Raw genomic sequence first — 57671 nt, 5'->3', positions numbered from 1 at the left:
GGCAGCAGCCAGAAGCTGAAGTTGTTCATCCGCGGCAGGGCCATGTCCGGCGCGCCGATCATCAGCGGGATCATCCAGTTGGCCAGGCCGACAAAGGCCGGCATGACGGCGCCGAAGACCATGATCAGGCCATGCATGGTGGTCATCTGGTTGAAGAATTCCGGCTGCACGATCTGCAGACCCGGCTGGAACAGCTCGGCGCGGATCACCATGGCCATCGAGCCGCCGAGCAGGAAGGCGCAGAAGCTGAACCACAGGTACATCGAGCCGATGTCCTTGTGGTTGGTGGTCAGCAGCCAGCGCGAGAGCCCCTTCGCCGGCCCGTGGTGGTGGTCATGCCCGACATGACCATGGTCGTCGATCACTGCACTCATCACCTGATCCTCTTACTGGGTGGCTTCTTCGGCCTGTTTGAAGTCGAGCACGTCTTTCGGCGTGACCATGTCGTCGGTCTTGTTGCCCCAGGCGTTGCGCTCGTAGGTGATGACCGCGGCCAGATCGACTTCCGAGAGCTGCTTGCCGAAGGCCGCCATCGCGGTACCCGGCTTGCCGTTGACCACGATGTTGATGTGCGCCTCAATGTCGCCGGTCGCGATGGCCGAGCCCTTGAGTGCCGGGAACATCGGCGGAATGCCCTCACCGCCAGCCTGGTGGCAGGAGGCACAGGCGGTCTGGTAGACCTTCTGGCCGCGCTCGGAGAGCTCTGCCAGCGTCCATTCCTTGCTGGTCAGTTCGGCCAGCTTGGCGGCTTCGGCCTTCTTCTCGCCGAGCCAGGTGGCGTAGTCCTCCTGCGACTTCACCTCCACCACTACCGGCATGAAGCCGTGATCCTTGCCGCACAGTTCGGTGCACTGGCCGCGGTAGATGCCGGGTTGCTCGACGCGGGTCCAGGATTCGTTGATGAAGCCGGGGATGGCGTCCTTCTTCACCGCCAGATCCGGCACCCACCAGGAGTGGATGACGTCGGCCGCGGTGATCAGGAAGCGCACCTTGGCGCCGGCCGGAATCACTAGCGGCTCGTCGACTTCCAGCAGGTAGTGCTCGCCCTTGGGCGACTGGTTGTTGATCTGCTCGCGCGGCGTGGTGAGGTTGCTGAAGAACTCCACGTCCTCACCCAGATACTTGTAGTGCCATTTCCACTGGTAGCCAGTGATCTGCACGTCGACGTCCGATTCGCTGGAGTCGTAGATATGGATCAGCGTGCGCGTCGCCGGGATCGCCATGCCCACCAGTATCAGCAGCGGGATGACCGTCCAGAGCACCTCGACGCGGGTGTTCTCGTGGAAGTGAGCGGAATGCTGACGCTTGGAGCGGCGGTGCGCGACCATCGAATAGATCATCACGCCGAACACCAGCACGCCGATGACCACGCAGATCCAGAAGATCGTCATGTGCAGATCGAACACCGACCGACTGACGTCGGTGGCGCCGGAGCGCATGTTCACGTCCCAGGCCGCCTGAGCCTGGCCGAATATTGCCCAAAGCCCAAGCCCCATCCAGATGCATGGATGTCGAGACATTGCGGGTTCCCCTTATGATTCTTGTTATCCCGCCGACCGCCATCGCACCGCCGAAAATCGGCTGGCCGGGGAAACCATTCCCGTCATGCCAGCTACGTTCTCGATCAGTCCGATTCTGCCCAGCACGACCACCGAAACGCTCGGGGTTGAGCTGGACGCTTGCACGCGCAGTCGGAACTCAATCAGGTACGCCTACGATTCGGAGTATAGACAGCGATCGCACTCTCGCAATTTAAGCGCGGGGAGTGTCTGGCTCGGGCTGTGTGGGGGCATCGTTCTTCTTCACGCCGCGCAGGTTCATCAGCGCCAGGCAGACCTGCAGCGTAATCAGCGCCCAGGCCTCGGCATGCCAGCCCCAGATCACCCAGAGCAGGTTGCTCAGCAGGAAACAGCAGAAGCCGACGAAACGCCGCCCAGGTTGTAGCGAGCCGATCAGCCAGGCGGCGATCACCGTGACCACCATGGCCGGCCATTGCAGCAGATCAATCCAGTCCACGATGCCTCCGGTGCAGGAATACAGGGATTGGTGCGACAGCGGCGGGAGATAGTTCCTGCGCGCCTTGTCTGAGGGATGGGCGCGATGACTGACGGCAATCGCCCGAGTCATGGACCCTGCTTTCGCGACGCTTGCTTGGCTGCGTTGCGGTGGATGGGTGAAGCGCCATCCACCCTACGACTGCGCGTCAGCCCAGCCGAGGGGCCGCCCACCGAATGCTGCGGAACCTCGCGACACAGGCTCGAACGTAGGGTGGAAAACTGCGAAGCATTTTCCACGTGTCTGCACGCAGTCCGGGGCGGGTCCCAGAGCGGTGCGTGGCAGCGTGCATTGCAGTGGATGGGTAGGGCGTCATCCAGCCTACGGCTTCGCCCGCCGGGCAAAACCGTCAGATCAGGCTCAGCTGCTGCCCGGGCGGGGCGAAAATACTGCAGTCCAGGCCATAGTTCTGATCCCGGCGATTGAAGCCCAGGCGCTTGCACGCCAGCTGGAAACGCTGGGCCAGCAGCTGGGCGAACTGACCTTCGCCGCGCATGCGACTGCCGAAGCGGCTGTCGTAATCCTTGCCGCCGCGTGACTGGCGCACCAGGCTCATGACATGGGCAGCGCGCTGCGGAAAATGCTCCTGCAGCCATTCATCGAACAGCGTCGCCACTTCGTGGGGCAGGCGCAGCAGCACATAGCCGGCCGAGCGCGCACCGGCCTCGCGGGCGGCTTCGAGCAGGCGCTCCAGCTCCATGTCGTTGATCATCGGAATCATCGGCGCGCACATCACGCTGACCGGCACGCCTGCTTCATGCAGCGTGCGCAGCACCCGCAGGCGCGCCGAGGGCGAGGCCGCGCGCGGCTCCATGATGCGTTTCAGTTCGTCGTCCAGCGTGGTCAGGCTGACCGATACGCTCACCAGCCGCTGCTCGGCCAGCGGCACCAGCAGATCGAGGTCGCGCAGCACCAGCGAGCCCTTGGTGATGATGTGCACCGGATGCCTGAAGCGCAGCAGGATCTCCAGCGCCTGCCGCGTCAGCTGCTGCTCACGCTCCAGCGGCTGATAGGCATCGGTGTTCACCCCCAGCGCGATCGGTTGCGGCACGTAGCCCGGCTTGCTCAGTTCGGCTTCCAGGCGTTCGGCAAGGTTGGTCTTGGCGATCAGTTTGGTTTCGAAATCGATACCCGGCGAAAGGTCCCAATAGGCGTGGCTGGGCCGCGCGAAACAGTAGATACAGCCATGTTCGCAGCCACGGTAAGGATTTACCGAGCGATCGAAACCCACGTCAGGTGACTGGTTACGGGTCAGGACGCTCTTGGCCGTCTCCAGGCGCACCTCGGTGGCGCGGGTCGGCGGAACGTCCTGTTCCCAGCCGTCGTCATAGGCCTCGCTGCGCGTGGAAGCGAAGCGATTGTCCGGGTTGACCGCGGTACCGCGGCCGCGTGGTGTGGAAGTGGGCAGGGTCATGGCTGTGAGTCGAATGCTGTTTATATATACAGTAAACAGCTCGACGACCGCGCGCCAGCTCAACCGATCGATGGCAACCGCTACCGCCCGTCGGTTGGCTCGGGAACATTTGCTTACCGCTCCGGACAAAGGAGGCTGATCGGGTAAGCGCAGTCATTAGACGCTGCCTGAATTGGAGCCCGCCGGCAGACAAAACAAAAGGATGATCGGAGCGCCCTCGGCGAACGATCCGGCAGTACCGGCATTGCACTCCCAGTGCACTCCAGCTTCCAGCCACTGCCGACAGTCAGGAGCAGACCATGCATCCCACCGGTTCCTTTCACTCCCGGGAAAACAATTTCGATTTCCTGCGCTTCTTCGCCGCTGCTCTGGTGCTGTTCGCCCATAGCTATCCGCTGGTCGGTCGCCGCGGCGATGAACCCCTGACGTTGCTCACCGGCTACGAAAAGGGCGGCTCGATCGCCGTTGGTATCTTCTTCGTCATGAGCGGCTACCTGATCACCTCGTCCTGGCTGGCCAGCAGCAGTCCGAAGAGCTTTCTGATCAAGCGGGCGTTGCGCATCTTCCCGGCGCTGATCGTCGCGGTGCTGCTCTCGGTCTTCGTCATCGGGCCGCTGGTCACGCAGCTCAGCCTCAGTCGCTACCTGGCCGCCGATGGCACCTGGACCTACCTGCAGAACATCCTGCTGGTGACGCGCTACGAACTGCCCGGCGTATTCACCGGCAACATCTATCCGGATGTGGTCAACGGCTCGCTGTGGACGTTGCCGCTGGAAGTGCTGATGTACATCGGCGTGATGATTCTCGGGCTGACCGGTTTCCTCAAGCGCCGGCTGATCTTCCTGCCAATTGCCGTGCTCGCGGTCGGGCATTTCTGGCTGCTGGGCAAGCTGGGCATCGAGTCCTACTTCATCAAGAACATCTTCAAGCTCGGCCTGCTCTACTACAGTGGCGCGGCACTGTTCCTCTACCGCGACGACATCCCCTGGCGCGGCTGGATCGCGGCGTTGTTGTTCGCGGCACTGGTGGCGACCTTCCGTACCGACATCGGTCCGCTGGTGTATTTCGTTGCGCTGCCTTATCTGGTGCTCTACCTGGCCTATGCGCCGCTGCCGCTGATTTCGCGCTTCGGCAAGTACGGCGATTTTTCCTACGGCCTGTACATCTACGCCTTCCCGTTCCAGCAGCTGACCATCTACCTGTTCGGCCCGCAGGTCGGCGTGCTCGGCCTGACGTTGATCGCCTTCGTGCCGACGTTGATCCTCGCTGCGCTGTCCTGGCACCTGATCGAAGCGCCAGCGATGAAGCTCAAGCGCCTGTTTGCTTCGCCACCGCAGCCGGGGCGGGCGACGCCGAAGGCCGAAGGCTGATTTGGACTGGTACAGAAAAGGAACCCGCCACTTTGGCGGGTTCTTTGTTTTAGAGGTTGGGCGCGCCGAGTCCTGGCCGCGAAGCAGATGGCTCGGTATTGAGCCTTTCACCTCAAGACTCGGCGCACCTGCAGATCACGGTAAGCGGCTGTTGGATCGCCCTGGATCTCCAGACGTCCTGCGGCAACCAGTACGCGGGCGCGCCAGTAGATGAAGAAATCCGTGGGAAAGAAGCCGTCGCAATGGCCCATGACCTCGGCCATCGCACGCGCCAGCGGAGCGAATTCGTCGGGGCTGGCAGCGACCAGCGCCGCGTCGATCAGCCGATAGTCTTCGCCCCGAAACGCCCCCTCGAACCAGCGGCGAATGCCATGCGTGCTGGCGCACTGCTCGTGCCAGACCGCAGCGAGTTCAGCCTGGCGAGACGCGGGAACCGCCTGTGGACTGTATAGCGCCGCCAGTGCCTCGGGCGAATGCATGGACACCGCCTTGCGCTGGCCGGCGCGGCTGTCTCCGGTGCCGCAAGCGACTTCGTGCAACCAGCAGCTGGAGCCCTGCAGCAGCGCGGCGATGCGAGCCAGCAGTAGCTGTTCGGATGCGCTGTCGCCGTGCCAAACCGTTACGGCTGCAGCCTGTTTGGCTAGGTTGGCTAGCCAGAGTGCATCAGCCGCTAGCTCATCGGTGAACACCGGGCGTGGAGCCACCTCTGCGGGCCAGACCTGCTCCCAGAATGCGGCGCGAGCAGCGCAAGGCGCACGATCCACGTCATTCAGCGGTCCGACAGCCAAGTCGTCGCGCAACACCCGCACCTGTACCTCGGGCTCGAGCCTGGCCAGCAGCGCACGTACGCTGTCGCCGGCCAGGTCGCCGCAGGTCAGGTGCAGCACAGTGACTACTCTGGCTTCTTCAACTTCGGATTAGGGAAAAACTGCACCGACTGCACCTGCGGATTGGCCGGCTTGGGCTGGACCTTGTTCACCCGCGTGCCGAGTTCCATCGGCACCGACTGGCCCTGGGCGTTGAGGGTGTCGGCGTAGCCGCAGTCGATGCATTCGCGGTGCGGCACACCGTCGACGTCCCACATCTTGATGCAGTCCGCACCGCTGCACGCGGGGCACACGGCCCCGGCGATGAAGCGTTTGGTGGTGACTCGGGATACTTCGTTGCTCATGCCGCGGCCTCCGCTACCAGCCCGAGGTGGCGCAGCAGGGCGTCGATGGACGGCTCGCGGCCTCGGAAATCGACGAACAGTACCATCGGCTCCTGCGAGCCGCCACGGGCGAGGATGGCCTCGCGGAAGGCGCGCCCGGTCTCGGAGTTGAACACGCCTTCTTCCTCGAAGCGCGAGAAGGCGTCGGACGACAGCACCTCGGCCCACTTGTAGCTGTAGTAACCGGCCGCGTATCCGCCGGAGAAGATGTGCGCGAAGCTGTTGGGGAAACGGTTGTAGACCGGCGGGCGCATCACCGAGACCTCGTCGCGGATGTGCTCGAGCACCTGCAGCACGCTGCGACCGTCACCGTGGGTGGCGTGCAGTTCGAAGTCGAACAGGGAGAACTCCAGCTGGCGCGCCATCATCATGCCGGACTGGAAGTTCTTCGCCGCCAGCATCATGTCCAGCTTGTCCTGCGGCAGGCGCTCGCCGGTCTGGTAATGACCGGAGATATGCGCCAGGCCTTCGGGATCCCAGCACCAGTTCTCCATGAACTGGCTCGGCAGTTCCACCGCGTCCCAGGCCACGCCATTGATGCCCGAGGCACCGGCGTGCTCGACCTGGGTCAGCAGGTGATGCAGGCCATGGCCGAACTCGTGGAACAGCGTGGTGACTTCATCGTGAGTCAGCAGCGCCGGGCGCTCGCCCACTGGCGGGGTGAAGTTGCAGACCAGATTGGCCACTGGCGTCTGCAGGGTGCCGAGGGCGGTGCGGCGCTTGTCACGGGCGCCGTCCATCCAGGCGCCACCGCGCTTGTTCGGCCGCGCGTAGAGGTCGAAGAAGAAGCGCCCGACGTGCTGGCCGTTCTCGCTGATCTCGAACAGACGCACCTCCGGATGCCAGCCGTCGAAGCCTTCCAGCTCATGAATCTCGATGCCGTACAGGCGCTGGACGATGCAGAACAGCCCGGACAGCACCTTGTCGATCGGGAAGTAGGCGCGCAGTTCTTCCTGGTTCAGGCTGTAGCGCTGCTGGCGCAGCTTCTCGGCGTAGTAACCGAGGTCCCAGCTCTGCAGATCGTCCAGGCCCTGCTCGGCGGCGAAGACGCGCAGTTCGGCCAGGTCGCGCTCGGCGAACGGCTTGCTGCGCACCGCCAGGTCACGCAGGAAGCTCAGCACCTGCTCGGTGGATTCGGCCATCTTGGTCGCCAGCGACAGCTCGGCGAAGTTGCCGTAGCCGAGTAGCCCGGCCAGCTCGTGGCGCAGCTCGAGGATCTCGGCCATTACCGGGCCGTTGTCGAACTGCCCGGCATTCGGGCCCTGGTCCGAGGCGCGGGTGCAGTAGGCGGCGTAGACCTCCTCGCGCAGGTCGCGGTTGTCGGCGTAGGTCATCACCGCGTAGTAGCTGGGGAATTCCAGACTGATCAGCCAGCCGTCGAGATCCTTCGCCTTGGCTGCCTCGGCCATCTGCGCCTTGGCCGAATCGGTGATACCGGCCAGCAGGCTTTCGTCGGTGATGTGCCGGGTCCAGCCCTGGGTGGCGTCCAGCAGCTGGTTGGAGAACTTGCTGCCCAGCTCCGCGAGCTTCATCTGGATGGCGCCGAAGCGTTGCTGCTCGACCGGCGGCAGGTCGATGCCGGACAGGCGGAAGTCACGCAGCGAATGCTCGAGGATGGTCTTCTGCGCCACCTCGAAGCCAGCCGCCGCGGGGCTCGCGGCCAATGCCTGGTAGGCCTCGAACAGGTCGCGGTTCTGTCCGAGTTCGGTGTAGTAGGCCGACAGCTTGGGCAGGCAGGCCTCATAGGCGGTACGCAGCTCCGGGCTGTTGCACACGGAGTTGAGGTGGCTGACCGGCCCCCAGGCCCGCGCGAGGCGGTCGTTCAGTTCGTCGAGGCCGACCACCAGGGTCTGCCAGTCCAGGCTGTCGGCCGGGCGGCTAAGCAGTTCCTGGATCGCCACGCGGTTGTCGCCGAGGATGGTGTCGATGGCCGGCTCGACGTGCTCCGGGCGGATCTCGGAGTAGGGTGGCAGGTCGAAATCTTGCAGCAGGGGATTGTTCGCGCTCACGGGGGACACCTTGTGACGAAAGGGATTGCAGGCCGCTCACTGGAGCGAGGCTGGACAGGCCAGCGCGCAGGCAGATGTCCTAGATGGACGCGCTGCCGCGCTTTTTCAACGCCGAGCGACGAAACGCGCCGCGGGCAAGCAGCCGGTAGTTAACTCTGACCACGCCAGGCGGCATGCTGCTCAGGCCTGGTTACCGCGGCAATGCCGGCCATATTAATTACAATCGACCCTCCCCGCAGCCAAAGAGGTTTCTATCGTGGCGATACGCAGCTACCACAACAGCACTCCACAACTGGGCGAGCGCGTGTTCGTCGACGACTCCGCGGTGCTTATCGGCGATATCGAGATCGGCGCCGACAGCTCGGTCTGGCCGCTGACGGTGATTCGCGGCGACATGCACCGCATCCGTATCGGCGCGCGCTCAAGCATCCAGGACGGCAGCGTGCTGCACATCACCCATGCCGGGCCGTACAACCCGGACGGCTTTCCGCTGACCATCGGTGACGAGGTCACCGTCGGGCACAAGGTCACCCTGCACGGTTGCACCCTGGGCAATCGCATCCTGGTGGGCATGGGCTCGATCGTGATGGACGGCGTGGTGGTCGAGGACGAAGTGATCATCGGTGCCGGCAGCCTGGTGCCGCCGGGCAAGACGCTGGAGTCCGGCTACCTCTACGTCGGCAGCCCGGTGAAGCAGGCGCGCCCGCTAACCGACAAGGAGCGCAGCTTCTTCAGCTATACCGCCGGCAATTATGTGAAGCTCAAGGACCAGCACCTCGCCGAGCGCGACTGATCCCGCTTACTTGGCGAACAGCTGACTCATGTCCTTGAACGCCTTGAACTCCAGGGCGTTGCCGCAGGGGTCGAGCAGGAACATGGTCGCCTGCTCGCCGACCTGGCCCTGAAAGCGCACATAGGGCTCGATCACGAAGCGCGTACCGCGCGCCTGCAGCCGCTCGGCCAACGCCTCCCATTGCTCCCAGCCGAGTACCACACCGAAGTGCGGCACCGGCACGTCATGGCCATCTACCGGGTTGCTGTGCGCCGCCTGCTGGTGCGGCATCTTCGGCGCCTCATGGATCACCAGCTGGTGGCCGAAGAAATCGAAATCCACCCAGTGCTCGCTGCTGCGGCCCTCGGCGCAGCCGAACGCCTCGCCATAGAAGGCGCGAGCGGCGGCCAGATCGTGAACGGGAATGGCGAGATGAAAGGGCGAAAGCGTCATCGGGGCGTACTCCTGAGCATGGGACGCTTCGAGTCTAGAGCCTTTTTCCGCCGTTCGGCCTACCCTGCAGCAGACCGGAGACGAAAGGAGAGACGTCGATGCGTGCCATGTTGCTGGAACAGAGCGGCCAACCCTTGCAGCTGCGCGAGTTGCCCGTGCCGCAACCGGGGCCTGGCGAGGTTCGCGTGCGGGTGCTGGCCTGTGGCGTCTGCCGCACCGATCTGCACGTGGTCGACGGCGAGCTGCCGGCGGCGCCGCTGCCGATCATTCCCGGCCACGAGATCGTTGGTCGCGTCGATGCGCTGGGCGAAGGCGTCAGCGGCTTCGAGCTGGGCCAGCGCGTCGGCATTCCCTGGCTCGGGCATACCTGCGGCACCTGCAGCTATTGCCAGCACGCCGAGGAAAACCTCTGCGATGCGCCGCAGTTCACCGGCTACACACGGCCGGGCGGTTATGCCGAGTACGTGGTGGCCGACGCGCGCTTCGCCTTCGGCCTTGGCGAGCAAGGTGACGCCGTGGCACTGGCGCCGCTGCTCTGCGCCGGGCTGATCGGCTGGCGTTCGCTGGTCAAGGCCGGCGACGGCAAGCGCCTTGGCCTCTACGGTTTCGGCGCCGCGGCGCATATCGTCATGCAGGTGGCGCGTTGGCAGGGGCGCGATGTGTATGCCTTTAGCCGCCCGGGCGATGTGGCCGCGCAGGACTTCGCCCGGGCGCTGGGTGCGGTTTGGGCCGGGGATTCAGGGGAGCTGCCACCGGTGCCGCTGGATGCGGCGATCATCTATGCACCGGCCGGTGAGCTGGTGCCCGCGGCGCTGCGAGCCGTGCGCAAGGGCGGCCGGGTGGTCTGCGCCGGCATCCACATGAGCGATATTCCGAGCTTCCCCTACGACATCCTCTGGCAGGAGCGCGAACTGGTCTCGGTGGCCAACCTGACCCGCCAGGACGGCCTGGAGTTCTTCCCGGTCGCCGCCCAGGTCGGTATCCATACCGAGACCCATGCCTACCCGCTGGAACAAGCCAACCAGGCACTGGATGATCTGCGCAACGGGCGCTTCCAGGGTGCGGCAGTGCTGGTGCCGTGAAGAGCATGCTGCGCGAGACATATCAGCGGCCCGCGTTCTGATCTGATTCGGACGTAGGGTGGATCGCGCTTCATCGATCCACCGGGTGGCGATCCACGGGTGGCCATCCATCGAAATCATTCGCCGGGGTCTACGCAGCAAATTTGCGGGATTGTGGCCGGAGGCACCCGTACCAGCGCAGCGAAAACGAAAAACCCCGCCGAGGCGGGGTTTCTTCAGAGCGGAGCGGTCACAGTCAGAAGGCCGGAACCACGGCACCCTTGTACTTTTCCTCGATGAACTTGCGCACTTCTTCGCTGTGCAGCGCGGCGGCCAGTTTCTGCATGGCGTCGCTGTCCTTGTTGTCCGGACGGGCAACCAGGATGTTCACGTAAGGCGAGTCGCTGCCTTCGATGACCAGGGCATCCTGGGTCGGGTTCAGCTTGGCTTCCAGCGCGTAGTTGGTGTTGATCAGCGCCAGGTCGACCTGGGTCAGCACGCGCGGCAGGGTCGCGGCTTCCAGCTCACGCACCTTGATGCGCTTGGGGTTGTCGGCGATGTCCTTTGGCGTGGCGGTGATGCCGGCGCCATCCTTGAGGCTGATCACGCCGGCCTTGGCCAGCAGCAGCAGGGCGCGGCCGCCGTTGGTGGCGTCGTTGGGGATGACCACGTTGGCGCCATTGGGCAGCGCCTCCAGCGACTTGTGCTTGCTGGAATAGGCACCGAAGGGCTCGATATGCACGCCGGCGACGCTGACCAGATCGGTGCCCTTGCCCTTGTTGAATTCATCCAGGTACGGCTGGTGCTGGAAGAAGTTGGCGTCCAGGCGCTTCTCGGCGACCTGGATGTTCGGCTGCACGTAGTCGGTGAAGACCTTGACGTTCAGCGTTACGCCCTGCTCGGCGAGTTGCGGTTTGACGAACTCCAGCAGCTCGGCGTGCGGTACGGCGGTGGCGGCCACGTTCAGGGTTTCGGCCTGCGCGGAAAACGCGGCAACGGCGGCCAGGGCGACAATCAGTTTCTTCATCGTTCGGTTCCTTCGTAAGTTGAGCGGGGTGCGAAGGTTCGCTCGCCCTGGTTGCGGTTCATTTGCGCGAAAAGTGGGTGACCAGCCTATCGCCGACGCTTTGCAGCACCTGCACCAGCACCAGCAGCAGGACCACGGTGACGACCATCACGTCGGTCTGGAAACGCTGGTAGCCGAAGCGGATGGCCAGGTCACCGAGGCCGCCGGCCCCCACTACACCGGCCATCGCGGTGTAGGACACCAGGGTGATGGCGGTGACGGTAATGGCGGCGATGATGCCCGGACGCGCTTCCGGCAGCAATGCGCTGAAGATGATCTGCCGCGTCGTGGCGCCCATCGCCTGGGTCGCCTCGATGATGCCGCGGTCCACCTCGCGCAGCGCGGTTTCCACCAGACGGGCGAAGAACGGCGCAGCGCCCACCACCAGCGGCGGGATGGCACCGGCCACGCCCAGCGAGGTACCGGTGATCAGCACGGTAAAGGGAATCATCACGATCAAGAGAATGATGAACGGCAGCGAGCGCAGCACGTTGACCACGAATGACAGCGCGGCATACAGCGGGGCATTTTCGAACAGCTGACGCGGGCCGCAGAGAAACAGCAGCACGCCCAGCGGCAGGCCGAGCAGGATGGTGAACAGCAGCGAGCCGCCGAGCATCAGCAGGGTGTCCAGCGTGGCCAGCCAGATCTCGTACCAGTCGACATTGCCCAACAGGGAGCTAAACAAGGCTTCCATCAGCGCAGCACCTCCACATGCACGTCCGCCGCCTGCAGACGGGTCATTGCTGCAGTCATGTCACCGCCGATCAGCGCCAGGGTGAGCTGGCCGTAGGGCGTGTCCTTGATGCGGTCGATGCGCCCGGACAGGATGCTGTAGTCGACCCCGGTCTCGCGGGCGACGGTGCCCAGCAGCGGCTTGTAGGTGGAGTCGCCCTGGAAGGTCAGGCGCAGAATGCGGCCCGGCACGTGGGCGAAGTCATCGTGCAGCTCGCTCTCATCCATCGCTTCGTCTTCCAGCACGAAACGCTGGGTGGTCGGATGCTTGGGGTGCAGGAACACCTCGGTGACCGGCCCCTGTTCGACGATGGCACCGGCATCCATTACCGCCACGCGGTCGCAGACGCGACGGATCACGTCCATCTCGTGGGTGATCAGCACGATGGTCAGCTTCAGTTCGCGATTGATCTCGGCCAGCAGCTGCAGCACCGAGGCGGTGGTCTGCGGATCGAGGGCGCTGGTGGCCTCGTCGCAGAGTAGGATGCTCGGCTCCGTGGCCAGCGCACGGGCGATACCGACGCGCTGCTTCTGCCCGCCGGAGAGCTGCGCCGGATATTTGCGCGCGTGCTCCTTGAGGCCGACACGCTCGAGCAGGGCGGCGACGCGGGCGTCGATCTCGCGGCGCGAGCGGATGCCGGCCAGGCGCAGCGGCATGGCGACGTTGTCCGCCACGGTCTTCGACATCAGCAGGTTGAAGTGCTGGAAGATCATCCCGACGCGCTGACGGAAGCGCCGCAGGCCATCTGCATCCAGCGCGGTGACATCTTCGCCGTTGACCAGAATCCGTCCGCCGGAGGGTTCCTCGAGGCGGTTGATCAGGCGCAGCAGCGTGCTCTTGCCGGCGCCGGAGTGGCCGATCAGGCCGAAGACTTCACCGGAGGCGATCTCCAGCTGCGTCGGCTGCAGGGCGGGGACGTCTCTGCCGCCGGTCCGATAGGTTTTGTGGACTTGATGGAATTCGATCACGGGCGAACCTTGTGGGTGCGGCGTTCGTTGCCGGGATATTCGGCGAAAGCCGGGCATTCTACCCGTTTGCCGGCGAGGTCGCTTGTCTGTGCCGCTCCGATTGAGCAAATCCATCGGCCTTATAGCCAAAGCAAATCGGTTTGGCCGGCAACCATGTAGCGGCTATGGGGGTCACTAACCGGTACGCCGTGAATTGATCACGCATCAGGTCCAGACCGTGGCCCGATCGTTCGCGGTTCAGCTCACCGCTAATGGAGGCCCATCATGACCGAAAAGACCCCTAAACAGAGCGAGCTGGCCGGCACCGATACCGTCGACCGTGCCAATCACAACGCCAAGCTCGATCAGCTGGAAGAATTTCGCAGCGACGCCACCGGCGCGGCGTTGCGCACCAACCAGGGCGTGAAGATCGCCGACAACCAGAACACCCTCAAGGCCGGCGATCGTGGGCCCTCGCTGCTCGAAGACTTCATCATGCGCGAGAAGCTCACCCACTTTGACCACGAGCGCATCCCCGAGCGCATCGTGCATGCGCGCGGTTCGGCGGCGCACGGTGTGTTCGTCAGCTACGCCGACCACAGCTGGCTGACCAAGGCCTCGTTTCTCGCCGCCGAAGGCAAGGAAACCCCGGTCTTCACGCGCTTCTCCACCGTGCAGGGCTCGCGCGGCTCGGCCGACACCGTGCGCGACGTGCGCGGCTTCGCCACCAAGTTCTACACCGACGAGGGCAACTTCGACCTGGTCGGCAACAACATGCCGGTGTTCTTCATTCAGGATGCGATCAAGTTTCCGGACTTCGTGCATGCGGTCAAACCCGAGCCGCACAACGAAATCCCGCAGGCGCAATCGGCTCACGACAGCTTCTGGGACTTCGTCTCGCTGACCCCGGAATCGGCGCACATGGTGCTCTGGACCATGTCCGACCGCGCCCTGCCGCGCAGCTTCCGGGCGATGGAAGGCTTTGGCGTGCATACGTTCCGCCTGATCAATGCCGAGGGCACGAGCCGCTTCGTCAAGTTTCACTGGAAGCCGGTCGCGGGCGCCTTCTCGCTGGTCTGGGACGAGACGCTGAAGATCGCCGGCAAGGACCCGGACTTCAACCGCCGCGACATGTGGGAGTCCATCGAGATGGGCGACTACTTCGAGTGGGAGCTGGGCGTGCAGGTGGTGGAAGAGGCCGACGAGCACAAATTCGATTTCGACCTGCTCGACCCAACCAAGCTCATTCCCGAGGAGCTGGTGCCGGTGCAGAAGCTCGGCAAGATGACCCTCAACCGCAACCCGGACAACTTCTTCGCCGAAACCGAGCAGGCCGCCTTCCACATTGGCCATATCGTGCCGGGCATCGACTTCACCAACGACCCGCTGCTGCAGGGCCGGCTGTTCTCCTACACCGACACCCAGCTGCTGCGTCTCGGTGGGCCGAACTTCCACGAGATCCCGATCAACCGCCCGGTCTGTCCGTTCCACAACAACCAGCGCGACGCTTTCCATCGCCAGACCATCCACAAGGGCCGCGCCAACTACGAGCCCAACTCGATCGACAGTGGCTGGCCCAAGGAAACCCCGCCAGCAGCTCAGGGTGGTGGCTTCGAGAGCTATCCGGAGCGGGTCGAGGGTCACAAGATCCGCAACCGCAGCGAATCCTTCGGCGACCACTTCTCCCAGGCCACGCTGTTCTGGAACAGCATGAGCGGTCCGGAGAAGGAGCACATCGTCGGCGCCTATACCTTCGAGCTGGGCAAAGTCGAGCGGGTGTTCATCCGCGAGCGCCAGGTCAACGAGATCCTCGCCAATATCGATTTGGAGCTGGCCCGCCGCGTCGCCGAAAACCTGGGGCTGCCGGCGCCGAGCGCACCGACCGTCACCACCAAGGCGTCCAGCGTGCAAAGCTCGCCGGCACTGAGCCTGATGAACCACGCGCCCGGCAACATCAAGTCGCGCAAGGTGGCGATTCTGGTAGCCAACGGCGTCGATGGTGCGGCGATCGATGCGTTCAAGGCCAAACTGGCTTCGGAGGGGGCGCTGGCCAAGATCATCGGTCCGTCACCCGCGCCGGTGAAGACCGCCGAGGGGCAGATGCTCGTCGTCGACGCGGCGATGGATGGCATGCCTTCGGTGATGTTCGACGCCGTGTTCGTCCCCGGCGGCGCCGATGCGGCGGCGGCCATGGCCAAATCCGGCGAGGCCAAGCACTACGTGCTGGAGGCCTACAAGCACCTGAAACCCATCGTAGTGCTCGGCGCGGCGCGTCCGCTGTTGGCATCGCTCGGTCTGCAACCCGACGCCGGTCTGCTGGAAGGCGATGACGTGGCTGGGGTGTTTGGCAACTTTGCCCAGGCACTCGGTCAGCATCGCGTCTGGGCGCGCGAGGCCGCCGCGGAGGCCATCCCCGCTTGAGGTTTGCGCGAGGTTCGAGCGAGCACCAGCCCGCTTGAACCTGGCGGCGAGTCATCGAGCACAGAACGCCGGCGCATGCCGGCGTTCTGCTTTTTTTACTTGGTTAACTCGCCGCAAAGGCCCGCAATAGACGCAGGTCATGGTTGTGGTGGTCTGGCTTGCCCATGCTGAAGGCGTCTGTCAGCGGATGGAGCCTTACCATGAGCGATACCCCTAACGTAGTCCTTCGCCAAGGTCTGCTCGGCATCCCGATCGGTCTGTTGGTGGCCCTACTGGCACTGATTGGCGTGCTGCTGATGCCGTTGCCGGCCGATCTGCCCGTGGCTGGTCAGCGTGTCTTGGCCATCCTGGTGTTCGCAGTGGTGGTGTGGATCACCGAAGCGGTGTCCTACGAGGTCAGCGCGATCATGATCACCGCACTGCTGGCGTTCCTCGTGGGCACGGCGCCTACGCTGGAGAACCCCGAGGTGGTCTACGGCACCTCGAAGGCGATAGGCATGGGGCTTTCCGGTTTCGCCAATCCTGCATTGGCGCTGGTCGCGGGCGCGCTGTTCATCGCCGCAGCGATGACGCTTACCGGGCTCGACCGGCGCATTGCCTTGATGACCCTCTCCAGGGTCGGCACCAGTTCGCGGCATATCCTCGGCGGCACGCTGGTGGTCATCGTCCTGCTCAGCCTGGTGGTGCCCAGCGCCACTGCACGCGCCGCCTGCGTGGTGCCGATCATGCTCGGCATCATCACCGCGTTCGGCATCGACAAACGTTCCAACTTTGCCGCCGGCATGATGATCATCGTCGCCCAGGGCACCAGCATCTGGAACATCGGCATCCAGACCGCCGCGGCGCAAAACCTGCTGCTGGTGGGCTTCATGGACAAGCTGCTGGGAGAGCGGGTCAGCTGGATCGACTGGCTCATCGCCGGCGCGCCCTGGGCCGTGCTGATGTCCTTCGTGCTGCTGTTCATCGTGCTCAAGCTGCTGCCACCGGAAACCGAGCGGATAGCCGGTGGCAAGGAAGCCGTGGCGCGCTCGCTCGCCGAACTCGGGCCGATGACCTCGGCGCAGAAGCGCCTGCTCGCCGTGTCCATCGGTCTACTGCTGTGCTGGGCCACCGAGGGCAAGTTGCACAGCTTCGACACCACCAGTACCACCTATGCCGGCCTGGTGATCCTGATGCTGCCGCGCATCGGCGTGATGAACTGGAAGGAGGTTCAGACGCGAGTGCCCTGGGGCACGGTGATCGTCTTCGGCGTCGGGATCAGCCTCGGCACGGTATTGCTCACGACCCAGGCCGGACAGTGGCTCGGCGCGCAGGTGGTCGCCCACACCGGGCTTGGCGTGGTGGGGCCGCTGGGCATCTTCGCCATCCTCGGCGCCTTTCTCATCGTGATCCATCTGGGCTTTGCCAGTGCCACGGCGCTGACCTCGGCCATGCTGCCGATCCTGATCTCGGTGTTGCTCAGCCTGCCAGGGGACTTCAGCCGGCTGGGGATGACCATGCTGCTCGGTTTCGTCGTCAGTTACGGCTTCATCCTGCCAATCAACGCACCGCAGAACATGGTCTGCCTGGGCACTGAAACCTTCAGCGCCCGGCAGTTCGCCAAGGTCGGCGTGCTGGTGACGCTGATCGGTTATTTGACCATGTTGTTGTTCGCGGCAACCTGGTGGCGCTGGCTGGGCTGGATCTGAGCGCTGCCGGCATGCAACCGCACGCCTGGCGCCATTGGGCGTCAGGCGTAGCCGCCGGGTTCGGCATCCTGGGCCCGCAGCTCGCGCCAGTGCAGGAACAGCCGCAGGTCGAACTCGATCTGCCCGTAGCCCGGCAGCATGTGTTCGCACAGCTTGTAGAAGGCGCGGTTGTGCTCACTTTCGCGCAGATGGGCGAGCTCATGCACCACGATCATCTTGAGGAATTCCGGCGCCGCTTCGCGGAACAGCGCGGCGACGCGAATCTCCTTTTTCGCCTTGAGCTTGCCGCCCTGCACCCGTGACACCGCGGTATGCAGGCCCAGCGCCCGATGGGTCAGGTCCAGGCGACTGTCATAGAGCACCTTGTCGATCGGCGGCGCACTTTTCAGATGATCCTGCTTGAGCTGCTGCACGTAGCCGTACAGCGCCTTGTCGCTCTGCACCTGGTGCCGCTCCGGGTAACGCCGCGCGAGGTAGTCGCCCAGGCGATCCTCTGCGATCAGCTGGCGCACCTGAGCCAACAGCGGCTCGGGGTAGCCGAGCAGGTATTTCAGGTCGCTCATCAGGCGCGTTTCGGCCAGGCGAAGCTGAGCAGGAACAGTGCGGCGGCGCTGACCACGATGGACGGGCCGGCCGGGGTGTCCTCGTACCAGGACAGCGTCAGCCCCAGGCACACGGCGACGATTCCCAGGATGCTCGCGCCCAGCGCCATCTGCTCCGGCGTGCGCGCATGGCGCTGTGCGGCGGCGGCAGGAATGATCAGCAGCGAGGTGATCAGCAGCACGCCGACGATCTTCATCGCCACGGCGATCACCACGGCGATCAGCAGCATCAGCGCCAGGCGGATGCCCGCCACCGGCAGGCCTTCGACCTTGGCCAGCTCCTCGTGCACGGTGATCGCCAGCAGCGGCCGCCACAGCGGGATCAGCATCAGCAGCACCAGGGCGCTGCCGCCAACGATCCAGGCCAGATCGCTCGGCCCCACGGCGAGCAGGTCGCCGAACAGATAGCCCATCAGGTCGACGCGCACATCCTTCATGAAACTCAGCGAGACCAGGCCGAGCGAAAGCGTGCTGTGGGCCAGGATGCCGAGCAACGTATCCGAGGCCAGCGGCTGGCGCTGCTGCAGGGTCACCAGCAGCAGGGCGAGCAGCACGCAGCCGACGGTCACCGCCAGGGTCAGATTGACGTCCAGCATCAGCCCGAGGGCGACGCCGAACAGCGCGGCGTGGGACAGGGTATCGCCGAAATAGGCCATGCGCCGCCAGACGACGAAGGAGCCGAGCGGGCCGGCGACCAGCGCCAGGGCGAGGCCGGCGAGCAGGGCGTTGAGAAGGAAATCGGGCATCTGATGCTCTGTCTAATGCTTGCAGTTCGGGCCGTGAACGTGGGGTTTGCCGATCACGACGCTGCCGTGCAGGTCGTGGCTGTGATCGTGCTGGTGGTGGTAGATCGCCAGGCTGCGCGCATCCTGGCCGAACAGCTCGACGAAGGCCGGGTCGCTGCTGACCTGCTCCGGATGCCCCGAGCAGCAGACGTGCCGGTTCAGGCAGACCACCTGATCCGTAGCGCTCATCACCAGGTGCAGGTCGTGGGAGACCATCAGCACGCCGCAGCCATAGCGGTCGCGCAGCACGCCGATCAGCCGGTACAGCTCGGCCTGGCCGGAAACGTCGACACCCTGCACCGGTTCGTCGAGCACCAGCAGCTCCGGTTCGCGCAGCAGGGCACGGGCGAGCAGCACACGCTGCATTTCGCCACCGGAAATTTTCTGCAGCGGGCTGTCGATGACGTGCTCGGCGCCGACTTCGCCCAGCGCTGCGAGGGCACGGGCGCGGTCGACGCCGGGGACCAGGCGCAGAAAGCGCAGTACCGACAAGGGCAAGGTGGGATCGACGTGCAGCTTCTGCGGCATGTAGCCGACACGCAGCTTCGGCTTGCGCCAGACCTGCCCCTGATCGGGTTTGAGCAAACCGAGCACGGCACGCACCAGGGTGGTCTTGCCGGCGCCGTTAGGGCCGATCAGGGTGACGATCTCGCCGCGATGCACCTGCAGTTGCGCGCCTTCCAGTACGTTCTGGTTGGCGAAGCGCACATGGATGTCATCCAGCCTCAGCAGCACTTCGCTCATGCGGCTTTCCGGCAGTTCGAGCAGAGCCCAACGACTTCCACGGTCTGGCCCTCGACGGCGAAGCCGACGCTGCCGGCGGCGCTGTCAATGGCGGCGGCAATGGCCGGCTGCTCCAGCTCGATGGCAGTGTGGCAATTGCGGCAGATGAGGAACTGGCCCTGATGCGGATGCTCCGGGTGGTTGCAACCCATGAAGGCATTGAGCGACGCGATGCGATGCACCAGGCCGTTTTCCAGCAGGAAATCCAGCGCACGATAAACGGTGGGCGGCGCTGCACGACGGCCATCCTGCTCGCTCAGCACGGCGAGAATGTCGTAGGCGCCGAGCGGCCTGTGGCTTTGCCAGACCAGCTCCAGCACGCGCTTGCGCAAGGCGGTCAGGCGTACGCCCTGGCGTGCGCAAAGGCTGTCGGCTTCGGCCAACGCATGGCTGACGCAGTGGTCGTGGTCGTGGGGCGTGCAGGCCAGTGGAGTCTTGGACATGGGCGGCGACGTGTAAGGGGAGAGACGTTATTATGTACCAATTCTTTCCGTTCGAGTGATGCCCGTGAATCGTCTTTGCTCCTTTCCGTTGCTGGCGGCGCTGCTCGCTGGCGCCTCCTCTGCCCAGGCCGAAGTCCGTGTACTGACCAGCATCAAGCCGCTGCAGCTGATCGCCGCAGCGGTACAAGACGGCGTAGGCGAACCCGATGTGCTGCTGCCGGCCAGCGCTTCGGCGCATCATTACTCGTTGCGCCCGTCCGACGTACGGCGGCTGCGCGATGCCGAACTGTTCTACTGGATCGGCCCTGATCTGGAGAGCTTTCTGCCGCGTGCGCTGAGCGCTCGCGAAGGCACGACCGTAGCGGTGCAGGACCTGCCGAAGCTGACCCTGCGCCGCTTCGGCGATGCGCATGTCCATGCTGAGAACGATCACGACGAGCACGGCCATGACGACCACGGCACGCATGAAGGTCATGATCATGACGAGCATGACCATTCCGCTCATGCCGACGAGCACGATCACGACCATCGCCCTGGTTCACTGGATGCGCACCTGTGGCTGTTGCCCGCCAACGCTCTGGTGATCGCCGAGCGCATGGCGGAGGATCTGGCTGCAGCCGATCCGGCGAACGCAGAGCAGTATCACGCCAATACGGCGATTTTCGCTCAGCGCATCGCGGCGCTCGATGCGCATCTGAAGCAGCGCTTCGCCAAGGTGCAGAACAAACCATTCTTCGTCTTCCACGAAGCCTACGACTACTTCGAAGCCGCGTACGGCCTGCGCCACGCTGGCGTGTTCAGCGCCGGCGGCGAGGCTCAGCCGGGTGCACGCCACGTCGCGGCGATGCGCGAGCGCCTGCAGCAGGCCGGGCCGAGCTGCGTGTTCAGCGAACCGCCAGCACGACCGCGTCTGGCCGAAACGCTGACCGCCGGCCTGCCGGTGAAGATGGCGGAACTGGACGTATTGGGCGTCGGCCTGCCGACGGACGCCAAGGGTTACGAGCGCTTGCTCGAAGGCCTCGGCGACACCCTCGCCGACTGTCTGGAGTCGCTGTGACGTTTTGCGGCCGCTTCGGCTGACCCCTCGCTTCACGGGCAGACCTGCGGCCTGCATCGCCGCGAGGGGCGCCTCCCACGATGAGTGGTTGGCGCAGGCTCAGCCCGCCTTGCGGATGCCGTCGGCGAGCAGCTCCATCATCTGGTCGATCTCGGCCTTCTCGACGATCAGCGCCGGCGACAGCGCAATGGTGTCGCCGCTGGCGCGTACCAGCAGCCCCTTCTCGAAACACTCGCGGAACACTTCGTAACCGCGCTTGCCGACGCCATCGGCATGGGCGGCGAACTGGATACCCGCGACCAGCCCGACCGTGCGGATATCGATCACGTTGGGCAGGTCGCGCAGGCTGAAAAGCGCTTCCTGCCAGTAGGGCTCCAGGTCGATGGCTTTCTGGAACAGGTTTTCCTGCTGATAGATCTCCTGCGTTGCCAGCGCCGCTGCGCAGGCCACCGGGTGCCCGGAATAGGTGTAACCGTGGAAGAACTCGATGACGCTTTCCGGGCCCTTCATGAAGGCATCGAACAGGTGGTCGGCGACCAGTACCGCCCCCATGGGGATCGCGCCGTTGGTCAGACCCTTGGCGCAGGTGAGGATGTCCGGCGTGACGCCCCAGCGCTGCGCGGCGAAGGCCTCGCCGACACGGCCGAAGCCGGTGATGACCTCATCGAAGATCAGCAGGATGCCGTGTTTGGAAGTGATCTCACGCAGCCGCTGCAGATAGCCAACTGGCGGCAGGATCACCCCGGCCGAGCCGGACATTGGCTCGACGATCACCGCGGCGATGTTCTCCGCACCATGCAGCGTCACCAGCCGCTCCAGCTCATCGGCGCGCTCCACGCCATGCTGCGGCAGGCCCTTGCTGAAGGCGTTGCGCTGCAGATCGAGGGTATGCGGCAGGTGATCGACACCCGGCAGCATCGGGCCGAAGGCGCGGCGGTTGTTGGCCATGCCACCCACCGACATGCCGCCGAAACCGACGCCGTGATAGGCCAATTCGCGGCCGATCAGCCGCGTGCGCGAGCCCTGACCGATGGCGCGCTGATAGGCGAGGGCGATCTTCAGCGCGGTATCCGCCGACTCCGATCCGGAGTTGGTGAAGAACACCCGGTTCAGTCCTTCGGGGCTGATGGCGGCGAGTTTCTCGGCCAGCTCGAAAGGTAGCGGATGGCCCATCTGAAAGGTCGGCGCGAAGTCCATCTTGGCGATCTGCTTGCTCACCGCTTCGCTGATCTCGCGGCGCCCATGGCCGGCATTGCAGCACCAGAGCCCGGCCGTGCCGTCGAGTACCTGGCGGCCGTCGCTCGCCGTGTAATACATGCCCTCGGCGCTCTCCAGCAGGCGCGGCGTGGCCTTGAACTGGCGGTTGGCGGTGAAGGGCATCCAGAAGTGATCGGGCGAGGCGTTGGGATGGAAATCCTGTGACATGGGGCTGGCTCCGGGTGGCGAGCGGCTATGCTGCGACGGCGAGCCGCAGGGTTTTCATCGAGTCTATGTTTAATAAAACGAACAAAACAAGGCGATTGACCGGCCGTTCGTAAAAAATATTGATAGGGTCCGCGCCGCTGGTTTAGGGTGCCTTTTCCACAGCCCGAAGACCTGACTAGAGAGGATGCACCATGCCCACCCTGACCCTCGCCGACTGGCAACAGCGTGCCCGCGACCTGCACATCGAAGGTCGCGCCTTTATCCAGGGTGAGTATTGCGCCGCGGCGGACGGAGGCCAGTTCGACTGCATCAGCCCGGTGGACGGGCGAGTGCTGGCCCAGGTCGCGAGCTGCGACCAGGCCGATGCCGAGCGTGCAGTGGCCAGCGCCCGTGCCGCATTCGAGGCAGGCAGCTGGGCGAAGCTGGCGCCGGCCAAGCGCAAGGCGGTGCTGATCCGCTTCGCCGACCTGCTGGAAGCGAACCGCGAGGAGCTGGCCCTGCTGGAGACCCTCGACATGGGCAAGCCGATCGGCGACTCGCAGGCGGTGGACATTCCCGGTGCCGCGCGGGCGCTGCGCTGGAGCGGCGAGGCGATCGACAAGATCTACGACGAGGTGGCGGCCACGCCCCACGACCAGCTGGGCCTGGTCACCCGCGAGCCGGTCGGCGTGGTGGCGGCCATCGTGCCGTGGAATTTCCCCCTGATGATGGCCTGCTGGAAGCTCGGCCCGGCGCTGGCCACCGGCAACTCGGTGGTGCTCAAGCCCTCCGAGAAGTCGCCGCTGACCGCTATCCGCATCGCCCAGCTGGCGATCGACGCCGGCATTCCGGCCGGCGTACTGAATGTTCTGCCGGGCTACGGCCACACCGTCGGCAAGGCGCTGGCGCTGCACATGGACGTCGATACCCTGGTCTTCACCGGCTCCACCCGCGTAGCCAAGCAGCTGATGATCTATGCCGGCGAGTCGAACATGAAGCGCGTCTGGCTGGAGGCGGGCGGCAAGAGTCCGAACATCGTCTTCGCCGATGCGCCCGACCTGCAGGCGGCAGCGCAAGCCGCGGCCGGCGCCATTGCTTTCAACCAGGGCGAGGTCTGCACCGCCGGCTCGCGGCTGCTGGTAGAGCGGTCGGTCAAGGAGCGCTTCCTGCCCATGGTGGTGGAGGCGCTCAAGGGCTGGAAGCCGGGCAACCCGCTGGACCCGGCGACCAACGTCGGCGCGTTGGTAGACACCCAGCAGCTCAACACCGTGCTCGGCTATATCGACGCCGGCCGTGAAGCGGGTGCGCAGGTGCTGATTGGCGGCCAGCGTACGCTGGAGGAAACCGGCGGGCTGTACGTCGAGCCGACCATCTTCGATGGCGTAGACAATGCGATGAAGATCGCCCAGGAAGAAATCTTCGGCCCGGTGCTGTCGGTTATCACCTTCGACAACGCCGAGGAAGCGGTGGCGATCGCCAACGACACGCCCTACGGCCTCGCCGCCGCCGTCTGGACCGCCGACCTGTCCAAGGCGCACCGCACGGCACGGGCGCTGCGCGCCGGCAGCGTGTGGGTTAACCAGTACGACGGCGGCGACATGACCGCGCCGTTCGGCGGCTTCAAGCAGTCCGGCAACGGCCGTGACAAGTCGCTGCACGCCTTCGACAAGTACACAGAGCTGAAGGCGACCTGGATTCAGCTCTGACGGCATCCGTAGGGTGGATGTCGCTTTTTGCATCCACCTTGTTGCACGGCCATGGTTGATCGATGAAGCGTGATCCACCCTACGTTTTTTGAGCGTTCAGCTAGCTTTGCCCCCACTGCCCGCTGCGACGCATTGCGCCCCAGTGGTGCTTGCGTCGCGAGAACCATTGCCAGAGCCCGCGGCAGCGCCAGACGGTATTCAGCTGGCGGTAGCCGAAGTTCTCCAGCACGGCCATCAGAAACAGCTGCAGCATGTCGCGTCGGCGGCTGTAGACGCGGAACGACATGGTCTCCAGCAGCAGGCCGTTGACCGACAGCAGGATGCCCATGCCGATCGCCACCAGCAGGAAGGCTGCCAGCGCCGCGTAGGACACCGCACCAAAGGCAAAGCCCCCGAGCATGAAGCCGTAGCCGACCAGTTCGATCAGCGGGCCGATCCACTCGAACAGTGCCATGAACGGCCAGGCCAACCAGCCCGGCGTACCGCCACGCAGGCTGAAGGCCAGCCGCGCATGCCGGCTCAGGCTTTCGGCCAGGCCGCGTTGCCAGCGGCTGCGCTGGCGGCCGAGGGTGCCGAGGTCTTCCGGGCATTCGGTCCAGCAGATCGGATCGGGCAGGTAACGAATGCGGTATGGGATGCGTCTTTCGCGGTGATAGCGGTGCAGCCGCACCACCAGTTCCATGTCCTCGCCGACGGTATCGGTGCGATAGCCGCCGACCGCCATCACCCGTTCGCGGTCGAACAGGCCGAAGGCCCCGGAGATGATCAGCACGGCATTGAGCGGCGACCAGCCGAGACGGCCGAAGAGAAACGCACGCAGGTATTCGACGATCTGGAAACGCGCCAGCCAGTTGCGGGGCAACCCGGCCTGGATAAGAAAGCCGCCACGCACCTGCGAGCCGTTGGCGATGCGCACGGTGCCACCGGCGGCAATGGTGCGCTCGTCTTCGAGGAAGGGTTGCACCACGCGCAGCAGACTGTCGCGCTGCAGGATCGAGTCGGCGTCGACGCCGCAGAACAGCCCGTGGCGTGCCGCGTTGATACCGGCATTGAGCGCATCCGCCTTGCCGCCGTTGGCCTTGTCCACCACCCGAAGATTGGCGTAGCGCCGCGAACGATAGATCGCCGTTACCGGCTGGTGGGCGACCGCCTGGCGCAGCGGCTCGGGGTGCGGGACCAGATCGAATTCCTCGATCAGCACGGCGAGGGTGTTGTCCTTCGAACCGTCGTTGATCACCACGATCTCGAACTCGGGGTACTGTAGCTGCAGCATCGAGCGCACCGAGGTGCGGATGGTCGCTTCCTCGTTGAACGCCGGCATCAGCACCGACACCGGCGGCTCCACACCCAGGTAGGGTGCCAGTTCGCCGGTCTCAGCCCGTTGCCGGATGTAGCCCATAAGGCTTGCCATCGACAGCATGTTGAGCAGCAGGTACATGCCGTTGAGCAGCAGGAAATAAAGAATGAAGGCGACCTGCAGCCACCACAGCCAATCAGAGGTCATCGGCGCACCTCCGCCATGGCTCGGCGTAGCGCATCCTTGCCGTACCGGTCGTGTACCTGTTCGAGTAGCCGCTGCAATCCTTCCAGCGTGGCCCCAGGCATCGTCGCCAGGCTGTCGGCGGCAGCCTGGCGTATCCACCAGCTGCTGTCGGACAAGAGCGGGAGGAACACGTCGCCGTCCTCACTTCTCGCCTGTTTGTGCAACGCCTGCAGTGCGGCCAGGCGTACATCCGCCTGCTCGTGTTGCAAGGCGCGTAGCAGCCGAGGCCGATCACGCGGGTCGCCGAGTTCGCTGAGGCAGCGCAACGCCACTTGCAACTGCTCGGTCGACGCATCTTCATTCAGCCGCGCCCGTGCCCAGGGCGCCGCGTGGCGGGGGTCGCCATATACCAACAGATTGACCAGGCGCTCACGCCGAGGGTCTGGGGAGCTGGACAGAACGATCAGCAACGGCGTTGTCACCGCCTGCTCTCCGGCCTGCTGGCAGAGACTGGTCAGCCGGGGCAGCGCCCAGTCGGGGCGATCGACAGCAGCTGGCAGAATCAGCTGCATGGCCTTGGCGGCATCCATAGAAACGAGGGTTTGTGCGGCGGCCAGCGCCACAATGGAATTGCGGCTGGTCAATAGCGGCTGCACCGCATTCCAATGTGCCGGGTCAGCCAGATGGCGCAGGCAGGTCAGACCGATCAACTTGCCGCGCACCTGACCACGCAACAGGCTCAGGGCATGTCGGTCCATCCCCAAGGCTACGAGCGCCCGATTCATCCGTTCGCGCGCGGCGCCGCGTAGCTGCAGTTGGGTGCGGTTCCACTGCAACAGAAACCAGAGCTGACGCCGGCGCGGCAGCGGTGCATGGGTGGGCGGCATCTCGTCACTCAGGCTGCACAGCGCGAAGAAGGGCCGCCACTGCTCGTTGAACTGCTGCCGGCGCACGGCGCGCCGCCTGAATATTTCGCCAAGCACGAGCACCTGTATCAGCACCAGCAACGTCAGGGCGCCAAGGCCCAAAGCGCAGTACAACGCCAGTTGCAGCATGCGGTCTTCCGGCCAGAGGTTCGCCCAAGCCCGCCCCGGCGCTTCGCACAGCCAAGGTGGGCAGTGCGCCAGCCACTCAGAAAGCATGGCGCAGGCCGATCTGCAGCCATTGTCGATCGTAGTAGCTGCCCTGCTGGTGATGGCCGATTTCCCAGCTCAGCGCCCACTTGCTGTCGAACCAGTGGCGGCCCTGCAGGCTGATGGCGTGTACATCACTGGTGATCAGTTGCTGCTCTTCGACCGCCTCTTCCTCTCCGACCGTCAGACGCAGACCGGCGTAGCTCAGGCCCTGATAGTAGTAGTCCAGGGCCAGGTCATGGCCGATCGGCGTACCGGCATTGGCGACGTCGGTAACGTTCAAGGTGTAGCCGGCGCGCCAGGCGTTCCAGTAGCGTTCGGCGCTCAGCGCGAGGCGGTCGACCCGGGTAGTCTCGTACTCGGTGCGACGGACACTGACGGCGCCGAGGTAGCCATCGGGCAACCGCCGCTGAAGACGCAAATCGGCATGCCACTCGGGTAGAAAGTAAGGTGAGGGCTGATAACCGACCTCCGGTTGCAAGGTCCAGTTTTCGTCCAGCGGAATGACCACTCCGGCCTCCGCGCCCTCATCCCACTCGCCGAAGCGTTGCTCGCGCGTGAGCGCGCCATACCAGCCGACGCTTTCAGGTTTCGTCGAGGCGTAATCCAGACGCTGGCTGCGCCAATTGTCGAAGCCGCTGTCGAGCCAATCCTGGCGGGCCGAAATTTCCAGTTCGTGGCGCCGCCTGGTCGCTGCGTCGACCACCGGCACGGGAGCCGCTGCAGTGCTGGGCACGGTCAGCGCGGCACGAGCCTGCTGGATCACCTGTTGCACCTCGGCATAGTCCGGGGCGAGCCGTGCTGCACGCTCGAGCGATCCCAGAGCGCGTTGCGGGTGGCCGGCCCAGAGCAGCGCCTGACCCTCGCCGAGCAGGTAGTCGGCATTGTCCGGCTGTCGCTCAAGCAAGCGCGCATAGATTGACAGCGCCTGTTCCGGGCGGCCTTGCCAGCTCAATACGCGCGCGAGCAGAAAGTTAGCCTCCTGATCGTCCGGCTGCCGGGCCAGATGAGCCTGCAGGGTCGCTTCGGCAGCGCCCAATTGCTGGGCCTGGACCTGCCGCTCGGCGGTAGCGACGTCCGCCAGCGCTGCACCGCAGGGCAGCGCCAGGGCAAGTAGCACGACCGCTGGCTTCATCGGCGGCCCCTCAGCAGCCGTCGAATGCGTGCCAGCAGTTCTTCCGGCTGGAACGGCTTGGTCACATAGTCATCGGCACCGAGCTCCAGCGCACGGACGATATCTACCTCGCGTGCCTTGGCCGTCAGCATCAGCACCGGCACGCTTTCCCAACCGGGCTGCGCCCTTAGCCGCTCGATGAGTTCGAGGCCGTCGTGGTAGGGCAACATGATGTCCATCAGCGTCAGGTCGGGCGGTTCGGCCTGGGCGAAGTGCTCCAGCGCCTGGCGACCGTCGGCGGCGTGATCGACGACGAAGCCGTGACGTTCGAGCATGTAGCGGATGAGGAAGGCGATGTCTTCTTCGTCTTCCACCATGAGAATGCGTTTGCTGGCGGATTCGCTCATGGGTGAGCCTCGTCAGTTTCGTGAGTGTGCCCCGGCGGCCAGTGCTGCAGCAGGTGCTGGATCAGCTTGGCCAGCTCATCACCGTCGTGACGGGATTTCACCAGTTGGCGCAACGCCAGGCGGTTGTCCTGAATCGGGGTATCGAGTGCGGAAAAGATGATCACTGGCGGCGGAGGGACGCTCTGCGCGAGCTGGTCGAACAGTTCGGTGCCTTCGCCGTCTGGCAGCATCAGGTCGATGATGGCGAGGTCGAACGGTTGCGCCGTGATCAGCTGCCGTGCGTCGTGCAGCGTAGCCGCGCCGGACAGCTCGACATCCAGGGCGGCTATCTGTCTGGCGAGCAGCTCTCTGAGGTCGTCATCGTCTTCCACGTGCAGGATGCGCGGTCGGTGCGTTCGGGTCTGCAGACAGGCGCGAATCACCTCAAGAACCCGTGAAGGGTCGATAGGCTTGTGTAGCCAATCGATCACGCCCACGGCACCGCCCCGCAGGATGCCTTCATCTTCGTCACGGCGCTGTGGCTGCAGGCTGACGATAAGCACTGGCAGGTTGCGATAGCTGTGCTGGCTGCGCAGGCTCTGCAGAAAGGCCGCGCTGTTTTCATCATCCAGCGCCGGGCTCAAGGTCAGCGCCTGGACTCTGAACTGCGTCAACAGCTCGCGCGCAGCTGCCGCGCTCTTGGCGATCAGCGTGGCATAGCCGTGCTGATGCAATGCCGCCGCCAACTGCTCGGCGGCGCGTGTATCTGGCTCGAGTATCAGGATCAGCGGGGCCTTGCCGATGCTGTCCGTGCCGAGCACCGGCGGCGCGGGCTCCTGCGACGGCGGTAGGCCCGGCTCTGCAAGTGGCAGGTGCAGCCAGAAACGCGTACCCATCCCCGGCTGGGAGTCGAAACCGATCTGCCCATGCATCTGCTGAACCAGCGAGCGGGTGATCGCCAGCCCCAGTCCGGTGCCACCTCGCTGTCGGGCATCGGAGGAGTCGGCCTGGGCGAAGCGCTCGAAAATTCGCGAACGAAAGGCATCGGGAATACCAGCACCATGGTCCTGAACACCCAATTCCAGCTTATCGCCAATGCAACGAAGATCCACCGTTACGCAGCCGCCGGCTGGTGAGTGTTTTATGGCATTGGACAGTAGATTGGCCATCACCTGCGCGAAGCGATCCGGGTCCAGCGTGGCATCGCTGGCGTGCGTGTCAGTGCCATCCACGAACTCGACGCTGACGTCGTACTCGCGAGCGTAAGGCGCGATGTCGGAAAGCGCCTGTTGCACCAACGCACGCACGTCGTGGCGGCCGAAGCTGAATGCCAAACGACCAGCCTCAAGCTTTTCGATGTCGAGAATGTCATTGATCAGCCGTACCAGCCGCTCACTGTTCTTGTGGGCGATATCGATCAACGGGCGCGCATCGTCGCCAATGTGGCCGGCAATTCCGCCAATAAGCATGCCGAGCGCACCACGAATGGCGGTCAGCGGCGTGCGCAGTTCGTGGCTGACGGTCGAGATGAACTCGGTCTTCATTTGCTCCATGCGCCGGCGCAATGAAATGTCCACCGCCACCGTGACCACATGGCAAGTACGTGCCGAGATGCGGAGCGGGCGCTTGACGACCTGGAACCAATGCTCAACGCCGTGAGCATCGGTCAGCGCAACCTCGGTGGTGCGCAGCTCCGCGCTACCGCCTGCCAGCTCTGCCAGCTCTTCGTCGCCGAGTAGCATGGGCTGTAACAGCTGGGCAGAGGGCAGTTCATCCGGGCGACGCTGCTCGATATCCTGCGGCCGACCATTGAGCAACGCAGCCAGTGCCGTATTGCAGAGCAGAAAGCGGCCCTGGGCGTCGCGAGCGAAGATCAGATTGTCGTCGGTGTCGACCACGCGGCGGAGGAACACTTGCTGGTCGTGCAGCGTGTCGCGGTTGCGCTGCAGCTCGCTGACATCCCGCGCGATCGCCAGGTAATCGCCGAGCCCGGTGGGCATCAGGCGAACTTCGAAGGTCCGCTGCGTCTGCAGCTCGCACCAGGTCTTCTGCCGCATCGTTCCGTCGTCGGTTTGGCCCAGCAGATCGATCAGTAGAGGTTCGATTGCTTCGGGAGCGGGGGCCCGCCGAGGAATCCCGCGCGATACGCTGGAAACCCGCTGCCGCTCATCGACGGCGTACAAATGATCGGGAATAGCCTGCAACAGCGCGCCGAGGCGTGCCTCACCGGCCTGTGCGGTGCGCGCGAGTTGCTGGCGAATCTGCAGGTTTCGCTGCACCGCCCAGAACGCGGCGAGAAATAGACCGATCACCACCAGGCTGCCAACCAGCGCCAGCTGCTGGGCGCGCTGGGTCGTGACGGCCACCGCGCTACTGGCCGCCGCGAGCTGACGGCGCTCGCGCTGCTCGACGGCGTTTAGCAGGCCGCGCAAGCGATCCATCAGCACCCTGCCGGTCGCCAGGCGCAGGCTGCCTGCTGCCGCCTCCAGCCCCGAGTCCCGTCGCACCTGAATATTGCCGCTGGCCACCTGGAGCCGCTCAGCGATAGTCGTATCGAGCACCTGAAACCAACGCTGGTCAGGAAAGCTACGGCCCACAACCTGGGTCTGCAGACTGCGCCGATGAACTTCCAGCTGGCTCAGGCCGCGGTCGTAGGGAACGAGGTAGGCCTCCTCGCCGGTCAGAATGAACCCGCGAGCACCAGATTCGATATCTTGCAGAGAGGAAAGAATGGCCTGTAACGAGGTGATGACCTCCAGGCTTTGATTGACGGATTGATTCGTCAGCAGCAGGGCTTCTTGCGTGCGCTTGCCTTGCCAGCCAAGGGCAGCGAGCAGCAAAAACGCTGCGAGAAATGCGATTGAATGCCAACCGATCGCTAGTCTTGCGGGCAAACCGGACTCCTTTCGCCAGGGACGACTGCACAGAACCCTGGTTCGCCTCGCAGCAGCGGGATCACCGGGATAGGCGCAGTATAGTCAGACCAGCCAGATGCAGAGCCGTTCGCCGCCGAAGGGTAACGGCGCTCAGCGCTGGGCGATCTGCACCTGATTGCGGCCGTTGTGCTTGGCTGCGTAAAGGGCCTGATCGGCACGCTCAAGGAGAACGCCGGAAGCGGTGTGACCGTCGGTTTCGCAGATGCCAGCGCTAAAGCTCACGCGAAACTCATCGCTGTCGCCGGCTTTGAAGTTCAGCGCGGCGAATCGCACGCGAATCTCGTCGAATATGCGCCTGGCTTGCAACGCCGAACATTCGGGCAACACCGCGACGAATTCCTCTCCGCCGTAACGGCCAAGGCTGTCGATGCGCCGCAAGCGCTGGCGCAACAGGTTGGCCAGGGCGCGGATGACGTTGTCGCCGGCGGCGTGCCCGTAAGTGTCGTTGACGCCCTTGAAGTGGTCGAGATCGAGCATCACCACGCTTGCGGGTTTGCCGCTGCGCGTGGCGCGCTGTACCTCCAGTGCCAGCTGTTCCTTGATATCGGCGTGCTTGAGCAGGCCGGTCAGGCTGTCGCGCGCCAACGCTGTGCTCAGCGAGCGGGCGCGCTGGGAGTGCGAATACACTGCCGCAACCAACGCGTTATCACTGATCGGCTTGGTGATGAAATCGTCGCCAGCCTTGAGCAGCGCTGCCATCTGCCGATGAGCATCGGTCTCGGCGGAAAGGTAGATGATGGTCACCCGCAGCCATTCGTCGTGCAGACGGATCATCTGCGCCAGCTCCGGCCCCGAACAGTCCGGCATATTGACGTCCAGCAGCAGTACCTCGGGGTTGAAGCTGCGCATGGTGTCCAGCACGTGGGTCGGTTCGGAGAGGATCTGCACCTGCATCTGCGCGTTGCGCAGCACCAGGCTGTAGCGTGTCGCCAGCTCGACGTCATCATCGACGATCAGCACGCGGAAGGGCTCGCCCTGCTGCCGATCGAGACAACGCTCCAGGCTGTTCTCCAGTTGGGTGATATCCAGCGGGCGAACGAAGAAGCCCTGGGCACCGGCGCGTACGGCGGCCAGCTGGTTGGCGAAATCGGCACGATCGTGAATGACCAGCAGCGGCAGTGGCTGTTCGAGGCCCTGCTGCAGAGCAGCCAGCGCCTCGAACTCGCTATCGTGTTCCACGCTGACGATCAGTGCGTCGGGCAGCTCATCGGCCACGGCTTTTTCCAGTGCGGCGAAATTGGGCCACTGGCTGACCAGATAACCGAAATTGCGCAGGGTCACCGCCATGCTGGCGCCCGCGACCGGATCGGCCTTCATCAGGTAGATGCGACAGCCGGGTGCTGGCTCGTCGTGATGCTCCGGTAATTCCGCGGTGCCCTCGCGCTCCTGGCCGGGTGTTTCGCTGGCCAACTGCTGCAGCGTGCGCGCAAAGGCCTCCGCTGCGCGCGTGCCGGGCTTAGTCGAGTCAAGCCAGCGATCGGCACGTTGCTCGAGCTGCCTGGCACCCTCGCCGAGCTTGGCGAAACCAAAGGTACCGGCAGCTCCGGCGAGGCGATGCAGGCGCTCACGGATGTTCAGCATCACCTGCCGGCGACTTGCCGTCGCACGGGTCTGCTGCAAGTCGCTGGCCAGCGCGCAGAGATCGGCCAGGTCGGCCTGCAGCCGCTCGCCGAACTGCTGTTCGAGTTGCTCGAGCTGCTCCTGCAGCGCGAGACGTGCCCGATCATCCATGCTCGGCTTCCCACACCTGCTGCAGCTGCGCAGCCAGTTGCAGCGGATCGAACGGCTTGCCCAACACCTGACGTACGCCGAGCTGGCGCAGCTCCTGCAATCGCTCTGGCTGCAAGTGGCCGGTGAGGAACACCACGGGGGTCTGCTGCAGATCGACGAGATGGGCGAGCTGGCGTACCAGCTCGATGCCATCCATCTGCGGCAGCATCACATCGAGCAGAATCAGATCCGGTGCAAAGTCCTGCACCTGATCGAGGGCCGCCTGGCCGGACGGGCAGCTGAGCACCTCGAAGCCGCCGATCTTCTCCAGGGCAATGCGCGTCACTACCTGAATGGACGGTACGTCTTCAACGTGCAGAATGCGCTTGAGCTGTTTCATCTCGGACTCTCCTTGGCCTGCCCTTCACTGGGCAATTCGAACCAGAAGCAGGCACCATGGCCGGGCTCGGAATCAAAACCGATCTGCCCATCCATGTGTTCGATCAGCTCCTTGCTGATCGCCAGGCCCAGGCCCGTCCCGCCTTGCTGGCGGCTATCGGACGAGTCGGCCTGGGCGAACTTCTGAAATACTCGCTCGCGGAAATCGTCAGCGATCCCCGGCCCCTGGTCTCGGACGCTTACCCGCACCCGTCCGTCACCCATCATGGCCGATAGCTCGACCCGTTCACCGGCAGGGGAAAACTTCGCGGCGTTGGACAGCAGGTTGCTCAGCACCTGCTGCAGACGCATGGCATCGACTTTTACCAGCACCGCCGGACACTCACCCAGATGCAGCTGCACGTCATGGCGGTCCGCATAACTGCGGTTGCTACGCAGAGCCAGTTCGAGCTGGTCCTGTAGCGGCTGCTCGATCAGATCGAAGCGCATCTTGCCGGCGTGCAGCTTGTCCATGTCCAGCAGGTCGTCGATCAGCGCGCTCAGGCGCTGGCTGTTCTGCTGCGCGATCTCCAGCAGTTCGTGCATCGATTCCGGCACTTCGCCCATGACGTTGGAGCAGATCAACGCCAGCGCACCGGTGATGGAGGTCAGCGGCGTGCGCAGCTCGTGGCTGACGGTGGAAATGAATTCGCGCTGCAGCCGTTCGATGCGTTTGCGCTCGGTGATGTCGTGCAACACGGCGACTGCGCCCAAGGGCTGACCATCGGAGGTGTACAGCGGGTCGGCGTTGGACAGCACATGTCGCGGCGTGCCGAGCGCCAGCAGCACCATTTCGTGATCGATGACATGCTCGCCTTGCAGGGCGCGGTGTAGCGGAATCTCCTCGGGCTGCAGTGGTGTGATGCCGTCGGCCTTGTACAGCTGATAGCGTGTAGCCCAGTCATTGGGCGACCCAGCCTCGGCATCGGCGCCATGCCACTGCTTGGCCTTCTCATTGAACAGGGTCAGATTGCCGTCGGCGTCGCAGGCGATGACGGCCTCGCTCAATGCTTCGAGCAGGCGGCGGTTCATTTCCTGTTGCTTGTCCAGCTCCAGCTGTTCGGCCTTGCGCTCGGTGATGTCGGTAACGAAGCCGTGCCAGAGCACCGAGCCATCGACCTGACGCAGGGGCGTCGCGCGGGCTTCGACCCAGATCAGCCCTTTGCGCGGATGATTGACGCGATGCTCGATATGCCAAGGCGACAACCCGGTCGCGGCCTTGCGGATGCTGACCAGCAGGGCACTTCGATCAAGCGCGTGTACACGTCCGACAATCGGCGCAAAGCTGCCGGCCAGCTGCCCTGGGCTAAGCCCGTAGATCTGCTCGACGCCTTCGCTGACATAGGGAAAGCAGGCCGCCCCATCGGGGCGCCAGTGGAACTGGAAGAGCATACCCGGCACCTGCGCGGCGATCTGCTGCAGGCGCAGCTGCAATTGCTCCTGATAGGCCAGATCGTACGCATTGACCAGATAGCCACGCAGCAGCTCCTGCTCGTCATGAATCGCGGAAACACCGAGCAGCACAGGCACCTCGGCGCCGTTGCGATGACGCAGCCGCCACTCGGACATCTCCCGCCGGCCGCGGTGAAGCGGAGCGGCGAGCACGGCGAAATCGGCCGTGATCGGCACCTGCAGTTCGCTGGAAAGGATTGCTGCGCGGCGCTGCAGGGTTTCCGGGTTGAACAGCGCTACGGTCAGCGGATGGCCGACCAGCGCCTGTTCGCTGTAGCCGAGCAGGCGCTCTGCAGTGGGGTTGACACTGGTGATGACGCCGTCCGGGCGCGTCACCAGCACGGCGCTGGATGCGCTGTCGAAAATGGCCTGCTGCAGGGCTGCCTGCTCGGCATGACGGTGCGCCAGTAAGTGCTGCTCGAACAACCGAATGACCTGGCGGGCCAGACGCTCAAGCGTTTCGCGTTGCCCCGCACTAAGCTGTCTTGGGCGACGGTCGATCACACAAAGCGTGCCGAGGTTGTAACCGTCCGGCGAGGTCAGCGGTGCCCCGGCATAAAAACGAATTTTCGGGTCGCCGATGACCAGTGGGTTAGCGCTGAACCGTGCGTCCTGCAGCGTATCCGGGACCTCGAAGATCGCCTCACCGAGGATGGTGTGGGTACAGAAGGAAATCTCCCGTGGGGTTTCGCAGACATCCAGGCCGACGCGACTCTTGAACCACTGGCGCCGGTCGTCGACCAGCGAGATCAGCGCAATGGGCGTGTCGCATATCTGCGCAGCCAGCTCGGTGAAATCGTCGAAAATGCTCTCTTCGGGCGTATCGAGGATTTCGTAGCGCAGCAATGCCGCCAGGCGCGAAAGCTCGCGGGGCTGGGCGGAGAATGGCGTCGACGCCGGGCTTGCTTGCGGTGACTCCATCGTCGGTGCCTTGCTGGTTCAGTGAATGTTGGCCAGGTCGGACGGCGAGTCGCGACTGGACATCGGCGTCTGGCTAGTATCGGCCAGCAAGCCAGATGCTGCGAATCTGCTCGGCCAGCAGCATCGGATCGAATGGCTTGACGATCACGTCGCGCGCACCGAGCTTGCGCAGATGCTCGATCTCACTCGGCTGAACCTTGGCCGTCATGAATGTTACCGGAATCTGCTCGAGGTCGATCCGTTCACGCAGCTTGAGCAGCGTCTGCGGGCCATCCATACCCGGCATCATCACGTCCAGCAGGATGAAATCGGGGGCGAAGGCTTCGACCTCTTCCAGCGCCTGTGCGCCGGAGGAGCAGGACAGCACCTGGTAACCGCCAATAGCTTCCAGGGCGAGTTTGGTCACCGCCTGAATCGATGGGTCGTCTTCAACGTGAAGGATGCGCCTGAGCTCGGCCATTGTGTCTCCGTGGGTCGGTTTGCATGCGCGTCCGCAACAACGGAAGCATCAGGGTTGTTCGCTGGCCGCCGACGCGAGCGGTAGCTCACACCAGAAACAGGCGCCATGGCCGGGTTCGGAATCGAAGCCGATGTGGCCATGCATGTGTTCGATCAGCTCCTTGCTGATGGCCAGGCCTAGCCCGGTACCGCCTTTCTGCCGCGTATCAGACGAGTCGGCCTGGGAAAACTTCTGGAATATCCGTGTGTGGAATTCGGGCGCGATGCCCGGGCCCTGATCACGCACGCTGATCCGCACCCAGTCGCCGCGGCATTGCGCGCCGAGCGAGACGGTGCCGCCTTCAGGCGAGAATTTGACCGCATTGGAGATGAGATTGGCCAGTACCTGCTGTAACCGGTCGTCGTCTGCTATCAGCTGCAGCTCGGGCATTGGCAGCAGCTCCAAGTACACGCCGAGCGTGGCCGCATACGCATGATTGGCCCCCATAGCCAGCTGCAGCTGTGATGCCACCGAATGCTCGCGCAGCTCGAGCGTCATCTTGCCGGCGACGAGCTTGTCCATGTCCAGCAGGTCGTCCACCAAACGGCCCAGGCGCTGGCTGTTCTGATGGGCGATGCTCAGCATCTGCAGCATGGCGGGCGATGGCTCGCCCAAGGCGCCACCGACGATCAGACCGAGCGCACCGGAAATCGAGGTCAATGGCGTGCGCAGCTCATGACTGACGATGGACACCAGCTCGCTTTTCATCCGCTCGATGCGTTTGCGCTCGGTGATGTCGCGCACCAGCCCGATGAACTTGCGCTCGCCGTGGTGGCTGATCTGCGAAACCCGCAGCTCGATGGTGAAGGTTTCGCCGGTGCGGCGCAGGGCGGTGAGCTCGCGGTTCTGTTCCAGTGCGTGGGAAACGCCGCGGCGATCGTAGGCCTCGAGATAGCCGTCATGGGCCCCGCGGTCGGGTTCGGGCATGAGCATCGACAGGTTGCGACCGATCATTTCCTCGCTGCTGTAGCCGAAAATCTGCTCGGCGGCGTGGTTGAAGGTCTCGATGACACCGCGCGCGTCGATGATGATGATGGCGTCGATCACGTTGTCGATCAGCATGCTCAGGTAACGCTCGCGCTGCAGCATCTCCTCCTTGGCCAATGCCTGGTCGGTGACGTCCCAGATGAAGCCGTCGCACCAGCCGACCGGGTCGTCGCGCTCGTACAGCACGCGGGCTTTCTCGCGCACATACACGGTGCGGCCCTCGGCGTTGGTGAGCCGGTAGATACTCTCGAACGTATCCTGCTCGGGATGTTGTCGGGCCAGCGGCAAGTCGTCGGCGTGGATCAGGCTGGCGAAGCTGCGCACGCGGTCGCCGACGAAATCGCTGGCCGGGTAGCCGGTAAGGCGTTCGATGCCGTCGCTGAGGTAGCTCATGCGCCGGCGACCATCGTTGCGACAGCGGTAGACCACGCCCGGCAGGTTGCCAACCATGGCGCGGAAGCGGCTCTCGCTCTTCTGCAGCGCACGGGTTGCCTCCATCAGCTCCGTAATTTCGGTGACGAAGCCATGCCACAGCACCGTTCCGTCGGGCAGCCGTTCGGCCGTCGCACGGCCTTCGGCCCAGAGCAGGCCGCGCTGCGGATGCTGAATGCGAAATTCGACCGCGCCGGTTCCCGGGTCGGCTGCCAAGCGCAGCAATGTGACCTTCAGGCGAGGCAGGTCATCGGGATGAACATGAGCCAGCGCTTGGGGCGCATCCTCGAGCAACCGCTGCGGGTCGATACCGTATAGCTCCCGCGCACCTTCGCTGGCGTATAGGAAGGCGTAGCGACCACTGGGGAAGCGCTTGAGCTGAAACACCACGCCTGGCAGCAGGCTGGCAATCTTCTGCGCCCGATCCAACAGCCGCTGGCGCCGACGGCCTTGCTGCTGTTGAGCGAACTGATACTGCTGCTGCACGCTGGCCCGTCGCTGCAGCAGGAACGCCAGCATTAGCAACAGCGCTTCGACGACCAGCCAGGCCAGGCCCCATTTGATCAACAGCCGACGCTCGGCCTGCTGATGTTCACGCTGCATGGCGCTGATATCACGCCAGACCAGCGCCGCCGCCAGCAGTGGCCGCGATGGCGCGGCCTGACGCTCACCGTGAAGCGGAATCTGGTTGAGCATGTAAGTGCGCCCGTCAGCGCTGAGCAAGCGCGAGGCCGGGCCGCTTTCCGGCTCCGGCAGCATGCCCGTCTGTGACCAGTGCAGGATCTGCGTCGCCGAGTGACCGATCAGCAGCCAGCGCCCGTCACCGCTCATCTGGACGCCACTGGGCGGCGTACGCTGAGCGGCATGCACGGCATCGCGATTGACGATCAAGGCCAACCCAGCGGCGAGTTGATCGCTGAGATCAGGCAACTCCGGAAGCACGTTATAGCCAACCTCCAGGGCGCCAATGACGTCGCTGGAAGGATCATCTGCTGCCCGCAGCGCAATGATGGCGCGACTGCTGACGCCCCGGTCGTCCACCTCCATGCCGAACTGCCCGACACCCTCGTCGAGCACACGCTGCAGCAACGGCCGCTGCGTTGCGGCAGCATCGCCGAAACGTTCCGGTTGCTGCATGCGCAGCAGAGCAATTCCGGCTTCGCCCCAGAAAACCTGCAGCTGCAGGGCCTGGTGGCGCTGCATGGCGCTCCAGGCCGGTGTCAGCGTCGTGCGCAGCCGCTGGCGCAGCAATTGGACTTGCGGATCGTCCAGCGTCAGTCCATCGCGCAGGGCAGTATCGATCTGACGAACATGGCGCAGGAGTTCGGCATTTCCGGCCAAGGCTGCGGCGACCATATCGGCCTGTCGACGCTGACTTACCTGCGCACTCTGCAGCGCCATGCTCTGCAGCTCACCATGGTTTTCGATTTCCAGATGCCAAGCCGCGTCGCGGGCGCGAAAATCATTGAAGGCCAGACCGCCAAACAGCAGCACCAGTAGCAGGCTGCCAAGAGCGAAGATCCGGTGGGGGGTCGAGATGCCGACGTTACTCATCAGCGGGCCGGCCATAGCCTGAAATGCAGCGCTCGACGTGGCCTGGCAGTACGCTGCATTGAGGCTGCGCAGAGCGGTACCCGACGCACGACGTTTGCATGAGCCACAACTTTCCAAAGCGAAAAGAAAACGATGATAGCGCTATGCCAGCACAGTCGATAGCGAGTCTTGCTGACATGATGTGAATTCGATGCAAACTCAGGTCTGAAAAACGTAGAGATTTCAGCCGAATCTGGCTAAAAAATCACCAGCTTTTAGACGGTCGGTCAGCCGAGTTTCTAGACTCCCCACGGGGTGATGTTAGGCTGCAGGAAGGCTCACGCTGGCGAAAGCCTCGTTGCCGCACACCTATTCAAGAGGCACCCGATACTATGTGGCACACCGGTTTACTCGACCTTTCCGTCTGGCAGCTCATCGCGACCACGCTGTTGCTGACTCACGTCACCATCGTCAGCGTCACGGTTTACCTGCATCGCTATTCGGCGCATCGCTCGCTCGAGCTGCATTCAGCGCTCAAGCACTTCTTCCGCTTCTGGCTGTGGCTGACCACGGCGATGAACACTCGCGAATGGACCGCCATCCACCGCAAACACCACGCCAAATGCGAAACCCCGGATGACCCTCACAGCCCTGTTCACAAGGGTTTGAGTACGGTGGTGCGCAAAGGCGCCGAGCTGTACATGGAGGAGGCGAAGAACGAGGAGACGCTGCGTATCTACGGTAAGAACTGCCCGGACGACTGGATCGAGCGCAACCTGTATTCGCGCTTTCCCAATGCCGGCATCGTGCTGATGCTGCTGATCGATCTGGCACTGTTCGGCGTCGTCGGCCTGAGCATCTGGGCCGTGCAGATGATCTGGATTCCGTTCTGGGCCGCCGGTGTGGTCAATGGCCTCGGTCACGCGGTCGGCTACCGCAACTTCGAGTGTCGCGACGCGGCGACCAATCTGGTGCCCTGGGGCATCATCATTGGCGGCGAAGAGCTGCACAACAATCACCACACCTATCCCAACTCCGCCAAGCTATCGGTACGCAAGTGGGAGTTCGACATGGGCTGGGCCTGGATACGTCTGTTCAGCCTGTTCGGGCTGGCCAAGGTGAACCGCACCGCACCCATCGCTCACCGCATCGAAGGCAAGCAGCTGCTGGATATGGACAGCGCCATGGCAATCCTCAACAACCGCTTCCAGATCATGGCGCAGTACCGCAAGTTGGTCATCCTGCCTCTGGTGCGCCAGGAAATCGGCCGTGCCGACGCCACCCTGCGTCACCAGTTGCGTCGCGCCAAGCGCCTGCTATCGCGCGAGCCAAGCCTGCTGCAGGAGGAGCAACAGGCGCATATCGACGTCATGCTGGAGCAAAGTCAGGCACTCAAGGTGATCTACGAAAAGCGCCTGGCACTGCAGCAGATCTGGACGCGAACCAGCTCCAACAGCCACGACATGCTTGCCGCCATCAAACAGTGGGTCACCGAGGCCGAAGCCAGCGGCATCCAGTCGCTGCGCGAATTTGCCGAACATCTGCGGACCTACTCGCTGCGCCCGTCCGTCGCCCCTGTTTGACCTTCGATCAGCTCAAGCACCGGGCGCAGCGGCGCCCGGAACTTTGCGGCCTGGCGCCCCTCTGAACAGCATTCTTTACTCTATGCAGTACCGCTGCCCTGCGCAGCGGTCGTTTCAGGAAGAAGGCTATGCGGCTGGCAAGCAATCAGGGTGATTCGGGAATGAGAATGCTGCCGGGCGGCGGGGATGCGCAGACTTTGCTTGCGCTGATGCACGCGCGGGCAGAGGCAGCGCGTCTGGGCGAGCGAGAGCAGCTCTTCAGTACGTTGCTGGGCGGCGTCAATGCGGTGCTCTGGGCCTTCGACTGGCAGGCGCAACGGATGATCTACGTCAGCCCGGCCTATGAGCGCATCTTCGGCCGTTCACCGGCCCTGTTGCTGGCCGATTACGGCGAGTGGCGCAACGCGATCTATCCAGACGACGTCGAATATGCCCAGAAGAGCATGCTCGCCGTGCTCGACGAGGGCGCGGTGGAAACCCGTGAGTACCGCATCATTCGTGGCGACGGGCAACTGCGCTGGCTGAGCGACAAGTGCTTCATCGGACGCAAGGCCGAGCATGGCCAGGGGCCGATCATCGTCGGCATCGCCGAGGACATCACCGAGAAGAAGCAGCTCGAAGGCGAGTTGCAGCGCCTGGCGACGACCGATGTGCTGACCCAGAGCAGCAACCGCCGGCACTTCTTCGAGTGTGCCCGTGCCGAATTCGAGCGCGCCCGGCAGTTCGCTTCACCCCTGGGCTTCCTGCTACTGGATATCGATGACTTCAAGCGCATCAACGACACCCACGGGCACCAGATGGGCGATCAGGTGCTGCAGAAAGTCGCCCGTTGCGGGGCCTCCGTTCTGCGCCAGAGCGATCTGTTCGGGCGCATCGGCGGTGAGGAATTCGCCGCTGTGCTGCCTGGCTGTCAGCCGGACTTGGCCGAGCAAATCGCCGAGCGCCTGCAACGCGAAATAGAGCGCGTGGTGTTCACCGCCGAAAACGGCGATCGCTTCCGGGTTACGGCCAGTTTGGGCCTGACCTACCTCAAGGCCAGCGATCCCGAGCTGAGCACGGTATTCGCCCGTGCCGACGCGGCGATGTATACCGCCAAGCGCCTGGGCAAGAATCAGGTAATTATCGGCTGAGCTACGGCTGACCAGACCGGGCTGAAAGCTGCCCGGTCTGCGCTTTAGATCGCCAACTCATCGTAACCCTGACCAACGAACTGCATCAGGCAGAAGCCATGGCCGAATGGATCGGCCATCAGCGCGAGCATGTGCCCAGCCTTGGTTGCTATCGGCTGCTCCAATCGCGCGCCGTGGGCTACAGCCCTTGCTGTCGCGGCCTCGATGTCTTCGACGACGAAATCCAGGTGGATCGGTGTCCAGTGCCGCTCGTAGCTGCGCTGCTGGGCCTCTCCCGGGGTTGCGGCGCTGCCCGCGTCCTTGAGCAATAGATAGATCGGTGTCGGGCCGCCGAGCATTTCCACCGCGAAGCTGCCGAGGCGGCGGCCCTCACGAAGGTCGAACACCGACTGGTAGAAGTCGACGGCCCGCTCCAGATCGTCGACATCCAGGTTCACCAGAAACTCCATCGGACCTCCTCGTGCCTGAAGCAGGCATCGGGTTTCGATGCAGCGCGGATCAGCGCGCCAGCGGCGCCGGTTGCTGCTGGGTGATGCAGTGGATGTTGCCGCCGCCGAGGAGAATCTCGCGACCCGGCACCATCACCACCTGATGCTGCGGAAACACCTGCGCCAGGATGCGTTCGGCTTCGGCATCCAGCGGGTCACCGAAGGCCGGCGCGATGATGCCGCCGTTGACGATAAGGAAATTCACGTAGCTACCGGCCAGGCGAACCGATGGATCGCGCGGCTGGCTGCCATCCAGCGCGACGACGCCGGCGCATTCCTCGGCGGTTGCGTGCAGCGGGCCGGGGATTGGCATCTTGTGCACCTTCAGCGCGCGGCCCTTGGCATCGCGGGCGTTCTGCAGCACAGCCATGGCCGCCTGGCAGCGCTCGAAGTTGGGGTCGCTCGCATCGTCGGTCCAGGCCAGCAGCACTTCACCGGGGCGCACGAAGCAGCAGAAGTTGTCGACGTGGCCGTCGGTTTCATCATTGAACAGGCCGTGGGGCAGCCAGATGATGCTGTCGACCGCCAGGTGCTCGCGTAGCACCGCCTCGATCTGCTCGCGGGTCAGCTGCGGGTTGCGGTTGCGATTGAGCAGGCATTCCTCGGTGGTGATCAGCGTGCCTTGGCCGTCGACATGGATCGAGCCGCCCTCGAGCACGAAGCCCTCGGTGCGGTAGCGGTCGCAGTACTCGATCTCGAGGATCTTGCACGCCACTTCGTCGTCGCGCTGCCAGTCGGCATAAAGACCACCGTCTTCACCCCCCCAGGCGTTGAACGTCCAGTCCACGCCGCGCAGCCCACCCTTGTCGTCGACAACGAAGGTCGGCCCGGTGTCACGCACCCAGGCATCGTCCGTGCTGATTTCCACCACGCGGATGCGTGGGTCATCCAGTGCCGCGCGGGCGGCGAGGTACTGCTCGGCGCTGGCGCAGACGGTGACCGGTTCGAAGCGGGCGATGGCCTTGGCGACCGCAGTGAAAGCCGCCTGCGCGGGACTGCCGTTGTCTCGCCAGTTGTCCGGGCGCTGTGGCCAGACCATCCAGGTCTGGCTGTGCGGTGCCCATTCGGCGGGCATGAAGTAGCCGTCTTGGCGGGGCGTGGAGCTGAGGGTGGTCATGGCTGAGGTCCTGGTAGGGTGGAAAACGGCCGCAGGCCTTTTCCACCACGTGGCGTCCCTGGTGGAAAACGCTGCGCGGTTTTCCACCCTACGTTCATTCCGACGGCGTCTGGCCGTCCAGGGTCTTGATCGAGCCGTAGAGGTTCGGCCGGCGATCGCGGAACACGCCCCAGGCGCTGCGGATATGCTCGAGCTGATCCAGATCGAACTGATGCACCAGCACGCCTTCGCTGGTCTCGTCCATTTCCTCGACCTTGGCGCCGAACTGGTCGGCGATGAACGACGAGCCGTAGAAGGTGATGTCGTAGCCATCCTGCTCTTCGCGGCCGATGCGATTGCTGGCGATCAGCGGCATCAGGTTGGCGCCGGCATGGCCCTGCTGCACGCGCTGCCAGTGGTCGCGCGAGGTGATGTTCGGGTCATGCGGCTCGCTGCCGATGGCGGTCGGGTAGAACAGCAGTTCGGCGCCCATCAGCGCCATGCTGCGGGCGGTCTCGGGGAACCATTGGTCCCAGCAGATGGCCACGCCGATCTTCGCGTAGCGGGTATTCCACACCTTGAAGCCGGTATCGCCCGGGTTGAAGTAGTACTTCTCGTGGTAGCCGGGGCCGTCCGGAATGTGGCTCTTGCGGTAGACGCCGAGCAGCTTGCCGTCGGCATCGATGATGGCGATGGAGTTGAAGCGCGCGCGGCCGGCGAGCTCGAAGAAGCTGATCGGCAGCACCACCTGCAGCTCGGCGGCAACCTTCTGGAAATGCTGGATGGCCGGGTTTTCCTCGACCGGCGTGGCCAGCCGCAGGTACTCGGCATTCGGCTTCTGGCAGAAGTAGGGTGTCTCGAACAGCTCCTGAATAAGGATGATCTGCGCGCCCTTGGCGGCGGCCTCGCGTACCAGCTTGTCGGCATTGGCGATGTTGGCCTGGCGATCCCAGGAACAGGCCATCTGGGTGGCGGCAACGGTAACGACTCGGGACATGGAAACCTCGCGGCTGCGGTTGAAGGGACGGCGGCTATCGAAGGCGCAAATTTATTCGATAGTTATCCGGATTGATAGGGCATACATGATCTTCACGCCGATGAATAACGACCATTTGTCGATATTTATCGATCAGCTTTCGACTTGCTCCCGCTTCGGCAGGTAAGGCGGCAGATACAGCCCGAGGTAGGCGTCGAACACCCGCATGCCTTCCTCGGCCATCCGCGGCGTCAGGCTGCCGTACAGCTGTATGGATCGAGCATAGACGCGGTCGCCGAGTTCCACGGCTAACGCAAAGACATCGATGTCCTGCGGCAGCGGCGGCAGGGCGAAGTGGCGTTCGAACACCGTCTGCATCGCCTGACCCAGTTCCAGGTCCAGACGCTGGTCGGTCTGGGTGACTTCGCCGAGGCCGTGCTGCACCAGGATCAGCTGGCGGGCGGCGCTGTCCTGCTCGTATATCGCCAGCATGCGCTGCTCGATCAGTCGTGAGAGGTCGCGCCAGCTGGTCAGGCTTTGATGATCGATGGGCTGTTCGAGGCTGGCCCTGAAGGTCGCGTGGACGTCCGCCGTCAGTGCTGCGAGCAGCGCCGGCACACCGGAGAAGAAGTGATAGACGGAAGAAGGCGGAATGCCGGCGCGCTCGGCCACGGCATATACGGATAACGTCGTGGCGCCCTGCTCGGCGAGCAGTTCGCGGGCGCTGGCGAGAATCTGGCGAATGCGCGTCTGGCTGCTGGCGCGCGGGCGGCGACTGGGCGTCGCGGGGCTGGGCTTGGTCATCGGCCTATTTGAAGCCAGCACGGCGGCGGATGCAAACCGCCGTGCCGGATGCTTGGCGCTAGACGGTGTGCAGATACCAGTTGTATTCCAGGTCCGAGATCGAGTGCTCGAACTCGGCCAGTTCGCTCTCCTTGCAGGCGACGAAGATGTCGATGTAATCCGGGCTGATGTAGCGCGCCATGATCTCGCTGTCGTCCAGCTCGCGCAGCGCGTCGCGCAGGTTGGTCGGCAGGCTCTGCTCGACCTGCTCGTAGGAGTTGCCCTCGATGGGCGCGTCCGGCTCGATCTTGTTGGTCAGGCCGTGATGCACCCCGGCAAGAATGCTCGCCAGCATCAGATAGGGGTTGGCGTCGGCGCCGGCAACGCGATGCTCGACACGCACGGCGTCAGGGCTGTCGGTCGGCACACGCAGCGCCACGGTGCGGTTGTCCATGCCCCAGCACGGCGCATTCGGCACGTAGAACTGCGCACCGAAGCGACGATAGGAGTTCACGTTCGGACAGAGGAAGGCCATCGAGGCCGCCATGGTTTCCTGCAGACCACCGATGGCGTGGCGCAATGGCGCGCTTTCCAGCGGATTCTCGGTGGCGAATATATTGTTGCCATTCTTGTCGAGCAGCGAGATGTGCACGTGCAACCCATTACCGGCCTGGCCCGGATAGGGTTTGGCCATGAACGTTGTGTCCATCTCGTGGTCGTAGGCGATGTTCTTGATCAGCCGCTTGAGCAGCACCGCGTAGTCGCAGGCCTTGATCGGGTCGGCGACGTGGTGGAGGTTGACTTCGAACTGCGCCGGGGCGCTCTCCTTGACGATCGCATCGGCCGGAATGCCCTGCTCCTTGGCCCCCTCGAGAATGTCCTGCAGGCAGTCGACGTACTCGTCGAGATCATCGATCAGGTAGACCTGGGTCGAATGGGGGCGCTTGCCGGAAATCGGCGAACGTGGCGGCTGCGGGCGGCCGTTGATGTTCTCCTGATCGATCAGATAGAACTCGAGTTCGAAGGCGGCGCAAATGGTCAGGCCGAGTTCGTCGAACTTGCTCACCACCTGGCGCAGCACTTCGCGCGGGTCGGCGAAGAACGGATCGCCGTCACGTTCGTGCATGGTCATCAGCAGCTGTGCGGTGGGCCGCTTCTGCCAGGGCTCCTTGCACAGCGTGTTGGGGATCGGGAAACAGGTGCGGTCGGAGTCGCCGATGTCCATGCCCAGCCCGCTGCTTTCAACGGTGATGCCGTTGATGTCGAGGGCGAACAGCGAAGCGGGGAGGTTGATGCCTTTTTCGTACACCTTGTGCAGGCTGGCGCGCTCGATGCGCTTGCCGCGCACGACTCCATTCATGTCGGTGATCAGCAGATCGACGTACTGAACCTCCGGATGTTCCTTGAGAAATGCGTTAGCTTCGTTGAGCTGAACGGCACGCGGCGGGGCCATGATGAATTACCTTAATTGTTAAAAATTTCAATCATCAGATGCTTGTCTTGGAGTCAATCGAAAAGCCGGTTCACTGTCAAGAGTAGCCCGCCAGCGCCCCATGAGTGCCCACAACAGGCCTTTTTTGGGGCATCTACAGCGCGCTGAAGTTATAGCTCGCCGAGCTAATGCTCGGGCTATTGTCTATAAAAATGAACAAGACTACTCTCCGGTATGCCTTATCCGAACGACGAGTATCCCATGTCGCGCAAGCCTCTGATCGGCGTTTCCGCCTGTACCAGGCAGATCGGCCACCACAGCTTTCACATCGCCGGTGACAAGTACCTGCGTGCTGCAGCGATCGCCGGCGTGCCGCTGGTGATTCCGGCGCTGGATGAGCTGATCGACCCGGCGACGCTGCTGGAAAGCTTCGACGGCCTGTTGTTCACCGGCTCGCCGTCGAACGTCGAACCCCATCATTATGGCGGGCCGGCGACCGACGCCGGCACCCATCACGATCCGCTGCGCGATCGCCTCACCCTGCCGCTGATCCGCGCCGCGGTCGAGGCCGGCATTCCGGTGTTCGGTATCTGTCGTGGCTTCCAGGAAATGAACGTGGCCTTTGGTGGCAGCCTGCATCAGAAGGTTCACGAAGCCGGGCCTTACCAAGACCACCGCGAGCGCCCCGATGATCCGCTGGACGTGCAATATGGCCTCAGCCATGCGCTGCATGTGCAGCCCGGCGGCCTGCTCGAGCGACTCGGCTTGCCGGCGCAGATCCAGGTCAATTCCGTGCACGGTCAGGGTGTCGAGCGACTCGGCGGTGGCCTGCGCATCGAAGCCTTGGCACCGGACGGGCTGATCGAGGCATTTTCCGTCGAGCAGGCACGCAGCTTCGCCCTCGGCGTACAGTGGCATCCGGAATGGCAGGTTCACGAGCACCCGCATTATCTGGCGCTGTTCAGGGGCTTCGCCGAGGCGTGCGAGGCCCGCGCCCGGCAACGCTGACGGCCGACCCTGGCGGCTCTCCCCAGCAAATTGAGGTCAACATGAGTATCCAGCTCGACCAGCTCACCGGCTGGCTGAAAGAACACAAGATCACCGAAGTGGAATGCCTGATCAGCGACCTGACCGGCATCGCCCGCGGCAAGATTTCACCCACCAACAAATTCCTCGGCGAGAAGGGCATGCGCCTGCCGGAAAGCGTGCTGCTGCAGACCGTGACCGGTGATTACGTCGAGGATGACATCTACTACGAGCTGCTCGACCCGGCAGACATCGACATGTTCTGCCGGCCCGACCCGAACGCCGTATTCCTCGTGCCCTGGGCCATCGAGCCGACCGCCCAGGTGATCCACGACACCTACGACAAGATGGGTAACCCCATCGAGCTGTCGCCGCGCAACATCTTGAAGCGCGTACTGAAGATGTACGCCGATCGCGGCTGGCAACCCATCGTCGCGCCGGAGATGGAGTTCTACCTGACCAAGCGCTGCGAAGACCCGGATCTGCCGTTCCAGCCGCCGATCGGCCGCTCCGGCCGCCAGGAGACGGGTCGCCAGTCGTTCTCCATCGATGCCGCCAACGAATTCGACCCGCTGTTCGAGGACATGTATGACTGGTGCGAGGCTCAGGGCCTGGACCTGGATACCCTGATCCACGAAGAAGGCACCGCGCAGATGGAGATCAACTTCCGTCACGGCGAGGCGCTGCACCTGGCCGACCAGATCCTGGTGTTCAAACGCACCATGCGCGAGGCAGCGCTCAAGCACAACGTCGCCGCCACCTTCATGGCCAAGCCGATGACCGGCGAGCCGGGCAGTGCGATGCACCTGCACCAGAGCGTCATCGACCGCAACACCGGGCGCAACATCTTCTCCAACGAAGACGGCTCCATGAGCCAGCTGTTCCTGCACCACGTCGGCGGCCTGCAGAAGTACATCCCCGAACTGCTGCCGATGTTCGCGCCGAACGTCAATTCGTTCCGCCGCTTCCTGCCGGATACCTCGGCGCCGGTGAACGTCGAGTGGGGCGAAGAGAACCGCACCGTGGGTCTGCGCGTGCCGGATTCCGATCCGCAGAACCGTCGCGTCGAGAACCGCCTGGCCGGAGCCGACGCCAACCCTTACCTGGCCATCGCCGCGAGCCTGCTGTGCGGCTACATCGGCATGGTCGAGCAGCTGCCGCCGAGCCAGCCGGTCAAGGGCCGCGGTTACGAGCGGCGCAACCTGCGCCTGCCGCTGACCCTGGAAGCGGCGCTGGAACGGATGGAAACCTGCCGCGAGCTGGAGAAATACCTGAGCCCGAAATTCATCACCGGCTACGTCGCGGTCAAACGTGCCGAGCAGGAGAACTACCACCGGGTGATCAGCTCATGGGAGCGTGAATTCCTGATGCTGTCGGTGTAGGGCCGCTTCCGCCGGAACCGGTCGTAGGGTGGATGACGCTTTTCTCGTCCACCGAACATGCACGAACTTTATCGAGAGGTGACTGATGAGCGATTCGCAAACCCTGCACTGGCAAGCGCTGAGCCGCGACCATCATCTGCCGCCGTTCACCGATTACAAGGCGCTGAACGCCAAAGGCACGCGCATCATCACCAAGGCCTCCGGCGTCTACCTGTGGGACAGCGAAGGGCACAAGATCCTCGACGCCATGGCCGGGCTCTGGTGCGTCAACCTCGGCTACGGTCGCGAGGAGCTGGTCGAGGCCGCGACCAGGCAGATGCGCGAGCTGCCGTACTACAACCTGTTCTTCCAGACCGCCCATCCGCCGGCCGTGGCGCTGGCCAAGGCGATCGCCGACATCGCGCCGGCCGGGATGAATCATGTGTTCTTCACCGGCTCCGGCTCGGAAGCCAACGACACCGTGCTGCGCATGGTGCGCCATTACTGGGCGATCAAGGGCCAGCCGGCGAAGAAGGTGGTCATCGGCCGCTGGAACGGCTACCACGGCTCGACCATCGCCGGCGCCAGCCTTGGTGGCATGAAGGCCATGCACGAACAGAGTGACGGCCCGATTCCCGGCATCGAGCATATCGATCAGCCCTACTGGTTCGGTGAAGGCGGCGACATGAGCCCGGAAGAGTTCGGCGTGCGCATCGCCGACCAGCTGGAGCAGAAGATCCTCGAAGTTGGTGAGGACAAGGTCGCCGCCTTTATCGCCGAGCCGATCCAGGGCGCCGGCGGCGTGATCATCCCGCCCGAGAGCTACTGGCCGCGGGTCAAGGAAATCCTCGCGCGCTACGACATCCTGTTCATCGCTGACGAGGTCATCTGCGGCTTCGGCCGTACCGGTGAGTGGTTCGGCAGCGACTACTACGGCCTCGAGCCGGACCTGATGCCGATCGCCAAGGGCCTGACTTCGGGCTACATCCCCATGGGCGGCGTCATCGTGCGCGACGAAGTGGTGCAGACGCTCAACGAAGGCGGCGAGTTCTACCACGGCTTCACCTACTCGGGGCACCCGGTGGCCGCCGCGGTGGCGCTGGAGAACATCCGCATCCTGCGCGAGGAGAAGATCGTCGAGCGGGTGAAGACCAAGACGGCACCCTATTTGCAGTCTCGCTGGCAGGAGCTGCTCGACCATCCGTTGGTGGGTGAGGCGCGTGGCGTCGGCCTGCTCGGCGCGCTGGAACTGGTGAAGAACAAGAAGACCCGCGAACGCTTTGCCGACCCCGGCGTAGGCATGCTCTGTCGCGAGCACTGCTTCCGCAACGGCCTGGTCATGCGCGCGGTTGGCGACACCATGATCATCTCGCCGCCGCTGGTGATTAGCGAGGAGCAGATCGACGAGCTGATCGGCAAGGTGCGTCTGTGTCTGGATGCAACGGCCAAGGATGCGCTGGGCTGAGCGTGCGGCAGTTGGCGGCAGCTGAGCTAAGGTTGTCGATTGCACACGGCTATGCGTTCGGCTTGTTGAAAAAAAGCCTCTGACCTTGCCAGACTGCGCGCGTGCTGGAAGCCAGACCTACCAAGGGGTGTGTCGATGCCGGCACACCCAGGCCGCCGCGCTGTTCATGGCCTGTTCCACTGCCCCGACATTAATGATGACAACAGGAGCTGCACGGATGAATCCCTTCGCCAAGACCCTACTTGCCATGACGCTGGCCGGCACCGTTGCCGGGGCTGCGCAGGCCCAGGAAAAGGTACTGCACGTCTACAACTGGTCCGACTACATCGCCGAAGACACCCTGGAGAACTTCACCAAGGAAACCGGCATCAAGGTCGTCTACGACGTCTTCGACAGCAACGAAGTGCTGGAAGCCAAGCTGCTGGCCGGCAGCTCCGGTTATGACGTGGTGGTGCCATCCAACCCGTTCCTGGCCAAGCAGATCAAGGCTGGCGTGTTCCAGAAGCTGGACAAGTCCAAGCTGCCGAACTGGGAAAACCTCGACAAGGACCTGCTCAAGGCGCTGGAGCCGAGCGACCCGGGCAACCAGTACTCGATCCCCTACATGTGGGGCACCATCGGCATCGGCTACAACGTCGACAAGGTCAAGGCCGTGCTGGGCGACAACGCACCGGTGGACTCCTGGGATCTGGTGTTCAAGCCGGAAAACATCGAGAAGCTGAAGTCCTGCGGCGTCGCTTTCCTCGACTCGCCGACCGAGATGCTGCCGGCCGCGCTGCACTATCTGGGTTATGCGCCGGACAGCGGCAAGGCTGACGAGCTGAAGAAGGCCGAAGACCTGTTCATGCAGATCCGTCCGCATGTCGCCTACTTCCACTCCTCCAAGTACATCTCCGACCTGGCCAACGGCAACATCTGCGTGGCCATCGGTTACTCCGGCGATATCTACCAGGGCAAGTCGCGCGCCGAGGAAGCGGCCAACGGTGTCAACGTCGGCTACAAGATTCCGAAAGAAGGTGCCGGCAGCTTCTTCGACATGCTGGCGGTGCCAGCCGATGCCAAGAACGTCGAAAGCGCCCATGCCTTCATCAACTACCTGATGAAGCCGGACGTGATGGCCTCGATCACCAACTACGTGCAGTTCCCCAACGGCAACGCCGCGGCCACCCCGCTGCTGGATGAAGCCATCCGTACCGACGAGGGCATCTACCCGAGCCAGGCGGTGCTGCAAAAGCTCTACACCTTCCCCGATCTCGATCCGAAGACCCAGCGCGCCATGACCCGCAGCTGGACCAAGATCAAATCCGGGCGTTGATTCAGCCGCTCGTGTCGGGTCGCATCAGGCATGCGTACCCGACAGGGGAGGCCGGTCAACCACCACCGTCCCGGTTGCGTGCCGGGGCGGGCGTTGCGCGGAATGGCAATGCGAAAGCGTCCGGCGGCGGTTCAGGTTTCCCGCTCATTCCCGCCACTGCACCGGCAATTACACCAAATCTGTTGATTTTCAGAGGTTTTTCCAATAAACAGCCCGCCTTTCCCGCCGGGATCACGCGCGGCCTGTAACAAGAGGACTCATCCCATGCGCTCGACCCTCAAGTCGCTGCTCGTCGCCGCTGCCATGACCGGTGCCGCGACCGCCCAGGCTGCCTCCGTGCACATCTACAACTGGTCGGATTACATCGGCGAAACGACGCTGGAGGAGTTCGAGAAGGAGACCGGCATCAAGCCCGTCTACGACGTCTTCGATTCCAACGAAACCCTCGAAGGCAAACTGCTCGCCGGCCGCAGCGGCTACGACGTGGTGGTGCCTTCCAACCATTTCCTCGGCAAGCAGATCCGTGCCGGTGCGTTCCAGGCATTGGACAAGAGCAAGCTGCCGAACTGGGAACACCTCGACCCGGCACTGCTCAAGCAACTGCAGAAGAACGATCCCGGCAACGCGCATGCCGCGCCCTACCTGTGGGGCACCAATGGCATCGGCTATAACGTCGAGAAGGTCAAGGCAGCCCTTGGCGTCGATGAAATCGACTCCTGGTCAGTGATTTTCGAGCCGGAGAACGCGGCAAAGCTGGCCAGCTGCGGCATCGCCTTTCTCGACTCGGCTGATGAGATGATCCCGGCCATGCTCAACTACCTCGGGCTGGACCCCAACAGCGAGAACGCCGCGGATTACCAGAAGGCCGAAGAGAAGCTCCTGGCTGTGCGTCCGCATGTGCGTTATTTCCACTCCTCCAAGTACATTTCCGATCTCGCCAATGGCAATATCTGCGTCGCCGCCGGGTTCTCCGGCGATGTGTTCCAGGCTGCGGCCCGCGCCGAGGAAGCGGGCAAGGGCATCGAGATCGCCTACGCCATTCCTGCGGAGGGTGCCAACCTCTGGTTCGACATGCTGGCCATCCCCGCCGATGCCAGCAACGTCGAGGAAGCCCATGCGTTCATCAACTATCTGCTGCGCCCCGAAGTAATCGCCGCGGTGAGCGACTATGTCGGTTACGCCAACCCCAATCTCAAGGCAGGCGAGCTGATGGACCAAGAGGTGCGCGAGGACGCTTCGGTGTATCCGCCGCAGGAGGTGCTGGATCGCCTGTATGTCTCGGCCGAGCTGCCGCCGAAGATCCAGCGGCTGATGACGCGTACCTGGACCAAGGTGAAGTCCGGCAAGTGAATCCCGCAGTCCGTTCCATTTCGTCCACGGTGCTTCCAGGACGAAGCGGGGTGGGCTGAACGAGGGGCGCGTCCGGTGACGCGCTCGTTGCAACGACCACTAGATACCCGGCTCAGGCCGGCCAACCTTTTTCATTTCGGGAGTTCGCGCATGGCCGTTGCCTCCAGCGCCTACAAGAAAGCCCTCAGTGGCCAGAGCAAGAACAAGCAGGTGCTGCTCAAGATCGATCGGGTCACCAAGAAGTTCGACGAAACGGTGGCGGTCGATGACGTGTCGCTGAGCATCCATCAGGGCGAGATCTTCGCCCTGCTCGGCGGCTCCGGCTCGGGCAAGTCGACCCTGCTGCGCATGCTCGCCGGCTTCGAGCGGCCCACCGAGGGGCGCATCTTCCTCGATGGCCAGGACATCACCGACATGCCGCCCTACGAGCGGCCGATCAACATGATGTTCCAGTCCTACGCGCTGTTCCCGCACATGACGGTGGAGCAGAACATCGCCTTCGGCCTCAAGCAGGACGGTCTGCCCAAGGCGGAGATCGAGGAGCGGGTCAAGGAAATGCTCGGCCTGGTGCAGATGACCCAGTACGCCAAGCGCAAGCCGCATCAGCTCTCTGGTGGCCAGCGCCAGCGTGTCGCCCTGGCGCGCTCGCTGGCCAAGCGCCCGAAGCTGCTGCTGCTCGACGAGCCGATGGGCGCGCTGGACAAGAAGCTGCGCTCGCAGATGCAGCTGGAGCTGGTGCAGATCATCGAGCGCGTCGGCGTGACCTGCGTGATGGTGACCCACGATCAGGAAGAGGCCATGACCATGGCCGAACGCATTGCCATCATGCACCTGGGCTGGATTGCCCAGGTCGGCAGCCCGATGGACATTTACGAGACTCCGGCGAGCCGGCTGGTCTGCGAGTTCATCGGCAACGTCAACCTGTTCGATGGCGAGCTGATCGAAGACATGGGCGACCACGCCGTCATCGCCAGCCCAGGCCTGGAAAACCCGATCTATGTCGGTCACGGCATCAGCACCCGTGCCGAAGACAAGCAGATCACCTACGCGATTCGCCCGGAAAAGCTGCTGATCGGCACCGAACTGCCGGAGCTGGAGCGCCCCGGCTACAACTGGGCCAAGGGCGTCGTCCACGACATCGCCTATCTTGGCGGCCATTCGGTGTACTACATCAAACTGCCGTCCGGCGGTGTGCTGCAGGCCTTCATGGCCAACACCGAGCGCCACGTGAAGCTGCCAACCTGGGAGGAAGAGGTGTACGTCTACTGGTGGGATGACAGCGGCGTGGTGCTGCAGGCATGAAGCGCTCGCCGTTGAATAGCGGGCGCCGACTGGTCATCGGCGTGCCCTTCCTCTGGCTGTTCCTGTTCTTCCTGCTGCCGTTCGCCATCGTGCTGAAGATCAGCTTCGCCGAAGCCGATGTGGCGATACCGCCATATACCGACATCTTCGCCTACGCCGACCAGCAGCTGCAGGTACTGATCAATCTCGGCAACTACATCTTCCTCAGTGAAGACGAGTTGTATCTGGCGGCGTATCTGGGCTCGCTGAGGATCGCCTTCTTCAGCACGCTGCTCTGCCTGCTGATCGGCTATCCCATGGCCTATGCGATCGCCCGGGCGCGCAAGGATCTGCAGACGGTGTTCCTGCTGCTGATCATGATGCCGACCTGGACCGCCATCCTGATCCGCGTTTACGCCTGGATGGGCATCCTCAGCAGCAACGGCCTGCTCAATAGCCTGCTGCTCGGCATCGGGTTGATCGACACACCGCTACAGATCCTCAACACCGATATCGCCGTGTATATCGGCGTGGTCTATTCCTACCTGCCGTTCATGATCCTGCCGCTCTACGCCAATCTGGTTAAGCACGACCCGAGCCTGCTGGAGGCTGCATCCGACCTGGGCGCGCGCAACCTCACCAGCTTCTGGAAGATCACCGTGCCGCTGTCGAAGAACGGCATCATCGCCGGCTGCATGCTGGTGTTCATCCCGGTGGTGGGCGAGTTCGTCATCCCCGAATTGCTCGGCGGCCCGGAGACACTGATGATCGGCAAGGTGCTCTGGCAGGAGTTCTTCAACAACCGTGACTGGCCGGTGGCCTCGGCGCTGGCGGTGGTGATGCTGGCGATCCTGCTGATCCCGATCATCCTGTTCAACCGCAACCAAGCCAAGGAACTGGAGGGCAAGCTATGACCTACTCGACTCGCTGCCTGCCCTGTTCAACCGGCTCTTCATCCACAAGCATGGCCAAGGAACTGGAGGGCAAGCTATGAAGCGCTGGAGCTTTTCCAATCTGATCCTGGTGCTCGGGTTGCTGTTCATCTACCTGCCGATGGTGATTCTGGTCATCTACTCGTTCAACGCCTCGCGGCTGGTGACGGTGTGGGGTGGCTGGTCGCTGAAGTGGTACGCCGGGCTGCTCGACAACTCGCAGCTGATGGGTGCGGTGATGCGCTCGCTGGAAGTCGCCGCCTATACCGCGATTGCCGCCGTGGCGCTGGGCACCATGGCCGCCTTCGTCCTCACGCGCATCCCGGTGTTCCGTGGCCGCACGCTGTTCGGTGGCCTGGTCACCGCGCCGCTGGTGATGCCCGAGGTGATCACTGGTCTGTCGCTGCTGCTGCTGTTCGTCGCCATGGCGCAACTGGTCGGCTGGCCGGCCCAGCGCGGGTTGGTGACCATCTGGATCGCCCACACCACCTTCTGCTCGGCCTACGTTGCGGTGGTGGTGATGGCGCGTCTGCGTGAGCTGGACCTGTCCATCGAGGAAGCGGCGATGGACCTCGGCGCACGGCCGTGGAAGGTGTTCTTCCTGATCACCATGCCGATGATCGCGCCGTCGCTGGCCGCTGGCGGCATGCTCTCCTTCGCCCTGTCGCTGGACGATCTGGTGCTGGCGAGCTTCGTTTCCGGTCCCGGCTCGACCACCCTGCCGATGGAGATCTTCTCCGCCGTGCGCCTGGGCGTGAAACCGGAGATCAACGCGGTGGCCAGCCTGATCCTGCTCAGCGTGTCGCTGGCGACCTTCCTGGCCTGGTACCTCACCCGCCGCGCCGAGAAGCGCCGCGTCCGCGCGATGCAGCAGGCGATGGATGAAACCACTGGCAAGTCCACCTGGCGTCAGGTGATCGACAGCCGCAAGGTGCTGATACCGCCCTCGGCGCATAGTTGAGGATGGTCTGAGCCGCAAAACGAAAGGGCGCATCGATGCGCCCTTTTCGTTTCTGGTAGTCCGTCCCGCAATTGCGCTGGAGCAGTAGGGTGGATAACGCGAAGCTTATCCACCGCCGTGCCTTTCCGGCGCCGAGTGCGCATTCATGGCTCGGTTGTCTGCTCTCCTGCAATGAATATCTCGTAAGGCGCCGATCACCACTCAGGTCCGGCAACCCGACCCCATGCTGTGTTCGTCCTGTGGCTCGTCGCATCCCGCACCACCATCCGGGCGCGGGCGCAGCCAGATTGGTGCCAGGTAGCGTAACGCCAGGGCAAAGGCAGTCAGCCAACCGAGCCCGGCGAGCATGTTCAGCAGCGGCACGGGCGCGCCCGGCAGCCCCGCACTGGCACGCAGCAGCGCAGCAAGTATCAGCAGGCCGGTGGCGATCGGCACCCATGGCCGTTGATCCAGCGCATAACCGCTGTGGGTACGCCCGGCGATGCACAGCACCGCGAGAATCGACACGCCCATGGCCCCGACTGTCAGCAGATGACGACCCGCGCTGCTGGCGTAACCGTCGGCGAGCAGTGATACGCCCAGCGCGCCATAGCCCAGCGCCATCAGCCAGTAGACGCTGTAGAGCATCAGCGCCCAGCGTTCCAGCAACGCGCGCCCGATGTGCCAGTCGTTGAGCAGGTTGAACATGGCGGCGGCTGCGGCCAGGGCCAGCCAGCCGTTTAGCGGGGCCGGCAGAGTCAGCCATTCGGCGAGGGTGAAGAGGCTGATGCAGAAGATCGCCAGGTTGCGCCGTGGCGGGCGCGCGCGGTAGTCCTCGTCCACATCGTGCCCAGCATCCCGGCGTGCCTGGATGGCATCGTTGAGGATGCGCATGGAGATTCGGCTCATGGCCACCACGATCAGCACCATCATCACGCCGGCCGTCGCATGCAGCCAGCGCATCGGGTACTGGCCGCTGACGGCATCGATATTGAAGCCGACAGTCACCAGCGCCAGCGCGACGAGTCCGCCGAAGAAGCCGTGCTGCCGGCGCAACGGATCACCCAGTAGGCGCGGTGCGAGCAGCACAAGCAGCGCAATGGCGAAGGCACTGTTGCACAGCGCCGCCGGCCACGGCCCGACGACGCCGGAAAGCCAGAAGCTCAGCCGAGCCGCTAGCCACAGCAGTAGAAAGCCGAAACCTACCTGCCGACCGAATGCCGCGGTGGCGGTAAATTCCGGCACCGCGGTGAGGACGAAGCCGGCGACTGCCGCAAGGCCAAAGCCGAGCAGCATTTCGTGGGCATGCCAGACCAGCGGACCGCCCGGCACGCCTGGCAGCGGTATCCCGAACCCGAGAAAACCCAGCCAAAGTGCAATGCCAGACACCGCCAGCAGCACGGTGGCGAGAAACAGCGGACGGAAGCTGCATAGCAGCAGCGGCCAGTTGGCGAGTCGCGGTGATAAGAACTTCAGCATCGTGAGCGCGCTCTGCTGGCGGTGAGGG

The 57671-nt window shown here is 64.0% G+C and carries 50 protein-coding genes (2 of these 50 only partly in view); 17 read left to right on the top strand and 33 right to left on the bottom strand.

Annotation, left to right across the window (positions count from 1 at the left end):
- The 4 genes from ctaD to BHD08_RS18210 form a co-directional block, all read right to left on the bottom strand.
- On the bottom strand, window positions 1–374 hold the 5' portion of the coding sequence (gene ctaD, locus BHD08_RS18225) for a cytochrome c oxidase subunit I (RefSeq protein ID WP_125024020.1). It extends 1264 nt beyond the left edge of the window; only the first 374 of its 1638 coding nucleotides appear in the window; the start codon lies at window positions 372–374; its stop codon lies beyond the left edge, outside the window.
- A gap of 12 nt (window positions 375–386) precedes the next feature.
- Entirely contained in the window at window positions 387–1520 is a 1134-nt protein-coding gene (gene coxB / locus BHD08_RS18220) for a cytochrome c oxidase subunit II (protein WP_125024019.1), read from the bottom strand.
- A gap of 232 nt (window positions 1521–1752) precedes the next feature.
- The gene (locus BHD08_RS18215; protein ID WP_302474673.1) at window positions 1753–1983 is read right to left on the bottom strand and encodes a hypothetical protein; all 231 of its coding nucleotides are present in this window, start codon (window positions 1981–1983) and stop codon (window positions 1753–1755) included.
- A 421-nt stretch (window positions 1984–2404) separates the two neighbouring features.
- On the bottom strand, window positions 2405–3469 hold the full coding sequence (locus BHD08_RS18210; protein ID WP_125024015.1) for a PA0069 family radical SAM protein: 1065 nt from the start codon (window positions 3467–3469) through the stop codon (window positions 2405–2407).
- A gap of 299 nt (window positions 3470–3768) precedes the next feature.
- On the opposite strand from BHD08_RS18210, the gene BHD08_RS18205 reads away from it, so the two are divergent.
- On the top strand, window positions 3769–4839 hold the full coding sequence (locus tag BHD08_RS18205) for an acyltransferase (RefSeq protein WP_125024013.1): 1071 nt from the start codon (window positions 3769–3771) through the stop codon (window positions 4837–4839).
- Window positions 4840–4946: 107 nt separating this feature from the next.
- On the opposite strand, the gene BHD08_RS18200 is transcribed toward BHD08_RS18205, so the two are convergent.
- From BHD08_RS18200 to prlC, 3 genes are read right to left on the bottom strand one after another with little or no spacing between them, the layout of a single operon-like run.
- Window positions 4947–5726, bottom strand: coding sequence for a DUF1835 domain-containing protein (locus BHD08_RS18200; RefSeq protein ID WP_125024011.1), 780 nt, complete (start codon window positions 5724–5726; stop codon window positions 4947–4949).
- Between the two features lie 5 nt (window positions 5727–5731).
- Entirely contained in the window at window positions 5732–6010 is a 279-nt protein-coding gene (locus BHD08_RS18195; protein ID WP_125024009.1) for a YheV family putative zinc ribbon protein, read from the bottom strand.
- Complete coding sequence (prlC, locus tag BHD08_RS18190; protein WP_125024006.1) at window positions 6007–8058, bottom strand: oligopeptidase A; 2052 nt, start codon at window positions 8056–8058, stop codon at window positions 6007–6009. Before prlC ends, BHD08_RS18195 begins: the two co-directional genes overlap by 4 nt.
- Before the next feature lie 256 nt (window positions 8059–8314).
- On the opposite strand from prlC, the gene BHD08_RS18185 reads away from it, so the two are divergent.
- Window positions 8315–8851, top strand: a complete 537-nt coding sequence (locus tag BHD08_RS18185; RefSeq protein ID WP_125024004.1) for a gamma carbonic anhydrase family protein — start codon at window positions 8315–8317, stop codon at window positions 8849–8851.
- 6 nt (window positions 8852–8857) lie between these two features.
- Here BHD08_RS18185 and BHD08_RS18180 read toward each other — a convergent pair whose 3' ends face one another.
- The gene (locus BHD08_RS18180) at window positions 8858–9283 is read right to left on the bottom strand and encodes a VOC family protein (RefSeq protein WP_125024002.1); all 426 of its coding nucleotides are present in this window, start codon (window positions 9281–9283) and stop codon (window positions 8858–8860) included.
- Between the two features lie 98 nt (window positions 9284–9381).
- Between BHD08_RS18180 and BHD08_RS18175 the strand changes: the two genes are divergently transcribed.
- Window positions 9382–10365 (top strand): zinc-dependent alcohol dehydrogenase family protein, encoded by a 984-nt coding sequence (locus BHD08_RS18175; protein ID WP_125024000.1) that lies wholly within the window; start codon window positions 9382–9384, stop codon window positions 10363–10365.
- Window positions 10366–10600: 235 nt separating this feature from the next.
- Here the strand turns inward: BHD08_RS18175 and BHD08_RS18170 are convergent, their stop codons facing one another.
- The 3 genes from BHD08_RS18170 to BHD08_RS18160 are packed head-to-tail and all read right to left on the bottom strand — an operon-like array spanning window position 10601 to window position 13114.
- Window positions 10601–11371: a MetQ/NlpA family ABC transporter substrate-binding protein gene (locus BHD08_RS18170; RefSeq protein WP_125023998.1), complete on the bottom strand. Its 771-nt coding sequence runs from the start codon at window positions 11369–11371 to the stop codon at window positions 10601–10603.
- A gap of 58 nt (window positions 11372–11429) precedes the next feature.
- Window positions 11430–12107: a methionine ABC transporter permease gene (locus BHD08_RS18165; RefSeq protein WP_014822197.1), complete on the bottom strand. Its 678-nt coding sequence runs from the start codon at window positions 12105–12107 to the stop codon at window positions 11430–11432.
- A complete protein-coding gene (locus BHD08_RS18160) occupies window positions 12107–13114 on the bottom strand; it encodes a methionine ABC transporter ATP-binding protein (RefSeq protein ID WP_015278936.1) in 1008 nt (335 codons plus the stop codon). The genes BHD08_RS18165 and BHD08_RS18160 overlap by 1 nt, the downstream gene beginning before the upstream one ends.
- Window positions 13115–13378: 264 nt before the next feature.
- Between BHD08_RS18160 and katE the strand changes: the two genes are divergently transcribed.
- Together katE and BHD08_RS18150 are read left to right on the top strand one after the other, a co-directional pair.
- Window positions 13379–15514, top strand: coding sequence for a catalase HPII (katE, locus tag BHD08_RS18155; RefSeq protein ID WP_125023996.1), 2136 nt, complete (start codon window positions 13379–13381; stop codon window positions 15512–15514).
- Between the two features lie 200 nt (window positions 15515–15714).
- Window positions 15715–17202, top strand: a complete 1488-nt coding sequence (locus BHD08_RS18150; protein WP_125023993.1) for a DASS family sodium-coupled anion symporter — start codon at window positions 15715–15717, stop codon at window positions 17200–17202.
- A 41-nt stretch (window positions 17203–17243) separates the two neighbouring features.
- On the opposite strand, the gene BHD08_RS18145 is transcribed toward BHD08_RS18150, so the two are convergent.
- The 4 genes from BHD08_RS18145 to zur are packed head-to-tail and all read right to left on the bottom strand — an operon-like array spanning window position 17244 to window position 19815.
- A complete protein-coding gene (locus BHD08_RS18145) occupies window positions 17244–17765 on the bottom strand; it encodes a YgjP-like metallopeptidase domain-containing protein (protein WP_125023991.1) in 522 nt (173 codons plus the stop codon).
- A complete protein-coding gene (znuB, locus tag BHD08_RS18140; RefSeq protein ID WP_042926635.1) occupies window positions 17765–18550 on the bottom strand; it encodes a zinc ABC transporter permease subunit ZnuB in 786 nt (261 codons plus the stop codon). The genes BHD08_RS18145 and znuB overlap by 1 nt, the downstream gene beginning before the upstream one ends.
- Before the next feature lie 12 nt (window positions 18551–18562).
- Window positions 18563–19333 carry a zinc ABC transporter ATP-binding protein ZnuC gene (znuC, locus tag BHD08_RS18135; RefSeq protein WP_058063280.1) on the bottom strand — a complete coding sequence of 257 codons (771 nt, stop codon included), beginning with the start codon at window positions 19331–19333 and terminating at the stop codon, window positions 18563–18565.
- Window positions 19330–19815: a zinc uptake transcriptional repressor Zur gene (zur, locus tag BHD08_RS18130; RefSeq protein ID WP_003282403.1), complete on the bottom strand. Its 486-nt coding sequence runs from the start codon at window positions 19813–19815 to the stop codon at window positions 19330–19332. The genes znuC and zur overlap by 4 nt, the downstream gene beginning before the upstream one ends.
- A gap of 64 nt (window positions 19816–19879) precedes the next feature.
- Between zur and znuA the strand changes: the two genes are divergently transcribed.
- Complete coding sequence (gene znuA / locus BHD08_RS18125; protein WP_125023989.1) at window positions 19880–20872, top strand: zinc ABC transporter substrate-binding protein ZnuA; 993 nt, start codon at window positions 19880–19882, stop codon at window positions 20870–20872.
- Between the two features lie 99 nt (window positions 20873–20971).
- Here znuA and BHD08_RS18120 read toward each other — a convergent pair whose 3' ends face one another.
- Window positions 20972–22297 (bottom strand): aspartate aminotransferase family protein, encoded by a 1326-nt coding sequence (locus BHD08_RS18120; protein WP_125023987.1) that lies wholly within the window; start codon window positions 22295–22297, stop codon window positions 20972–20974.
- Between the two features lie 191 nt (window positions 22298–22488).
- On the opposite strand from BHD08_RS18120, the gene BHD08_RS18115 reads away from it, so the two are divergent.
- Window positions 22489–23982 (top strand): aldehyde dehydrogenase, encoded by a 1494-nt coding sequence (locus BHD08_RS18115; RefSeq protein WP_058063278.1) that lies wholly within the window; start codon window positions 22489–22491, stop codon window positions 23980–23982.
- A gap of 100 nt (window positions 23983–24082) precedes the next feature.
- On the opposite strand, the gene BHD08_RS18110 is transcribed toward BHD08_RS18115, so the two are convergent.
- The 10 genes from BHD08_RS18110 to BHD08_RS18065 all read right to left on the bottom strand — a co-directional run bounded on the left by BHD08_RS18110 (window position 24083) and on the right by BHD08_RS18065 (window position 39042).
- On the bottom strand, window positions 24083–25486 hold the full coding sequence (locus BHD08_RS18110) for a glycosyltransferase (protein ID WP_102821282.1): 1404 nt from the start codon (window positions 25484–25486) through the stop codon (window positions 24083–24085).
- On the bottom strand, window positions 25483–26520 hold the full coding sequence (locus tag BHD08_RS18105) for a HEAT repeat domain-containing protein (RefSeq protein ID WP_256678724.1): 1038 nt from the start codon (window positions 26518–26520) through the stop codon (window positions 25483–25485). The genes BHD08_RS18110 and BHD08_RS18105 overlap by 4 nt, the downstream gene beginning before the upstream one ends.
- 76 nt (window positions 26521–26596) lie before the next feature.
- Window positions 26597–27733 (bottom strand): YaiO family outer membrane beta-barrel protein, encoded by a 1137-nt coding sequence (locus BHD08_RS18100; protein WP_058063275.1) that lies wholly within the window; start codon window positions 27731–27733, stop codon window positions 26597–26599.
- Complete coding sequence (locus BHD08_RS18095) at window positions 27730–28119, bottom strand: response regulator transcription factor (RefSeq protein ID WP_058063274.1); 390 nt, start codon at window positions 28117–28119, stop codon at window positions 27730–27732. The genes BHD08_RS18100 and BHD08_RS18095 overlap by 4 nt, the downstream gene beginning before the upstream one ends.
- Window positions 28116–30992 (bottom strand): CHASE3 domain-containing protein, encoded by a 2877-nt coding sequence (locus tag BHD08_RS18090; protein WP_125023985.1) that lies wholly within the window; start codon window positions 30990–30992, stop codon window positions 28116–28118. Before BHD08_RS18090 ends, BHD08_RS18095 begins: the two co-directional genes overlap by 4 nt.
- 132 nt (window positions 30993–31124) lie before the next feature.
- On the bottom strand, window positions 31125–32765 hold the full coding sequence (locus BHD08_RS18085; protein ID WP_125023983.1) for a diguanylate cyclase: 1641 nt from the start codon (window positions 32763–32765) through the stop codon (window positions 31125–31127).
- The gene (locus BHD08_RS18080; RefSeq protein ID WP_125023981.1) at window positions 32758–33144 is read right to left on the bottom strand and encodes a response regulator; all 387 of its coding nucleotides are present in this window, start codon (window positions 33142–33144) and stop codon (window positions 32758–32760) included. The genes BHD08_RS18085 and BHD08_RS18080 overlap by 8 nt, the downstream gene beginning before the upstream one ends.
- Window positions 33141–35555: a PAS domain S-box protein gene (locus tag BHD08_RS18075; RefSeq protein WP_125023979.1), complete on the bottom strand. Its 2415-nt coding sequence runs from the start codon at window positions 35553–35555 to the stop codon at window positions 33141–33143. The genes BHD08_RS18080 and BHD08_RS18075 overlap by 4 nt, the downstream gene beginning before the upstream one ends.
- A 73-nt stretch (window positions 35556–35628) precedes the next feature.
- Window positions 35629–36015 (bottom strand): response regulator, encoded by a 387-nt coding sequence (locus tag BHD08_RS18070; protein ID WP_058063269.1) that lies wholly within the window; start codon window positions 36013–36015, stop codon window positions 35629–35631.
- 48 nt (window positions 36016–36063) lie between these two features.
- A complete protein-coding gene (locus BHD08_RS18065) occupies window positions 36064–39042 on the bottom strand; it encodes a PAS domain S-box protein (RefSeq protein ID WP_125023977.1) in 2979 nt (992 codons plus the stop codon).
- A 356-nt stretch (window positions 39043–39398) separates the two neighbouring features.
- On the opposite strand from BHD08_RS18065, the gene desA reads away from it, so the two are divergent.
- A complete protein-coding gene (desA, locus tag BHD08_RS18060) occupies window positions 39399–40589 on the top strand; it encodes a delta-9 fatty acid desaturase DesA (protein ID WP_125023975.1) in 1191 nt (396 codons plus the stop codon).
- A 128-nt stretch (window positions 40590–40717) separates the two neighbouring features.
- Window positions 40718–41719, top strand: a complete 1002-nt coding sequence (locus tag BHD08_RS18055) for a sensor domain-containing diguanylate cyclase (RefSeq protein WP_058063266.1) — start codon at window positions 40718–40720, stop codon at window positions 41717–41719.
- 44 nt (window positions 41720–41763) lie between these two features.
- On the opposite strand, the gene BHD08_RS18050 is transcribed toward BHD08_RS18055, so the two are convergent.
- The 5 genes from BHD08_RS18050 to BHD08_RS18030 all read right to left on the bottom strand — a co-directional run bounded on the left by BHD08_RS18050 (window position 41764) and on the right by BHD08_RS18030 (window position 46518).
- Window positions 41764–42168, bottom strand: coding sequence for a VOC family protein (locus BHD08_RS18050; protein WP_125023973.1), 405 nt, complete (start codon window positions 42166–42168; stop codon window positions 41764–41766).
- A 49-nt stretch (window positions 42169–42217) separates the two neighbouring features.
- Complete coding sequence (aguA, locus tag BHD08_RS18045) at window positions 42218–43324, bottom strand: agmatine deiminase (RefSeq protein ID WP_125023971.1); 1107 nt, start codon at window positions 43322–43324, stop codon at window positions 42218–42220.
- A 94-nt stretch (window positions 43325–43418) separates the two neighbouring features.
- Complete coding sequence (gene aguB / locus BHD08_RS18040) at window positions 43419–44300, bottom strand: N-carbamoylputrescine amidase (RefSeq protein WP_125023969.1); 882 nt, start codon at window positions 44298–44300, stop codon at window positions 43419–43421.
- A 132-nt stretch (window positions 44301–44432) separates the two neighbouring features.
- A complete protein-coding gene (locus tag BHD08_RS18035; protein ID WP_015278912.1) occupies window positions 44433–45083 on the bottom strand; it encodes a TetR/AcrR family transcriptional regulator in 651 nt (216 codons plus the stop codon).
- A 58-nt stretch (window positions 45084–45141) separates the two neighbouring features.
- Window positions 45142–46518 carry a glutamine synthetase family protein gene (locus tag BHD08_RS18030; RefSeq protein ID WP_085990603.1) on the bottom strand — a complete coding sequence of 459 codons (1377 nt, stop codon included), beginning with the start codon at window positions 46516–46518 and terminating at the stop codon, window positions 45142–45144.
- A 237-nt stretch (window positions 46519–46755) separates the two neighbouring features.
- On the opposite strand from BHD08_RS18030, the gene BHD08_RS18025 reads away from it, so the two are divergent.
- The 8 genes from BHD08_RS18025 to BHD08_RS17985 all read left to right on the top strand — a co-directional run bounded on the left by BHD08_RS18025 (window position 46756) and on the right by BHD08_RS17985 (window position 56185).
- Window positions 46756–47502, top strand: a complete 747-nt coding sequence (locus BHD08_RS18025) for a gamma-glutamyl-gamma-aminobutyrate hydrolase family protein (protein ID WP_125023967.1) — start codon at window positions 46756–46758, stop codon at window positions 47500–47502.
- Between the two features lie 41 nt (window positions 47503–47543).
- Complete coding sequence (locus tag BHD08_RS18020; protein ID WP_015278909.1) at window positions 47544–48902, top strand: glutamine synthetase family protein; 1359 nt, start codon at window positions 47544–47546, stop codon at window positions 48900–48902.
- Between the two features lie 85 nt (window positions 48903–48987).
- Window positions 48988–50346, top strand: coding sequence for an aspartate aminotransferase family protein (locus BHD08_RS18015; RefSeq protein WP_125023965.1), 1359 nt, complete (start codon window positions 48988–48990; stop codon window positions 50344–50346).
- A 217-nt stretch (window positions 50347–50563) separates the two neighbouring features.
- Entirely contained in the window at window positions 50564–51661 is a 1098-nt protein-coding gene (locus tag BHD08_RS18010) for a polyamine ABC transporter substrate-binding protein (protein ID WP_015278907.1), read from the top strand.
- 264 nt (window positions 51662–51925) lie between these two features.
- Window positions 51926–53011, top strand: coding sequence for a polyamine ABC transporter substrate-binding protein (locus tag BHD08_RS18000; RefSeq protein ID WP_015278906.1), 1086 nt, complete (start codon window positions 51926–51928; stop codon window positions 53009–53011).
- A 150-nt stretch (window positions 53012–53161) separates the two neighbouring features.
- Window positions 53162–54313, top strand: a complete 1152-nt coding sequence (gene potA / locus BHD08_RS17995) for a polyamine ABC transporter ATP-binding protein (protein WP_015278905.1) — start codon at window positions 53162–53164, stop codon at window positions 54311–54313.
- A complete protein-coding gene (locus BHD08_RS17990) occupies window positions 54310–55206 on the top strand; it encodes an ABC transporter permease subunit (RefSeq protein ID WP_125023962.1) in 897 nt (298 codons plus the stop codon). Before potA ends, BHD08_RS17990 begins: the two co-directional genes overlap by 4 nt.
- 76 nt (window positions 55207–55282) lie before the next feature.
- Complete coding sequence (locus tag BHD08_RS17985) at window positions 55283–56185, top strand: ABC transporter permease subunit (protein ID WP_125023960.1); 903 nt, start codon at window positions 55283–55285, stop codon at window positions 56183–56185.
- 201 nt (window positions 56186–56386) lie between these two features.
- Here BHD08_RS17985 and BHD08_RS17980 read toward each other — a convergent pair whose 3' ends face one another.
- Together BHD08_RS17980 and BHD08_RS17975 are read right to left on the bottom strand one after the other, a co-directional pair.
- Window positions 56387–57643 carry an NnrS family protein gene (locus BHD08_RS17980; RefSeq protein ID WP_125023958.1) on the bottom strand — a complete coding sequence of 419 codons (1257 nt, stop codon included), beginning with the start codon at window positions 57641–57643 and terminating at the stop codon, window positions 56387–56389.
- On the bottom strand, window positions 57637–57671 hold the final stretch of the coding sequence (locus tag BHD08_RS17975; protein WP_125023956.1) for an ABC transporter ATP-binding protein. Its footprint extends 790 nt past the window's final position; 35 of the gene's 825 nt are visible here — the last part of the coding sequence; its start codon lies beyond the right edge, outside the window — the gene reads right to left on this strand; the stop codon is at window positions 57637–57639. The genes BHD08_RS17980 and BHD08_RS17975 overlap by 7 nt, the downstream gene beginning before the upstream one ends.

Source organism: Pseudomonas sp. SCT, assembly GCF_003864275.1.
Taxonomy (GTDB): Bacteria; Pseudomonadota; Gammaproteobacteria; order Pseudomonadales; family Pseudomonadaceae; genus Stutzerimonas; species Stutzerimonas stutzeri_AE.
The sequence above is the reverse complement of the archived record's forward strand: the minus strand, read 5'-3'. Positions and strand labels throughout refer to the sequence as shown.

Coding starts and splice junctions, on each gene's coding strand:
- coxB (WP_125024019.1), bottom strand. CDS start 1,520: ATGTCTCGACATCCATGCATCTGGATGGGGCTTGGGCTTTGGGCAATA.
- BHD08_RS18215 (WP_302474673.1), bottom strand. CDS start 1,983: ATGGTGGTCACGGTGATCGCCGCCTGGCTGATCGGCTCGCTACAACCT.
- BHD08_RS18210 (WP_125024015.1), bottom strand. CDS start 3,469: ATGACCCTGCCCACTTCCACACCACGCGGCCGCGGTACCGCGGTCAAC.
- BHD08_RS18205 (WP_125024013.1), top strand. CDS start 3,769: ATGCATCCCACCGGTTCCTTTCACTCCCGGGAAAACAATTTCGATTTC.
- BHD08_RS18195 (WP_125024009.1), bottom strand. CDS start 6,010: ATGAGCAACGAAGTATCCCGAGTCACCACCAAACGCTTCATCGCCGGG.
- BHD08_RS18180 (WP_125024002.1), bottom strand. CDS start 9,283: ATGACGCTTTCGCCCTTTCATCTCGCCATTCCCGTTCACGATCTGGCC.
- BHD08_RS18175 (WP_125024000.1), top strand. CDS start 9,382: ATGCGTGCCATGTTGCTGGAACAGAGCGGCCAACCCTTGCAGCTGCGC.
- BHD08_RS18170 (WP_125023998.1), bottom strand. CDS start 11,371: ATGAAGAAACTGATTGTCGCCCTGGCCGCCGTTGCCGCGTTTTCCGCG.
- BHD08_RS18165 (WP_014822197.1), bottom strand. CDS start 12,107: ATGGAAGCCTTGTTTAGCTCCCTGTTGGGCAATGTCGACTGGTACGAG.
- katE (WP_125023996.1), top strand. CDS start 13,379: ATGACCGAAAAGACCCCTAAACAGAGCGAGCTGGCCGGCACCGATACC.
- BHD08_RS18150 (WP_125023993.1), top strand. CDS start 15,715: ATGAGCGATACCCCTAACGTAGTCCTTCGCCAAGGTCTGCTCGGCATC.
- BHD08_RS18145 (WP_125023991.1), bottom strand. CDS start 17,765: ATGAGCGACCTGAAATACCTGCTCGGCTACCCCGAGCCGCTGTTGGCT.
- znuB (WP_042926635.1), bottom strand. CDS start 18,550: ATGCCCGATTTCCTTCTCAACGCCCTGCTCGCCGGCCTCGCCCTGGCG.
- znuC (WP_058063280.1), bottom strand. CDS start 19,333: ATGAGCGAAGTGCTGCTGAGGCTGGATGACATCCATGTGCGCTTCGCC.
- zur (WP_003282403.1), bottom strand. CDS start 19,815: ATGTCCAAGACTCCACTGGCCTGCACGCCCCACGACCACGACCACTGC.
- BHD08_RS18120 (WP_125023987.1), bottom strand. CDS start 22,297: ATGTCACAGGATTTCCATCCCAACGCCTCGCCCGATCACTTCTGGATG.
- BHD08_RS18115 (WP_058063278.1), top strand. CDS start 22,489: ATGCCCACCCTGACCCTCGCCGACTGGCAACAGCGTGCCCGCGACCTG.
- BHD08_RS18110 (WP_102821282.1), bottom strand. CDS start 25,486: ATGACCTCTGATTGGCTGTGGTGGCTGCAGGTCGCCTTCATTCTTTAT.
- BHD08_RS18105 (WP_256678724.1), bottom strand. CDS start 26,520: ATGCTGCAACTGGCGTTGTACTGCGCTTTGGGCCTTGGCGCCCTGACG.
- BHD08_RS18100 (WP_058063275.1), bottom strand. CDS start 27,733: ATGAAGCCAGCGGTCGTGCTACTTGCCCTGGCGCTGCCCTGCGGTGCA.
- BHD08_RS18095 (WP_058063274.1), bottom strand. CDS start 28,119: ATGAGCGAATCCGCCAGCAAACGCATTCTCATGGTGGAAGACGAAGAA.
- BHD08_RS18085 (WP_125023983.1), bottom strand. CDS start 32,765: ATGGATGATCGGGCACGTCTCGCGCTGCAGGAGCAGCTCGAGCAACTC.
- BHD08_RS18080 (WP_125023981.1), bottom strand. CDS start 33,144: ATGAAACAGCTCAAGCGCATTCTGCACGTTGAAGACGTACCGTCCATT.
- BHD08_RS18075 (WP_125023979.1), bottom strand. CDS start 35,555: ATGGAGTCACCGCAAGCAAGCCCGGCGTCGACGCCATTCTCCGCCCAG.
- BHD08_RS18070 (WP_058063269.1), bottom strand. CDS start 36,015: ATGGCCGAGCTCAGGCGCATCCTTCACGTTGAAGACGACCCATCGATT.
- BHD08_RS18065 (WP_125023977.1), bottom strand. CDS start 39,042: ATGGCCGGCCCGCTGATGAGTAACGTCGGCATCTCGACCCCCCACCGG.
- desA (WP_125023975.1), top strand. CDS start 39,399: ATGTGGCACACCGGTTTACTCGACCTTTCCGTCTGGCAGCTCATCGCG.
- BHD08_RS18055 (WP_058063266.1), top strand. CDS start 40,718: ATGCGGCTGGCAAGCAATCAGGGTGATTCGGGAATGAGAATGCTGCCG.
- BHD08_RS18050 (WP_125023973.1), bottom strand. CDS start 42,168: ATGGAGTTTCTGGTGAACCTGGATGTCGACGATCTGGAGCGGGCCGTC.
- aguA (WP_125023971.1), bottom strand. CDS start 43,324: ATGACCACCCTCAGCTCCACGCCCCGCCAAGACGGCTACTTCATGCCC.
- aguB (WP_125023969.1), bottom strand. CDS start 44,300: ATGTCCCGAGTCGTTACCGTTGCCGCCACCCAGATGGCCTGTTCCTGG.
- BHD08_RS18035 (WP_015278912.1), bottom strand. CDS start 45,083: ATGACCAAGCCCAGCCCCGCGACGCCCAGTCGCCGCCCGCGCGCCAGC.
- BHD08_RS18025 (WP_125023967.1), top strand. CDS start 46,756: ATGTCGCGCAAGCCTCTGATCGGCGTTTCCGCCTGTACCAGGCAGATC.
- BHD08_RS18020 (WP_015278909.1), top strand. CDS start 47,544: ATGAGTATCCAGCTCGACCAGCTCACCGGCTGGCTGAAAGAACACAAG.
- BHD08_RS18015 (WP_125023965.1), top strand. CDS start 48,988: ATGAGCGATTCGCAAACCCTGCACTGGCAAGCGCTGAGCCGCGACCAT.
- BHD08_RS18010 (WP_015278907.1), top strand. CDS start 50,564: ATGAATCCCTTCGCCAAGACCCTACTTGCCATGACGCTGGCCGGCACC.
- BHD08_RS18000 (WP_015278906.1), top strand. CDS start 51,926: ATGCGCTCGACCCTCAAGTCGCTGCTCGTCGCCGCTGCCATGACCGGT.
- potA (WP_015278905.1), top strand. CDS start 53,162: ATGGCCGTTGCCTCCAGCGCCTACAAGAAAGCCCTCAGTGGCCAGAGC.
- BHD08_RS17990 (WP_125023962.1), top strand. CDS start 54,310: ATGAAGCGCTCGCCGTTGAATAGCGGGCGCCGACTGGTCATCGGCGTG.
- BHD08_RS17985 (WP_125023960.1), top strand. CDS start 55,283: ATGAAGCGCTGGAGCTTTTCCAATCTGATCCTGGTGCTCGGGTTGCTG.
- BHD08_RS17980 (WP_125023958.1), bottom strand. CDS start 57,643: ATGCTGAAGTTCTTATCACCGCGACTCGCCAACTGGCCGCTGCTGCTA.